This window comes from Kribbella sp. NPDC104218, from assembly GCF_055584105.1.
Genome location: NZ_JBVJMQ010000003.1, coordinates 365,460 through 423,130, shown reverse-complemented (window position 1 = coordinate 423,130; position 57,671 = coordinate 365,460). Strand labels below are relative to the sequence as shown.

The following is a 57,671-nucleotide window of genomic DNA, read 5'->3' as shown; positions in this document are numbered from 1 at the left end:
CGGATCTTCAGCAACGGTTCGAACCCGCCTCGCGTGACGAGCCGGTCCCACTCCGCGTCGACGTCATCCACCTCGAAGTTGAGCAGGAGACCCTGGACCGGCTTGCGGTAGCCCTCCGGCACGGTCGGATGGGTGTAGTCGAGCAGCGCGAGTTCGTAGGGACGCGGACCGGCCAGCCGCAGGCTGACGTACCAGTCGGCCTCGAAGGTGATCTCGAATCCGAACTGTCCCAGGTAGAAGTCGCGGGTCTCGGCGATCCGATCGGTGCCGATGACGGGGTAGAAGCTGCTGACGGACATGAAGAAATTCCTTTCGGTTGGTACTCGACAGCTTGCCGCGACCGCCGCCGCTGAACCAGCCACTGTCGGTGGTAGGCACCGGCCTGGCACCTCTGACCGGGGCTGGTTGCCGGCCGGGAGCCGCCGCATCCTTGGTGCAAAAGAACCATCAGCACAAGGAGAACACCGAATGAGTACTTCAGTTGCGGCACGCAACAATCAGGTCGACGGCCGGCTACCCGTCGTCGTACTGCGGCTGGACGCGATCGCCTCCGGCGCGCTCGGCGTCCTGCTGGCCGGCGCCGGGTCGGCCCTTGAGGAGCCGCTGGGTATCCCGCGGGCGCTGAGTCTGGGCGCGGGCGCGTTCCTCGTCCTCTGGGCGCTCGCTCTGTTCGCCCTGGCGCGCCGCCCCGCAGTCAACCGGTCGGCCCTGCTCGCCGTCGTCGCGGTCAACGCGGCTTGGGTGGTCGCCAGTCTGGCGACGCTGGCCGGAGCCGTCGAGTTCACGACACTGGGAACCGCCTTCGTCATCGTGCAAGCGGTCGCGGTCGCTGCCTTCGCCGGCCTGCAGGCGAAATCACTCACCAGCAGCTGACGGCTACCGGCAGTCGCGGATCGCGGACGACGTCCGATCCGCCCTGAAATCGCAGTCCGAATGCACTTGCCTCGATCCTTTCGGCTGGGATACTCCTGCCATGGGCGGGGATGAACTCGGCGAGTTTCTGCGCAGCCGCCGCGCGGCGCTCCTGCCCGCGGACGTCGGCCTTCCGGGCGCCGATCGGCGGCGGGTGCGTGGTCTGCGGCGTGAAGAGGTGGCCGCGCTGGCCGGCGTGAGTTCGTCCTACTACACCAGGATCGAGCAGGGTAACGCCGGCCAGGTCTCGCCGGCCGTCCTACGTTCTCTTGCGGCGGTACTGCGCCTGTCGGACGCCGACAGCGCGTACCTGTTCCGATTGGCGGACCCGATCCTGATCAGCGCCGGCCACGCGCCTTCCCTCCGACCGTCCGTACGCCACCTCGTGCACCGCCTCGACATCCCGGCCGCCATCCTCGGCCGGCACATCGACATCCTCGCCTGGAACCGCCTGGCGCACCTCATCTTCGCGCCCGAGCTGCCGTTCGACGCACCGGACGACGCCGCCAACCGCCCGAACTGGGCCCGGCTCCTCTTCCTCGAGCCCCGCTGCCAAACCCTGTTCGCCGATTGGCCCGGAACCGCGCGGGACATCGCCGGGCGGCTCCGCACTTCCGCCACCCAGCATCCGCGCGACCCCGAGCTCCAGGCCCTGATCGCGGAGCTACGCGCCGCCAGTGAGCCCTTCGACGAGCTGTGGTCCGCACACCCCGTCCAGATCGGCAACCGCGGCGTCGTACAGGTTCACCACCCGGTCGTCGGCGAGCTCACCTTTCACGACGAACTACTCCATCTCGCCGACGACCCCGACTGCCTCCTGGTCACCATGGGCGTCGAGCCGGGCTCCGCCACCGAGTCAGCCCTCCGCCGCCTCCTGACCACCGCGGACTGACGGTCAGGGTTGGTCCAGCAGGTAGCGCTGGCAGTGACCGTTCCAGTAGCGCCAGGTGACGAGTCTCGCCCCGACGTTCGGGCTGCAGCCTGCGACGTCCAGCGAGTAGCCGGTGAGTTCTTGGGTGATGCTTCGGCTGCCGCTGTAGGCCGGCTCGACTCGCCAGCGCTGGCAAGGGCTGTCTGACTGCGGCATGGTCACGACTCGCTGGTTGAGCGCGTCGCTGCAGCCGAGTACGTCGAGGGCCTGGCCTGTCTTGGGTTCGATGATCTTGTACACGTCGTCGCCGAGCGGGACGAACTGCCAGCGCTGACACGGGCTGCCTGCGTTCCAGTACCACATGCGGACGTCGCCGTCCGGCAGGCAATCCGTGACGTCGAGCGTCTGCTCGCCGTGTACCGCCCGGACGCGGTACTTGCCGTTGGGCTGCGCGGCGTTGAAACCGGCCCGCAGGATCCACTGCTGGCTGGCCTCCGCGGTACAGGTCCGCTGGACGATCATCGCGTCGGCGGCCGAACTTCCCTGGGTCGGCGTCGCGCACTTCCCGCTGTAGGCGAACCGCAGCCGGACGACGGTGTCGTAACTGCTGCCCTCGAGGTACTCGATCCGCACCTGCTGGTTCGACGCACCGGTACACGGCCGCTGCACGACCTTCACCTCGTCCGCGTGCACCAGACCATCGACACCGAGACAACGCGGCCGGCCGTCGGACGGATTCCCCCGGGAGTGCACAGTGTGGATCTCGAACTGGTCGGTGCCCGCGATCCGCGCGATCCGGACCCGCTGGTCGAGCCCGCTGTTACACGGGTTCTGGACGAACCGTTCGCCGTCGGTCTGACTGGCGCCCCAGACGTCCAGGCAGTGGCCGCTGTGCCGGGCGACGAGCTCGTAGGTCCGTTGCTCGATGTCGAAACTCGGGCCTGTGCTGGCGCCGACGAGCGGCTCCCGCCACGCACTGGTGGCAGGTCCGAACGCCGTACCGGACGACGTCAGGGTAAAGACCTGCCGACCACCTCCGTCCAGCGAGTACACCAGGCCCACGTCCTCCTGGCCGTCACCGGAGAAGTCGCCCACCGACAACGCCGTCCGCGCCGGGTCGAAGGTTGCGGTGTCGCGCCACCAGTCCGACAGGGTGTAGGCGTTGCCGGTCGAAAGGAACACCTTCAGCGCGGCGTCGGTGCTGCTGTTCTCGTAGAGCGCGACGACGTCGTCCTTGCCGTCGCCGTTCACATCCGCGACCTGCGGCTTGCTGCGCTCCCAGCAGTAGCTGCCAGCGCCGGAATCGTGCAGGACGACGGGGGTCGCGTCGAACGCCGTACCGGTGGATTTGAAGTACCGGGTGATCGTGCGGCAGCCGCCGGCGTTCTGCATGTCCACCAGGTCGGCCTTGCCGTCGCCGTCCACATCCGCCAGCAGTGGCGCACTGGCCGACCAGGCACCTGTTGTCCGCGACCACTCGACCGGGGTGTCCAGAGCCGGGCCGAGGAAGGCGAGCGTCCGCCAGCTCGAACCGGCAACATTCAGCTGGACGACGATGTCCGAGCGGCCGTCGGCGTTGATGTCGCCGGAGACGATCCGGGCCGAGCTGAGCGCCCAGCCGCTGGCGCCGCTGTGCCACACCGGCGCCGAGGCGAAGTCGTAGCGCTCGCCGTCCGAGGTGCCGCGGTACATGGCGACCCGGCGTCCCGCCTCTTCCCGGATCAGGACGGCGTCCGTCCGGCCGTCGCCGTCGAAGTCCCCGCGTACGGGCCGGGTCCGGTACATGGCGAAGCCGCCGCCGGCACCGCTGTCCCAGGCCAGCTGACCGGTGTGTAGACCGCCCGCAGCCTTCGACACAACGTTCCAGATCGCTGTTCGGCCGTCGCCCTGGTCCAGCACGACCGACACGTCAGCACGGCCGTCGCCGTTCACGTCACCGCGGCGAACCGGCGGCAACTGCCCGAGCCGGGACGCACCCAGCTGCCAGACCGACGGATCGTCGCTGATGTTGCCCGCGGCATCGACTGCCTTCACGTACAGCATCCGCGCCGGCACGCTGCCGCTCGCCGTCTGCCAGACAGTCAGTGGAAGCGCCGCAGTGCCATCCGGCCCGGCCTTGATCCGGCTCTGGATCCGCTCCGGCCGGAAACCGTAGAGGTACTCGGCGACGTCGGTATCACCCTCCGCCGGCCGCAGCGTCACGGTGCCGACCGTCCGGGCCGGGATCATCGTTTCGCCGTCGGGGTAGTCCACCGACTCCAGCACCGGCGACTGCGGTTTGGCGGCATCGATCGTGAAGTAGCACCGTGGAGAGGCCGGACCGAAGTCGACTCCGTCGTTGGCCACCTGGTCGTTGCTCCGGGCAAAGTAGTAGTAGGTCTGGCCCTCCGTGAGCCGGGTCCGATCGATCGACGGCCAGGCGAACGCCGACCCCGACGTCGTCGTAGCCGAGTCGATTTCGAGGGCAACCCCCTGGTCGGACGCCCGATGGATCGAGAGCCGCGTGACCAAGTTGTCGCCGTCCTTGTCCGTGGCAACCGCTGAGAACGCGAATCCCGACAGGGGCCGGCCGACCACGGTCGGCGCCGCAGCCGTGCCGCACGGCCTGGCTCGGCTGAATCCCACTCGCTGCGGGGCGTACGGCGCGTTGTTGTACGTCACGATGAGCTTCGCGCTGCCGCCGTGGAACTTCTTCCACTGCTTGGTGTCGGTCTCACTCGCCGCGCGCAGACCGAAGGTGATCGTCGCGCCGCGGGCGTCGGCAACCGACTGCAGCGCCGCGGTCAGGTTCGCACCGGACCAGCCCATCAGCATGTCCGGCTGACCGCCGCCGGGCCACGCGTTACCACTCGCCGTGGCGACGTGCTGCCGCCAGTGGCCGGCGGTGTTGTTCCAGGTCACCGCCTGGCTGCGGTTGACGGCGTTCGTCCACCACAGGTTGGTCGGTGTCGGCGAACCGGTCGGGCTGTAGTCGAGCAGCGCGTCGAACCGGCTGGCGATCACCCGCGCGCCGCCGAGCACCGAGGCGTCGAACTGGAAGAACGACCGGTAGGTGACGACGTTGTCGTACGAGCGGCCGACCTTCGCGCCCTCGCCGCGGTCGTAGTCCCAGTACGACTGGTCCGGATGCTCGCGGCTGACGTGCGTCCACAAGTAGTTGTTCACCGACCACGACGGATCGATGTAGACCGGATAACGCGTCTTCGCATCGGCGAGCAGTGTGAGGTCCGGCGCGATCACCAGCTCCCCACGGTCGCTCGTCGTCCGCATGGTGGCGTGGCTGCTTCGGCTGTCCCACATCACCGCCTTCCCCGCGGAGAACAGCGTCCGTCCGCTGGGGTCGGCGGCAATCGTCGTCCCGTCGGCCTGCGTGCTCAGCTTCAAACCCGCTCCACCGACCGGAAACCGCAGGCTCTTCAGCGCTGGGTTGGCCGCGGCCTTGCGGTCCTTCACCACCAGCACATGCTGGAACCCGGTCGCCTCCACCCGTACCCGCAGGTCGACCCCAGGCAGCACCTCCCGGTACGTCGCCGTGTCACCAGCCAGCACCGGCCTCGGCAACACGCCGCTCCACCCCATCGTGACCTGCTTCCCGGGCTTGCCCAGGGCAACAAGATCACCGCGACCACCCCCGGACAGCCGAAGGTCGGTAACAATCGCCCCAGGCCGCACCGACCCGTCCCGCTGCACCCGCAACGTGGTGTCGATCGGCACCCACCCGGCCCCCTTCCGGGCCCGCACCGGATACACACTCTGCTCCATCGTGTGCACCCCCGACGCCTCCCGAAACACCTGCCTGGTCTCCGACCGCAAATGCTCCAGCTCAACTCGCTGCTGCACCGCGGCCGGCGGCGCGCTCTGCTCGCCGGCGGCGACTGGTGTCGACACGACCAACAGGCCGGTCACCAGACCGCCGACTACGCCCGCCGCGATTGCCGCTCGCCAGGTTCGGGTCACGATCGTCTGCTTTCTCATCTCAGGGCCCGTCAGCCGGGCGAGCTGTAGCGGCACGCGTACGGATCCCGCTCGCAGAGCGTCCGGTGGTCCTCGTGCTTCATCGGAGGAGTGCCGGGCGGCCTGTTGACTTCGTCGTAGACCTCGCCGCCGACCCACTGGCCGACCTTCGTACCGATGAATCCGCCGACCAATCCGCCGACGAACCCGCAGGCCACCGCCGCGGGACCGCAGAGCCCCCCGACCAGGGTGCCGGCGAGCGCCCCGGCACTCCGTCCGGCCGTCTCGCCGACGTCCTCGTAGTCTCTGCGCTCCTCGGCCTTGGCCTGTTCCTTCGCCCGCTTGGCCGCCTCGTCGTTCTGCTGCCGGTTCCGCTCGGCGGCCAGCCGATCGGCCTTTGCCCGTTCGCCGATCTTCCGGGCGATGTCGGCCAGCCGGTCCGAGGACTTTTCCAGGGACTGGAGGGAGGTGTCGGCCTGTTTGGCGGTGGCCAGGTGTTGTCTCATCTCGGCGGCGTCGGGGCCGCTGACCTTGACGAAGCGTTTGGTGACGATGCGGACGACTTCTTTGGTGTGGTACCTGATGGTGCGGACGACTTCCTTGAAGATCGTCACCTGGCGAGCCACCTCGGCGGTGATGCGCTCGACCTGGAGGGTGAGGCCGAAGGAGGCGGCGAGTTTGGCGACGAAGGTGTAGAGGACGATCTTGACGTAGACGGTGATGACCTGTTTGTGCAGTTCCTTGATCCGTTTGACGTGGTAGCGCACGATCGTCTTCAGCTCGGTGACGGTCTCCATCCGGTAGCGCTTGCCGTCGGCGTCGACGAAGCTGACCGGGCTGTTGTTGGCGTACGCGTAGGCGTTCAGTTGCTGTGGATCGTTCGGATCCACCACCGGGTCGACCGAGATGAAGCGGCCGGTGCCCGGGTCGTACTCGCGGGCGCCGAGATGGATCAGCCCGGTAGAGGCGTCCTTGGTGCCGCCGACGAAGTCGCGCTGGCTCGGCCAGGCGGCCGGGACGGGTCCGCGCGCTTCGCCGTACGGCGTGATCCGGCGGCGTTCGAAGGCCTGCGTTCCGGCGTCGACCATCAGCGTCGCCGACCCGTGGTGGTCGGATCCGAGCCAGGTCAGCTTGTCGGCCGTCCGGACGCCGATCGTCTGCTTGCCGAACCGGTAGTGCCGGGTGCCGACCTGACTTCCGTCGGGTTTCAGCAGCACCTCCGTGCCACCGAGGTAGAGCGTCGTACCGCTGGCGTCCTTGCGCAGCAGCCGGTTGCCGTCGGCATCGTAGACGAACTCGGTACTCCGGCCGTCCTTCGTGACCTTGGCCAGCCGACCCTCGGCGTCCCAATCGAAGGTCTCACCGACAGCGGCACCGGCGACGGTACGGCTGATCTGGTTGCCACCGGCGTCGTAGCCGTAGGTGTCGACCTTCGTGCTTCCGCCCGGTGCGGTGGTGGTCACCTTCTGGACGGCGTGCGGCCGCGGCTGACCTGCCTTCGGGTAGTCATACGTGCTGGTCGTCGCACCCGCGCTCGTCGTCCGGGTCTCGCTCTTGCGGTTTCCGATCGCGTCGAAGGTCCACGAGTGCCAGTACGGCGCCGGACCGCCGAGCCGAGCGGCGCTGGTCGGCTGGACCGCGCAGTTGCCGTCGGCCGGGGTCCAGGCTTGGGTCAGCCGTCGCGCCTGGTCGTAGTCGAAGCACTGGGTGTCCTTGGGATCCGTGCTACCGGTAGCCGGCGCGTCGACGATCTTCGTGACGTTCCCGGCGTGGTCGTAGCTGTACGACTGGTCCAGAATGCGTTGCGGACCGGGGGTTTCCCGCTGACTGATGGCCCGCGTCATCCGACGGGTCGCCTCGTCGTAGATGTACGAGTGCCGCAACCATTTGCCGTCGGTCGGCTTCAGTTCGAGCATGGTCAGATCACCGAAGGAGCTGAACTCCGCGCCGGTCACGTAGCTGCCCAGCTCACTCGACAACCCGGTCGGCAGTTCGTTGGCGTCGTAGCTCGTGGTGAGCGTCTCAGCCGGTAGCCCTCCGACGGCCGGCACCGAGGTGGTCTTGGGCAGACCGGTCGCGGTGTAGGTGTTGGTGACCGAGTACGTCTTGGCCAACGAGCCCTCGGCCGACGGGATCGTCACCTCGGTCCCGGTCGGATGACCGCTCACGTCGTATCCGGTCACCCGGCTGGTGTACTCGGCGTCGTTGACGTAGCGGGTCGCTGTACTGGCCGAGCCGACCGCGATGGTGTCGTAGGTACGGCGCAGGCGCAGCGGTCCGTCGACCGTGTTCTCCCGGACCGTCGTCGGGCGGCCGATCTCGTCGTACTCGTACCAGAGCTTCTTGCCCTTGGCATCGGTGGACGACGTCAGCTGGTCGAGTTCGTCATAGGTGTAGGACGTCTTCCCGCGGTCCGGCTCGTCGACCTCGGTCCGGCGGCCCTGCACGTCGTAGGTGTACTGCCACTTGTTGCCGGCCGGGTCGGTCACCGTGCTCAGCTGCCCCGCCTTGGTGTAGCCGTAGGTGGTCGTGTCGAACTCGGCACTCGGTTGCGGCGTCCGGTAGGACCGCAGCTCGGTCTGACGGCCCTGCGCGTCGCTGATCTTGGTAGTTGCCTGCTCACCGGTCGGCGGGTCGACTGTCTGCCGATCCGGTTCGTGCGTGTGCGTGGTCGACCACTTCTCCTGGTCGTACGACCAGAACGACTCCTTGACCGGCCGCTCGAGGACGTCGTACGTGGTCGCCTTCCGCGCGGGCAGCTCAGACTCGACCGGTGCGAAGGCGACGTCGCCGGGCGGCGCGTCGTTGTAGTACGGGTTGTTCTCGGTCACCGCGAGGCCGCGGGAGTCGTACTTGACATCGGTGATCACCCGGCCGATGCCGTCCGCCGCGGGGCGCTGGGTCTGCCGCTTGCGCTGCAGGCCGTCCAGGATCTCGTAGCTGGTCTCGACCGTCCCGTCCGAGCGCAGTTGAGCGGTCCGGACGACGCCGGCCCGGTCGACGCCGCCGAAGTAGGAGTGTGCGACGTTCGGGGTCTGCGACCGCGTCCGGCCCGGCAGCCAGACCTTGACGATCCGTCCGAGGCCGTCGCGTTCGGACTCCGTCCGGCGTCCGGCCACGTCGACGACCGCGGTCGCCTGGCCCCAGGCCGGGTCGAGCTCCGTACTCGAGACGTGACCGTTCGCCAGCCGCACCGACGTCTTGGTCACCGGTCCGGAGGTCGGGGTGTAGCTGTACTTCGTGGCCCGGCCCTTGGCGTCGGTCTCGCTGCTCGTGCGGCCGTGCTCGTCGTACTCATAGGTCCGCGTGGTCTGGTACGTCGCCTCGCCGGCGCTGTTGAATCCGGAGAGTCGCGACGTCGACACCGGCTTCGCGTTCGCAGGCGCCGTACCGCCGGAGTACTGCGTCCGGACGTCGCTGAGCACGTCGCTCGGCGACCACGGCTGGTTGCAGGCCTTGGCGACCGTTTGGGTCCGGGTCGGCAGCTCGGCGAGACTCTTCTCCGGGTTGCTCACGTACTCGTAGCGGGTGCAGGTGTCATCGGCCGTGGTGGCCAGGTCGTTCGCGTTCGTTGCCCGCGTCAGCTGACCGGACGGCGTGTACTCGTTGTCGGCCGAGGTCTGGCGGAATCCCCCGCCCGTCTTGGCCTCCCACTGCCGCACGGCCAGCTGCTCGACCTTGAAGGCCTGGGTCGTGCCCCAGTCGCGGACCCGGGTCGAGGTCGCCGGGGAGACCCAGGGATCGGTGATCGTCCGTTCGGCGACCACGCCGTTGACCAGCTTGCTGCTCTCGCGTTCCCGGCCCGCGAGCGCGTTCAGGTCCTTGACCTTGGCTCCGGTCGAGTCCTCGATCAAGGCGCTCTTCACGCCGCCGCTCTTGACCTTGTCGCCGTCCATGCCCTGGAAGTAGCGGTGCTCGGTGACCGACCGCGTGCCGGCCGGGTGGCCCTTGGTGACGACCACGCGGTTGTAGCCGCGCCACTGCGACCAGGTCTTCCGGCCGATCTCCACCAGGCCGTCCTCGTCGTCGTGCCGCCACGACGGCCCGCTCGGGTAGCTGACGGTCGTCAGCACCGGTTCCATTCCGCTGACGCGGTCCGACTCGGTGACGGAGGTGACGACGTACTTGTGGAACCAGTCCTGGCGTTCGTCGACGGCGCCGGGCGGCGTCCATCGCATCGGATGACAGCGCCGATGGTTGTCGTCGACCGGCGGGACGTTGCCGGGCAGGCTGCAGTCCTTCGGGGAGTAGGTGATCGCGAGTTCCCCGCCGGTGCCGTAGTGGATCGCGCTGATCCGGAACCAGTCGAGGAGCGGCCGGGTGGTGCCGTCGGCGACGCGGTTGTTCAGCTGGACCTTGTCGAAGTTCACCTCCGGCGTCGAGGCCGCGGTACCGGCCTCACCGGTGTGGGTGACGGCCTCGAGCCACAACCGCGGTCCGGTGTTGTCACCGGGGTTCGGGAACGTGTGCCGCAAGGTCCACGTGTCGACCGCGCCGAACCCGCTGCCGCGCCAGACCTCGGTCCGGATCTTGGTCAGCTTCTTCTTGGTGAAGAAGCTCGGGCCGAACCGGGTACACCGCTCCGTACTGGTGCACTCCTGATCCAGCGGGGTGTCGAAGTAGTCGGCGCTCGCGCAGCCCGTTCCGGCCACGCACCGTTGCGTGGTGTCGAAGTGGACCCGGGCCACCGGCTTGGCGCTGAACACCGCACCGTCCTTCTGGCCGTACTCGATCCGCTTGATGTTGCCGGCCCGGACGTAACTGCTGACCGAGGTCTCGGAGCCGTTGCGGGCGTAGTTGTTCTGCTCGGTCTCGTAGAACAGCGACATGGTGTTGCCGTGCGGGTCGACGACGTAGTCGAGGTTCCAGCGGTACGCCTGCCGGCAGAACGAATCGGCGTACGCCGTCCGGTGGCACTGCTCACCGGCGTGGTTCCCCGCGACCGGGACGGTCCAGGTCGCGTTCGTGTCCTGGGCGTCCGGGCCGGGGATCCGGTTCAGGCCGAAGTAGAACTTGGTCCCGTCCTTGGCGGTGATCAGCCAGTACTCGCCGCGCTCGGCCGCGGCGCCGCCCTCGTCGCCGTTGACCGCGCCGAAGAGCCGCTCGACCTTGGTGCCGTCGTCCGCCTTCGGGCGCCACTGCTTGGTGCGATCGTCGCGGACGAGTTCGCCGCCGCTGCCGTTCAGCGTGAAGGTCGCGTTGTCGGTCGCGAAACACAGGTCGCCGACCGGCCGCGTGCCGTTGTTACCGGACTGCTCGGTCTTCGACGAACAGGATGCGTACCGGCGTTCGATCGCACCGCCCGGGGCCAGCTCGAATCCTTCGCCGACCCACGACGTCTGGTTGTTCGTTCCCGACGTCCGGCCGTCGACGCTGCCCGACGAGTAGCCGATCGCCAGCTGCGGGGTGGGGCCGCCGGTGCCGGGAGGTGTGCGCATCGGGTACTGCCAGTTGAAGTCGCCGGAGGAGCCGCCCACCGACCAGGCCGCGGTGGGTGACAGCTGCGTCGAGCCGAAGTCTCCGGCCGGTCCGGAGGCGGCTGCCTCGACCGAGTACAGCCCAGTGGCCGGGACGTCGGCGCTGAGCTTTCCGGAGCCGGTGTTGCGGGTCGCGACCGGTACTCGATCCGGGAGCCGTACCAGCTGCAGCCGAGTGGCCCAGTCGCCGCCGTACGCGTCTCGGAAGGCCCGGTAGTCGAGCTCCAGCGCGACCTTGCCGGCATGCCGTCCCGGATTGGACAGCCGCAACTGGAGGCCTGCGCCGCGGCGGCCGAGGAGTTCGACCTTGACCTGCGCCGGCGTCGCACCGTCGGCGATCGCGGGACCGACCGCCACCGGAAGCTCCCCGGCCGCCTGCTTCGGCAGGGCGCCGCCCAGCCGCGCCGCCCAGGTGACAGCGGGCAGTACGACGTCCGCCGTACCAGCCGTCGGCCAGGCGGTCGCCGTCGGCCGGACTGCGTCGACCTGGAGATCGGGCTTGCGCGGCCGGACCTTGTGATCCGTCCCGCCCACCGACTCGACGGCCGCCACCTTCACCAACGGCTCGGTGCCCGGCGATGCCTCGGCCGTTCGCGAGTTCACCCCGGTCACCAGCGCCAGCGTCACCACAACCGCGGAAACCTTCCGGCCAGCACGTTTCAGCATTGCGCACTCTCCAAGACAAATGAGCGGAAGGCCCGCGCCACCGGGCCACGGCAGAGCATCGCGCGGCCCTCTGCCCTGCGACTGCCGGGCCGCTGCCCCGGCGTCCGGGGCGCAAATGTACGGCGGCGTACAGATCGTGCTAACCTCACATTTATACGCTGCCGTATAGATTGGATTCTGATGTCGGTAACGAAGCGGGGCTCGCGCCTGACCGAGGCGGCCGGCTGGACGGCGCTGACCTTCGGCACGGCGCACATGCTCGTCACGCCCTGGGACACCCGGAAGACCTGGTCGGCCGTGCTGAGCGACGGCTGGTGGAACACCTTCACCCTGAACGCGTCCACGACCTTCGCCGAGGCCAAGCAGTCCGAAGCCTTCTGGCTGAGTATCGGCAGCTTCGGCGTCCCGATGATCCTGACCGGTGCGCTGATCGTCCGCGCCGCCCGGCGCGGCGAGCGGGTACCAGCCGCGATCGGCTGGGGAACCCTCGCCTGGGGCACCCTTCTGACGGCCGCCCTGCCCGCCTCGCCGGGCTGGGCGCTGCCCGTCATCGGCGCCCTGATCGTCGCCGGCGACCGGCGCCGCAGCCGGACCGAGGTCGTGGCATCACCAGCACACTCGTTCAGCGAGTAGCAGTGCCCAGAACGTCCCCATCGACCGGGCAGCCGGGCCCGCGGGCGCGCATTCGCCTGCTCGGCGGGTTCGAGCTCTCCTTGGACGGCCGGCAGGTCGACATCCCGGGCGTCCGGCTGCGCTCGGTGCTCGGCATCCTGGCGGTTGCCGGCGGCAACTTCGTACCGATGGCCGTCCTGGCAGCCCGGCTGTGGCCCGAGAGTCCTCCGGTCAACACGCGGGCCGCCATGCACAGCGCCGTGGCGAAAGCGCGCCGGCTGACCGCGCAGCTGATTCAGCGCCGGCAGGACAGCTACGCGCTGGCCATCGACCCTTGCTCGGTCGACATCCTCGAAATGGAACGGCTGCTCGACGCTGCGGCACACGCCGACGCGACCACGGAACGAGCGCTGCTCGGCACCGCGCTGTCACACTGGGGCGAGCCGTTCGCGAGCGAGCCCGGCGAGTGGCTGCACCGCTTCGAAGGCCCGCGCCTGGTCGAGCGCTACCTGCGCGGGCTCGAACGGCGGATCGACCTCGACCTCTCCGCCGGGCAGCACGACCAGCTCTGCAACGAGTTGCTCGCGCTGACCGCGACCTACCGGCTGCGCGAGCCGCTGTGGCAGCGGTTGCTCGTCGCGCTCGCAGGCGCCGGACGCCGGGCCGAAGCACTCTCGAAATACGAGCAACTGCGCAGAGAGTTGGCCGACGAGCTGGGTATCGCCCCTGGCAAGGAATTGCAGGCGCTCCATCTGCGGCTGCTCCGGGAGGACAGTCCGGCCGTCCGGATCAGACCGGCCGCGGTGATCGCCGTACCTCATCAGCTCCCGATGGAGACCGGCCGGTTCGTCGGCCGCGACGACGCGCTGAAGATGCTAGACGAGCTCACCGCAACCGGTCCGGCGATCGTCGCTGTCCACGGCGAGGCCGGGGTCGGGAAGAGCAGTCTGGTGGTGCGTTGGGCGTATCGCCAGCTCAAGCGCTTCCCGGACGGTCAGGTCTTCGTCAGCCTGCGCGGACATGCGCCCGAGCGGCCGTTGGACGTCGACGCGACCTCCCGAGTCGTCCTCCAGGGCCTCGGCATCCCGGACCAGCAGATCCCCACCTCGGCGGACGGCCGGATCGCCGTCCTGCGCACGCTGCTCTCGGGTAAGCGGATGCTGCTGATCCTGGACGACGCCGCCTCGGCCGCGCAGGTGCGCCGGCTGCTGCCCGGCCAGGGTCCGGTGGTTCTGGTGACAAGCCGGCACAGCCTGGCCGGACTCACCACGAGGGACGGCGTCAGCCGGCTCGAGCTGCGGCCGATGAACGAATCCGAAGCAGATTCGCTGCTGTCGACTCTGCTCGGCGTCCGCGATCCTGGGCCCCTGCGCGGCGTCACAGATCTGTGTGCGGGTCTGCCGCTCGCGATCGTCATCGCCGCCGCCCACCTCGAACACGCGAGCGACGCCGAGCGCGAGCGGTACCTCGCGGCACTGGCCCGGACGCCGGGCCGCCTCGACGCACTCGCCGTCCCGGGTGATCCGGACGCCGACCTGCGCGTCGCCCTCTCCTGGTCCTACAACACCCTCGCCCCAACAGACGCCCACCTCTTCCGCTCCCTGGGCCAGTGCACCGGCACCGAGATCACCCCCGACACAGCCGCGGCACTCGCCCGGGTGGACCTGCTCGAAGCAACCCGCTCCCTCGAGAACCTCGCCGACCTGCACCTCCTCGAACCAACCCGCCCCGGCGCCTACCGCATGCACGACCTCCTGCGCGCCTACGCCCTCGACCTGAGCGGCGGGACGAGGCGGAGTTCGGCGCTGACAGCGTCGGGCAAGGAGATCTGAATGATGTAGGGGCCGGGTTCGAGGCCTTCGGTGCTGAGGACGAGGCGGTCGCCGGCCGGCCGGGCCTTGCGGACGAAGTCGCCGTTGCGGTCGACGAGTTCGATGAGCAGCTCCACGCCGGGATCGGCGAAGGCCAGCGCGGGTCCTTCGCCGCGGTCCTCGCCGAGCTCGTGGAGGTAGTGCGTGATCTGGTCGACGAGCAGCAGCGGCGGCGGATCGCCCCACCACTTCGGGAACACCTGCACTTCCTCCCAGGGGCCGGGGATGATCCGGCGATCGGTCTCCATGCGGGTGCCGATCCGGTAGCGGGTGACCTGGGCGCCGGTGACCCGCAGATAGCACGTCGACTTCGGCGGTGGGTAGAGCGTGAGGCCGCGAACGTTCGTCCTGGCCTCGATGACCGTGCGCCGTTCGTCGTACAACGTCACGTCGATCAGCTGGTCGGAGTCGGACACCGTGACCGCGGGGCGACTGAAGAGCGTGCGATCCGGTACGTCCAGCCGGAAGTAGTCGACGTTGACCGAGCTCTTCACGCCGCCGCCGATGTACGGCGAGGCCAGCTGGTCGCGGTGCAAGGTGGCGTCGTACGTGCCAGGGCCCCAGCTGCGGGTGAGGAACGGGCTCCACAGGTTCGTCTCGAACACCATCGCCGCGGCCGATTCGAAGGAGTCGTTCACCTCGAACACGTCCCGCGGCAACGAGGCCGGACGTCGCACCACGCGCAGGCTGTACGCCGTCACACCGCCGCCGGTGATGCGGATCCGGTAACCGCCAGGTGGTAGCAACCCGGTCAGAGTGAGTCCACCGGCGCTGTTCGTCCTGGTCAGCTCATCCGGGCCGCGGACGTCGGCGTCCTCCGCTTCGACGTGGACGCCGAGCGTGCTGAGGCGCTCGTACCAGTCGACGGCCACGGTCACCGTCGAGAACCGCTCCACCCGGAACTTCCAGTAGTCGGTGTCCCCCGCTTTCGATCGCGCCGTGAAGGGCCCGAGCCCGGGCTGCAACGCACCGCCCGGACCGGTCGGGATGAGGAGGCCCGCGGTGGCCGGGGTGTTGTTCGGCTCGCCGTTGTCGGGGATCGCGGACCCGATGGCGGCGAACAGCGCGGCGAACGCGTCCAGCCCTTTGGACACCCGGCCGGTCCCTTGCCAGCCGGTCTCGACCAGGATGCGGCGGATGTCGTGCGCGCTCAGGCTCGGGTTCGCACTGCGCATCATCGCGGCGACTCCGGCGACGATCGGCGCCGCGAACGATGTGCCGTTCTTGGTCGATCCGAGCGGCGCGGCGCCGTCCGGCGCGACCGGGATCGCCGTACCGGGCGCCCAGAGGCCGACCGATGAGCCGTAGTTCGAGAAGGCGGCGGCGTTGTCGGCGGGATCGAGCGCGCCGACCGTGAGCACACCCGGCGTTCTGGTGGCGGGCCGGACGTGATCATCGGCGTGGGGCAGATCCAGGGTGCTGTTCCCGGCGGCGGCGATCATCACCACGCCGTTGTCCGCTGCGAACTGGAACGCCTTGTTCCACGCGGTGGTCGGGAACCAGATCTCGGCATCACCCCAGGTCCCGATCGACATGTTGAGGACGTCGAGCCCCCAGGCCGCGCAGATCCGGGCGCACCGCATCAGCTGGTCCAGGGAGATGTCGGTGCGGAACAGCATCGGCGTCGCGACCGTGCCGCCGGCACCGGCCGCCCCCGCTGCGTTGTTCAGGACGCCCGCGCCCGCGCTGGCCACTGAGTTGCCGTGCCAGCCGTTCGTCGCGGAGATACCGCCCGCGGGCGTGCCTTCGGCCATCAGGTTGAGCTGCATGACACCGACGCCGAGATCCGAACCGGGCTGGCCGGGCGCCACATTCGGTGCGCCGCCGGAGTCCAGCCAGAATCCGTTGTCCAGCACGGCGAGGACGACGAACGGGTTACTGCGCATCCGCTGGATCGAGTCCATCAACTGCCAGGCCTCGACCATTCGGGACCGGCCCGCGAACGCCGCGTAGCCGAACGGGTTCGCCCCGGCGCCCGGGATCGCACTTTCGGTTGCCGTGGACAACGGCATGGCCAGCGGCCGGCCGAACAGGTTGAGCCCGATCGGCCGGCCGTCGAACCCGAAGCGAGCCGTCATCGCCGCGACCGCCGCACCCAGCTCCGAGCTCACGAACAGCTCGCCGTCGGCGTCCCCCACCGCCCGCTGCAGCAGTTCGTCCCGGTCCTCGATCACCGGCACCTCGCGGAACCGCACCCGGACGGCGGCCGGGCCGTGCAGCCCCTCCTCGCGGATCCGGATGCCGTCCGGCGGTTCCGGCAAGGTTCGGTCGTCGACCGCCTCCCCGCCGTACCGGCCGATGAGCTCCTCGATCAGCTCCCGGTCCTCTTCGTCGACGATCACCTCGTCCGCGACGTACGTCGTCGCCGTCAGATCCGCCGGCCCGAGCGCCGCGACCGGCCGCCCCGCCGTCCGGCTGCGCCATTCGGCGTACCTGGCGAGGACGCCGTCCTCATCGACACGCACCTGTCCCGTCATGCCAGCCCCCAATGTCCCGGCCCCGGCCGTCGGACGGACCGGAGCACCCCCACATCGAGTCTGCGCTCACGACGGCCGACCGGCCAGACCTCGGCCCGATCCGGTGCCGCGGCTCAGAAGGCGGGTGGGGGTTCGGGGATCGATTGCCGGCCGCAGCTTCCCGCGAGGAGGGTGGTGAGGGCGGACTTCTCGGTGCTGTCGATGGCGAGCCGCCAGCGGTGCTTCACGGCGACCCAGTGGATGGCGTAGGAGCAGTGGGTGGCGGCCAGCGGCGGGAGCCATTGGGCCGGGTCCTTGTCGCTCTTGGAGGCGTTCACGTTGTCGGTGATCGCGTCCAGGGACCAGGCGTAGTCGAGGTCGTTGGCGAAGCGGGTGCGGGTGGCGGTGGTCCAGGCGTGGGCGCCGGAGTCCCAGGCCTCCTTGAGGGCGACGACGTGATCGATGTCGACGTCGGACGGCGCCGTCCAGGTAGCGCCGTCGTACCAGGAGGTCCAGCTGCCGGAGATGACCTTGCAGGACGAGCCCACGACGGCCGGCGTCGTCGACTCGGCGATCAGGATCTCTTCGCGGGTGTCGCAGGAGTCGCCGTCCGCGTCGACCCAGTGCGGGAACAGGTCCCGGTTGTAGCCGGTCGTGTGCTCGGCCTGGACGGTCAGCCCGGCCAGCAGGCTGTTCGCGGTGACGGACGCCGCTGCGGCCGGTGTGGCGTGCAGCTGGAAGCCTGCGACCAGGACGAGCAGCATGGTGGCGCCGGAACGCAAAGTGCGGGAAGTCATGAGTCCTCCGGATCATCGACTTCCCGCACCGTAACGGCGCTGCCCGGCGCCGCGGGCGAACTCCTTCCGAGATCTGTCAGCGGCTACGCCGCGACGGTCTCGCTCTCGGTCTCCTGCACCGCCGTGCCCGCGCCGCGGCGGGCCATCCGGCGCAGGACGACGGGCGCGTACGCGAACCCGATCACCGCCCACACGCCGAGGACGCCGATGGTCTGCAGGTGCCGCCAGGAGCCGCCGATCTCGGCGATCGCCATCGAGTCCGGGAGCAGCGCGGAGCGCATGCCGAGGCCGAGCCAGTACACCGGGAACACCTGGCCGATCCACTGCACCCACTCGGGGAACGCGGTGATCGGGTAGAAGATCCCGGAGACCGCGATCAGCCCCATCACCGGCAGCATCACCAGCCCGAGGCTCTGCACGCTGCCGAAGACCGCGCCGATCACGGCGCCGATCGGCAGCGTGGCGAGCAGCCCCAGGGCGATGATGCCGATCAGCGTCACCCAGGCCGTCACGCTGTCCACCCGCAGGTCGCCGAACAGCAGCGCCGAGGGGATCAGGATGATCAGCAGCGCGGCGGTGGTGATGCCGGCCCGGCTGACGACCTTGCTGATGAAGTAGCCGATCGTCCCGTTCGGGATCGCCTTCATCCGCAGCAGCGTGCCGTCGTCGCGATCGGTGGTCAGCACCAGGGCCAAGCCCATCAGGCCGGTGTAGATCAGGCTCATCCCGACGATCCCGGGCACGGCCTGCAGGCCGATCGAGAAGTCGGTGCCGGGGACCTTCTTGTCCCGCAGCGCGAACATCACGCCGACCGCGATGATCCACGGCCAGACCTCACCGGACAGCTCCCACGGGCTGGCGAGTTTGCTGCGCAGCTCGACCCAGCCGCGTTCGAGGCCGGCCTTCACGGCGACGGCGCGCGGCGTCATCGGGCCGCCCCCGGCAGCGTCGAGGCGTCGGTCCAGCGACCGGCCTCGAACTCACGCACGAGCGTCATGTAGATGTCCTCCAGAGTCGGCTTGTGCACCTCGAGATCGCCGAGGGCATCGCCGTGCCGGGCGAACAGCTCCCGGACGTGGGCGGTCGCGTCGTCGGCGTGATCCACCTGGGCCTCGCCCGCGACGGTGTACTTGATCTCGGCCTGGCCGGCCACCTGGCGGCCCAGCTCGGCCGCCGTGCCGTCGGCCATGATCCGGCCGCCGGCGAGGATGACGATCCGGTCGGAGAGCTTCTCGGCTTCCTCCAGGTCGTGGGTGGTCAGCAGGATCGTCGTCTCCTCGAGATTCGCCAGCCGGTGGACGAGCTCGTGGAACTCCTGGCGGGCCTGCGGATCGAAGCCGACGGTCGGCTCGTCCAGGAACAGCAGGTCGGGTTTCCCGACGATCCCGATCGCGACGTCGAGCCGCCGCCGCTGCCCGCCGGACAGGCTGGCCGCGCGGGCGTTCGCCTGGGACGTCAGACCGACCAGCTCCATCAGCTCGTCCGCGCCGTAGGGCTTGGTCCGCTCCGGCGTGGAGTACGGCGTGTAGTACCGGCCGAGCTGGTGCAGCAGGTCACGGACCCGCCAGGTCCCGTGGTCACGCCAGGACTGCAGCACGATCCCGACCCGGGCACGCCAGTACTCGTCACCGGTCGCCGGGTCGACACCCAGCACCTTGACCGCACCGGCCGAGCGCCCGCGGAATCCCTCCAGGATCTCGATCGTCGTCGTCTTCCCGGCGCCGTTCGGGCCGAGCAACGCGACGACCTGTCCGCGCGGGACCTGCAGGTCGACTCCGCGCAGGACGTCCTTCGTGCCGTACCGCATGCGCAGGCCCACGGTGTCGATGGCCAGGGCGGAATCCACCCGGCCCGCTTCCTCCGAAGCCTCTCGCGAGGCGGCGACTGCCATTGCATCTCCGTTCTCGTTCATCTCGTCGTCTGCCTGTTCACTACGGCATGCCGTGCGGCGGGAAGGCGACCGTCCGCAGGTGCTCGGGGGCCTGGCCGAGCTGCCACTCGCGCTCGCGCGCGATCGCCATCCGCGGGATCAGGTCGCGGGCCGGAGCCAGCTCGATCGCCTTCCCCGCCGAGGCCGCGGCGTACTTCGCGGCGTGCGGCGCGTGCGTGTAGACGTGCGCCGTCGCGGCCGCGTGGCCGGCCGCCCGGGCCGCCGCCGTGGCAGCGGCGTCCGGAGCGTCGCGGGCCGCGGCGTGCGAGGCGAAGGCGAACTTCCGCGCGTCGACCATCTTCAGCTCGCCGCGCACCCAGGCCCGGCCGGCCTCGATCGCCTCACGCGGCCGGCGATCGTCCGGCGCGACGCGCTCGAAGTTCTCCAGCACGTGCTCCGCGCAGATTGCGGCCCAGAGTGCGATCGCGTGATGATCCGCTTCGTCCAGCGCCATCCGGCGTCCCCCCTCGTCGTTGTCGTCCCGCTCCAGGACGAGCAGCAGCCCACGTTCTACCGGAACTGACCCTAAGTATCCAAGTTCTGACACGGTGTACGCCGATCGCGCGCGTCAGCTCCCGTCCGCGGCCATCGCCTCGCGCAGGCTGCGCGGGCGCAGATCGGTCCAGTTCGCCTCCACATAGGTCAGCGCGTCGGCCCTGCGGCCAGGGCCGAAAACCGTGCGCCAGCCGGCCGGGACCTGCGCGAACGCCGGCCACAGCGAGTGCTGCTCCTCGTCGTTCACGACCACCAGGAACTCGCCGTTCTCGTCGTCGAAAGGGTTCACGCTCATTGCTGCTCTCCGTTCAGGAAGGTGTTGACGGTGCGGCTGATCGCGGTCGCGTTGACCGGCCAGTACATCTCCTGGTGCGTGCAGTCCAGATCGATCCGGCGGACGGCGCCGTCCACGTGCGGCTGCCAGAGCACGTCGAACTCGGTCTCCAACCGGCGCGGCTCGTGGTTCTCCGGGTCGAGCATCGCGTTGAAGAACAACGCCTCGCCGCGGAACACCGGCGACGTGTAGTTCTGCATCAGCACGGTGTGCTCGACCAGGATCGAGGACGCGGTCTCGACCAGGAACGGATAGTCGTCCATCCCGGACAGATGACCCATGTAGTTCGCCAGGAATTCACGCACCATCGCCTCGTCCGGCGCGTCGAACTTCGCGAAGTGGCTGGCCGGTACGCAGTCGAGCATCGCCAGCATGCCGACCTCGTGGCCGCGCCGCTGCAGTTCGGCCGCCATCGCGTGGGCGACCGTGCCGCCGAACGACCAGCCGAACAGGTAGTACGGGCCGCTCGGCTGCACGGTGAACACCTGCGCCAGGTAGTCGTCGACCATCTCCTCGATCGACCCCGGTCGCGGCGTCTCGCGATCGAAGCCGCGCGCCTGGATGCCGTACATCGGATGCTGCTTGTCGAGGTGCGGCGCGAAACCCATGTAGGGCCAGCACAGCCCGCCGCCCGGGTGCAGCCACCACAGCGGCGGCTGCTCGCCCTCGGTCCGGATCGGCAGCACCACCGCGAACGGATCCTCGAACTCCGAGGACTCGACCAGCTGCGGCGCCAGCTCCGTCACCGTCGGGTACTGGAAGACGGTCCGGATCGGTACGTCGACGCCCAGCTCCTCGCGGATCCGCCAGATCAGCCGGATGACGCGCAGCGAATGACCGCCGCGGAGGAAGAAGTCGTCGTCGATCCCGACGCGGTCGACGCCGAGTACTTCCGCGAACAGGCTGGCGACCTTCTCCTCCAGCGGCGTGCTCGGCGCGCGGTACTCGCCCGCGACCAGATCGGGCTCGGGCAGCGCGGCCCGGTCGACCTTGCCGTTGACCGTGAGCGGCAGCCGGTCGAGCACGACGATCTTGGTCGGCACCATGTACTCCGGCAGCCGCGCCGACAGCTCCTGCCGCAACCGTGACGGCAGCTTCGAGGCGAGTCGCGAGACCGCGGGCGCGTTGGCCAGATCGGTCCGGCGGGTCAGTGGCCGGTAGACGCCGTCGTACGACGTCGCGCCGCGGTCCGCCAGCAGGATCACGTCGAAACACTCGGCTCGTTCCGGCGACCAGGTACAGAACACGCGCAGATCGCGAGCGGCGGCCCACGCTTCGACCTCGGCCGGATCCAGCGACGAACCCGTCTCAGCCAAACCGCCCTCGCTCACCAGGCGGGCATTGAGGATCCGCGTGACGCGCAGCCGACCGCCGGCCCGCGCCAGCGCCTGCTCGATATCCGGCAGGCTATGGACGTCGGCGCCGAAGACCCTGGTCTGCAGTTCATCGAGCCGCAGTGCCTGCACCGGCGGCTTGTGCATGACCACTTCGTACCGGTGCCGGGTCAGCTCGTTGTGGTAGGTGCCCTGCTTCAGCCGCAGGTCGACCGCGACGCTGTCGTGCCCGGCAGCCCATTCGGTGAAGAACTGCGGGTCGAGCGCCAGCTCCTTCTCGGCCAGCAGCGCCCGCTCGACAGCGGCCCGGACGACGGCATCGGCGTCCGCCGGGTGCTGCGCCCGGTGCACCGCCGTCCGGAAGATCCGCAGCGTCGCCAGGTTCCGGACGTCGCCGACCAGCACCCGTCCGCCGGGTGCGAGCAGTTCCAGCGCCAGATCGAGCACGCGGGCCAGGTAGGCGGCGTCCGGGAAGTACTGCACCACCGAGTTCAGCACGATGGTGTCGAAGTGCGCCTTCGGCAGCCCGCTGCCGTCGTCCGCGGGCTGGGCGCGCAGCGTCACCTTCGGATCGGCGCCGACCTGGCCGCGGAGTCGTTCGACGACCGCCGCCGAGAAGTCGGTCGCCCAGTACTCCTCGACCTGCGGCAGCAGCGGCCCCAGCAGCAGACCGGATCCGACGCCGATCTCGAGCAACCGCTTCGGAGCGTACGACGTGATCCGGCTGACCACCGCGTCCTGCCAGAGCCGCATCTCCGCGACCGGGATCGGCTCGTCGGCGTACGACGAGTTCCAGCCGGTGAAGTCCGCTCCGACGGCGTCGCCGGCGACCTCGGTCTCGCCGTACATGACGTCGTAGATCTCACGCCATTCGTCGACCTGTTGCCCGGCCTCGCCGTCCTCGGTCGACGTCCCGTCCGGTACGACGTACGCGATCAGGCTCCGCTCCCCCAGGCTGTCCGCCCGGGCGACCGTGACCGCCTGGGCGACTCCGGCCTGGGCGCGCAGGACCGCCTCGACCTCGCCCGGCTCGACGCGGAAGCCGCGCAGCTTCACCTGGTCGTCGACCCGCCCGGCGTACTCGACGTCACCGGCGGAGTTCCACCGGGCCAGGTCGCCGGTGCGGTACATCCGCGCCCCGGCCGGTCCGAACGGATCGGGAACGAACCGCTCACTGGTCAGGCCCGGTCGGCCCAGGTAGCCCTGCGCCACGCCGTCACCCGCGACGTACAGCTCACCCACGACACCCGTCGGCACCAGACCGAGTCGTTCGTCCAGGATGAACAGGCGGCTGCCCTGCATCGGTTTGCCGATCGGGAGCGGGTCGGTGCAGGCGTCCAGCTCGCCCACCCGGTGATGGGTGGCGAACGTCGTGATTTCCGTCGGGCCGTACCCGTTGACGACTGTGACGCCGGGGCAGCGCTGCAACACCCGCCGAACCGCGGTGGGCGACAGCACGTCACCCCCGGCCCACACCTCTGACACCCCGGCGAAGCACTCCGGCCGCTGGTCGGCCACCACCGCGAACAGCCCGGCCGTCAGCCACAGCCCGGTGATGCCTTGCTCGGTGATCAGGTCGGCCAGCTCCGCCGTCCCCAGTCGACCGGCAGGTGCGACGACCGCCGTACCGCCGGTCAGCAACGGCGCCCAGATCTCGTACGTCGACGCGTCGAACGTGTGCGGTGAGTGCACGAGCACGCGGCGGTGCGCGGGCCCGGCGAAGTTCGCGTCGAGTGCGAGGTCGAGCACGTTCCGGTGCGTCGTCTCGACGCCCTTGGGCAGCCCGGTCGAGCCGGAGGTGTACATCACGTACGCCGCACTCGCACCTACGCCGCGGACGTCGATCGGCGTGTCCGGCAGCTCGTCCCCGACGCTGAAGCCCTGCGTCAGCGTGACCACCGGATCGACGTCGGACAGCATGAACTCGACCCGCTCGGCCGGGTCGTCCGGATTCACCGGGACGAACGCCGCACCGGATTTCAGCACGCCCAGAATCGTTGCCACCAGCAATGGCGACCGTTCGAGGACCAGCGCGACCCGCTCCCCCGGCCCGGCGCCCCGCCCGGCAAGATGATGGGCGATCCGGTTCGACCAGCGGTCCAGCTCGGCGTACGACCAGGACGAGTCTCCGGCGACGAGCGCCGTCGCGTCGGGGTGCTGTCGTACTTGTTCGGCGAAGACGCCGTGGATCGTCCCGTCAACCGCGCGCTGTTGCTGCGACCACTCGGTCAGCAGGGCGCGCTCGTTCCGGCCGAGGACGTCGGCTGCCGCCAGCGGCTCGGTCGGTGCCGCGAGCAACTGTTCGAGCAGGTGCTGCCAGCGCTCCATCAGCAGCTGGATCGTCGCCGCGTCGAACAGATCGGTCGCGTACTCGGCGACGCCTGTCAGCCGGCCGGATCCGTCGTCCTCGGTCCGCTCGGTCAGGCTCAGGAACAGGTCGAACCGCGAGGTCCCCAGCAGCACCGGCTCATGCGACACGGACAGTCCGGGCAGCGCGAAGGCCGGCTGCTCGTTGTTCTGCAGCGCGAGCGATACCTGGAACAGCGGGTGGTGCGCGGTCGAGCGGACCGGGTTCAGCACCTCCACAAGATGCTCGAACGGCACGTCCTGCCGGTCGTACGCCGCCAGGCTCGCCTCGCGGACCCGGCCGACCAGGTCGGTGAAACTCGGGTCCCCGGACAGGTGGGTGCGCAGCACCCAGGTGTTCACGAAGAATCCGACGAGGTCGTCGAGCGCCTCGTCCGTGCGGCCCGCGATCGGCGAGCCGATCGGGACGTCGGTCCCCGCACCGAGCCGCGACAACAGCGCCGCGAGGCTGGCCTGCAGCACCATCGACACGGTCGCGCCGGCGTCCCGCGCCAGCTGCCGGATCCCAGCCGCCAGCTTCGGGTCGAAGCTGAACCAGTGCAGGTCACCGTGGTGCGAGGCGACCGCCGGGCGTGGCCGATCGGTCGGCAGCCCGACCGCAACCGGCAGCTCGGCGAGCTGATCGGTCCAGTAGTCGAGCTGTTTGCGGTACAGGCTCTCGGTGTCGTTGCGATCGCCGAGCAGGTCTCGCTGCCAGAGCGTGTAGTCGGCGTACTGCACCGGCAGCGGCGTCCACTCCGGCTCCTTCCCGGCGCTCCGCGCGGCGTACGCGGCCACCAGATCACGAGCAAGCGGCTGCAGCGACCAGCCGTCCGCCGCGATGTGATGCACCGCGATCATGAACACGGACTCCTCGGGATCGAGCCTGAGGAACCAGGCCCGCAACGGGATGTCGGTGGAAAGGTCCAGCGGAACCGACGCCGCAGCCCTGAGGGCGTCCGCGAGCTGGGCCTCGGCGACCTCGCGTTCTTCCCACGGGACGACGGCGTCCGCGGCGTCCCGGACCTCCTGGTACGGCTCGCCCTCAGCCTCACCGAAGACCGTCCGCAGCGATTCGTGCCGAGTCACGACGTCCTGCAGTGCGGCTCGCAGTGCGTTCGTGTCGACCGCACCGCGCATCCGCAGCGCCAGCGGCATGATGTACGTCGCCGACGGTCCCTCGAACCGGTGGATGAACCACAGTCGCTGCTGTGCGAACGACACCGGGACCCGCTCCGGCCGAGGCCGCCGGTCCAGCCGTGGGCGGCTCTCCGTCTCCGCCACCAGGTACGGCGCCAGCTGCGCGGCCGTCGGCGCCTGGAAGACGGCCCGGATCGGGATCTCCACCCCGTGCACCGACCGCACCCGGCTGACCAGCCGGGTCGCCAGCAGCGAGTGCCCGCCGATCGCGAAGAAGTCGTCGTCGGCGCCGACCCGGGCCAGCCCGAGCACCTCAGCGAACAAGGCGCACAACGCCGTCTCCTCCGGCGTCACCGGCGCGCGTCCACCGGCCGACGCGACGTAGTCCGGCGCCGGGAGGGCCTTTCGGTCGACCTTGCCGTTCGGCGTCAGCGGCACGGAACCGATCGCGACGATCGCCGAGGGGACGAGGTACTCCGGCAACCGGTCCTGCAACTCGCGGCGCAACGCAGTCAGCAGGGCGCCGATGCCCCGCGCGGCAGCCGGGTCGTTGATCACCCGGCGCTGCTGCCCGGCCGGACTGTAGGTACCGGTCAGTGCCGTACCCGCCAGCTGTCCAGCCGGCGCGAGGATGGCCTCCATGCGGTCGACGGCGTCCGGCGACCAGGTCAGGATGAGGTCCAGTCCCTGCTCGGCCGCCCAGAGCTTCAGCTCCTCCGGGTCCATCGCGCTCGCACCGGCGTCCGCGCTCTCGTCCAGGCCGAGCGCTCGGGCCGTCGCGGCCTCGTCGCTGAGCCGGGCATTCGGGATACCGGCGATCCGGATGATCTGGTCGCCGACCCGCTGGCCGAGACGCGTGAGCTCACCGGGCCACTGGACGACCGGCCACCCGGTGCCGTCGCGCAGTGCGTCGACGGGCAGCTTGTGCAGGACCACCTCGTACCGGTGCCGGGTCAGCTCGTTGTGTGCGACGCCGTCCTTCAAGCGGATGTCGACTCCGGCGCCCGTGGCCTCGGCCCAGCGGACGAACCACTCCGGGTCGATGACCAGTTCCTTCTCCAGCAGCACGGCCTGCTCGACGGCAGCGCGCGCCAGCCCGAGCGAAGCGCCCGGGTGCTGGATCTGATGGACGCCGGCCTGCAGCAACGGCAGTGAGGCCCGGCGCCGGATGTCACCGAGTACGACGTGGCCGCCGTCCGCAACCAGTGGCCAGGCAGCAGCCAGGGCCGACTCCAGGTAGCGCTCGTTCGGGAAGTATTGCGCGACCGAGTTCAGCACGACGACGTCGAACGCGTCCTCGGGCAGCCCCTCGGCGTCGTCCGCACCTTGTACTCGCAGCTCGACCCGGCCGGTCAGACCGGCCTCGGCCACCTGGTGACGGAGCCGCTCGATCACCGCCGGGGAGAAGTCTGTTCCCCAGTACTCGTCGACCTGGCCCGCGATCGGCGCCAGCAGCAGACCCGAACCGACGCCCAGCTCGAGCACGCGCCGCGGCCGCAGCGCCAGCACCTGCTCGACGGCGGCGTCCCGCCAGGCCCGCATCTGCTCGAGCGGGATCGCATCACCGGTGTACGCGGACTTCCAGAGGTCGAAGTCCTCACCCCACGCGGCATCCGCGGAGTCGACGTACGCCTGGTCGTACACGACCTGCCATTCCTCGACCTGCTCACCGGCCGCGCTCGCATCGCCGCTGGCCTGCTGCTCTGGCGTCACATACGCGACCAGCCGGACGTCGCCCGGCTGGTCCTCGCGGGCGACCACGATCGCCTGCCGGACGCCGGGGTTCGCGATCAGCGCGTGCTCGATCTCGGCCGGCTCGACCCGGAAGCCGCGGATCTTGATCTGATGGTCGGCCCGCCCGGCGAACTCGAGCTCGCCGCCGCTGTTCCAGCGGGCCTTGTCACCGGTGCGGTACATCCGGGCGCCCGGTGCGCCGAACGGGTTCGCGACGAACCGCTCCGCGGTCAGATCGGCCCGCCGGTGGTAGCCGCGGGCAACCCCGTCGCCTGCGATCCACAGATCACCGGGGACGCCGGCCGGCACCGGCTGCAGCGACTCGTCCAGCACGTACACCTGGGTGTTGCCGATCGGTCGGCCGATGGTCGGTGCGACCCCCGCGACGACGTCCGCGACCGTTGACCAGATGGTCGTCTCGGTCGGCCCGTACAGGTTGGTCACCTCGGCCGAGTGCCGAGCCAGCGTGTCAGCAAGCGCGGCGGGCAACGCCTCACCGCCGCTCAGCACCCGCAGGCCTGCCAGCCGGTCGGCGTCGTGGGAGATGAGCATCTGCCACAGCGCCGGGGTCGCCTGCATGATCGTCACGCCGCAGCGGTCGATCAGCTCGAACACGACCGCGGGCTCGGACACCTGCTCCTTCTCGGCGAGGACGACGCCCGCGCCGTTCAGCAACGGCAGGAACAGCTCCAGCCCCGCGATATCGAAGGCGACCGTCGTGACCGCGAGCAGCCGATCCGTCGGCGTCAGGGCGAACCGGTCCTGCATCGAGACCAGGAAGTTGACCAGTGCCGCGTGCTCGATCACGACGCCCTTCGGCGTCCCGGTCGAGCCGGAGGTGTAGATCGTGTACGCCGCGCTGTCCGGCCCGGCCGTCGCGGGGAGGTCGCTGTCGGGGTAGCCGGTCAGCTCAGGCAGCTGCCCGTCCAGGACGAGCACCGGCTCGGAGTCCGTCACCACGTGCTCGATCCGGGCGGCCGGATAGTCCGGGTCGACCGGCACGTAGGAGCCGCCTGATTTCAGGACGGCGAGCAGGGCCACGACCAGCTCGACCGAACGCGGCAGGACGACGGCCACACGCGACTCCGGCCGCACGCCCTGCTCGACGAGCCAGTGCGCCAACCGGTTAGCCCGCCGGTTCAGATCGGCGTACGTGAGGGACGCGTCGCCGCACACCAGCGCGACCGCGTCGGGTGTGGTCCGCACCTGATGTTCGAAGCGCTGCGGGACCTGCACCGGGTCGACCGACAGCTCGGTCGCGTTGTAGCCGCTGACCAGCTGGTCCCGTTCGCCCGGACTGAGGACCTCGACGGATCCGATCTTGCGACGGGGATCGGCCACGACCTGCTCGACGACGCGGACGAAGCGGGCCGCGATCTCCTCGACCGTCGACGCGTCGAACAGCTCGGTCGCGTACTCGATCGCGCCCGTGACGGCCTGACCGGTCTCGTCGGGAGACAGGTTGAAGAACAGGTCGAACTTGGCGGTGTTGGTCGACACCGGCTCGACGGTGACGTCGAGACCGGGCAGATCCAGCTCCGGCCGTACGTTGTTCTGCCAGGCGAACATCACCTGGAACAGCGGATGGTGTGCGGTCGAGCGTTCCGGCCGTAGCAGCTCGACCAGCCGCTCGAACGGCACGTCCTGGTTGTCGTACGCCGCCAGCGCCTTCTCCCGGACGTCGTCCAGCAGCTCGTCGAACGCGCGGTTCGGCGCCGGCTTCACCCGCAGCACCCAGGTGTTCACGAAGAAGCCGACCAGGTCGTTCAGACCCTCGTCCGTCCGCCCGGCGATCGGCGAGCCGATCGTGAGATCGTCGCCGCCGCCCAACCGGTGCAGAAGGACGGCGAGCGCGGCCTGGAACACCATCGACACCGTGACGCCGCGCGCCTTCGCCAGCGCTTCCAGGCCGCTCAGGACTTCGGCCGGCAACTCGAACCGCGTCGTCCCGCCCTGATAGCTCGCGACCTCGGGCCGCGTCCGGTCGGCCGGCAGCGTCAGCGGCTGCGGCACGCCGTCCAGCTCATCGCGCCAGTACGACGCCTGCACCGACTGCAGGCTCTCCGGATCGGTCTCCTCCCCCAGCAGCTCGCGCTGCCACAAGGCGTAGTCCGCGTACTGCACCGGCAGCTCCACCCACTCCGGAGCCGCGCCCTGGACGCGGGCCCGGTACGCCGCCGACAGGTCGCGCGCCAGCGGCGCCATCGATCCGCCGTCGCCGGCCACGTGGTGGATCACCAGCGCGAGGACGTAGTCGTCCACGCCGCAACGGAACACACAGGCATGAAGCGGCAGGTCGGCCGACAGGTCGAACCGGTAGCCCGCGACCGAAGCCAGCATCCCGGCCACACCGCCCGGCTCCACCTCGATCACCGGGACGTCGAGCCGGACGTCGTCCGCCGGCACGATGCGCTGCGCGGCGTTGCCCTCGGCATCTTCCACGATCAGCGTCCGCAGACTCTCGTGCCGGACGATCACGTCGTGGATCGCGGCCACCATCGCGCCGATGTCGAGCGGGCCCTTGATCCGCAGTGCGGCGGGCAGGTTGTAGGTCGCCGACGGGCCTTCCAGGCGGTCGATGAACCACAGCCGCTGCTGCGCGTAGGACAGAGGAATCATCAGGTCGTCACCTTTCGGTCATCCGGCGCAGTGGCTTCCGAACGGGGGCGGACAGTTCCTTGCACCGCAGCGCCAGACCGGCCACGGTCGGCGCGGCGAACACGGTCCGGATCGGGATCTCGATCCCGATCGCCGTGCGGGCGCGCGCCACGAGCCGCGTGGCCAGCAGCGAGTGGCCGCCCAGCGCGAAGAAGTCGTCGTCGATCCCGACCCGCTCGATCCCGAGCACGTCGGCGTACAGGGCGCACAGCTGTTCCTCGAGCCGGCTTCCCGGCGCCCGATAGGCCTCGCCGCCGAACTCGGGCCGCGGCAGTGCGGAGCGGTCCAGCTTGCCGTTCGGCGTCAGCGGCAGTTCGGCGAGGACGACGAGCGCCGCCGGGATCATGTACGCCGGGAGCCGCGTGCTCACGTAGGTGCGCAGCTCGTCGGCGGCTGGAGCGGCGCCGTCCGGCGTCACGTACGCGACCAGCCGGACGTCGCCGGGCTGGTCCTCCCGGGCGATGACCACCGCCTGCCGCACGCCAGGATGAGTGGTCAGCGTGTGCTCGATCTCCGCGGGCTCGATCCGGAAGCCGCGGACCTTGATCTGGTGGTCGGTGCGGCCGACGAACTCCAGCTCGCCCCGGCCGTTCCAGCGCGCGGTGTCGCCGGTGCGGTACATCCGCGCGCCAGGGACGCCGTACGGGCTGGCCACGAACCGCTCGGCGGTCAGCGCTGCCCGGCCGTGGTAGCCCCGGGAGAGACCGTCGCCCGCGATCCACAGATCGCCCGGAACCCCAGCAGGGACAGGTTGGAGCGACTCGTCCAGCACGTACACCTGGGTGTTGCCAATCGGCCGGCCGATCGTCGGCGCGGCCCCGGACACAACCTCTGCTGCACTCGACCAGATCGTCGTCTCGGTCGGTCCGTAGAGGTTCGTGACCGATGCCGCCTGCTTGGCCAGCGACTCGGCCAGCGCCGGCGGCAGTGCCTCGCCGCCGGTGAGAACCCGCAGCCCGGTCAGCCGCGTCGCGTCCGTCGTCACGAGCATCTGCCACAGGGACGGCGTCGCCTGCATCAGCGTCACCTGCTCGCGGTCGATCAGGTCGAGCAGGACGCCGGGCTGTGCGACCTCTTCGCGACCGGCCAGCACCACACCGGCTCCAGCCAGCAGCGGCAGGAACAGTTCGAGCCCGGCGATATCGAAGGCCACGGTTGTCACGGCCAGCAACCGATCCGCCGGTGTCAGGGCGAACCGGTCCTGCATCGAGGCCAGGAAGTTCAGGAGGGCACCGTGCCCGATCACGACGCCCTTCGGCGTCCCGGTCGAGCCTGACGTGTAGATCGTGTACGCCGCGTGCGCCGGGCCGACCGCGACCTGCGGGTCCGTATCGGTGTACGCCGACAGGTCGGCTGCCGCGAGTACGTCCTCGGTCAGCACCAGGACCGGCGCACAGTCGGATACGACGAACTCGACCCGAGCGGCCGGATACTCCGGATCCACCGGAACATATGAACCGCCGGCCTTCAGGATCGCGAGCAGCGCAACCACCAGCTCGGCCGACCGCGGCAGCAGCACCGCGACCCGAGACTCCGGCCCGACACCGGAGTCGATCAGCCAGTGCGCGAGGCGGTTTGCGCGCCGGTTCAACTCGTCGTACGACGTCGTCTGGCCGGCCCAGGTCAGTGCGGGCGCGGCCGGAGTCTCCTGGACGCGTTGCGCGAACAGGGCGGGCACGGTCGTGGGCTCGACCGGCAGGGCGGTGTCGTTCCAGCCGTCGACCAGCAGCTCCCGCTCCCCCGGGCTGAGCACGACGACCAGACCGACCTTGCGCGTCGGCTCGGTGACGACCTGCTCGACCACGCGGACGAAACGGGCCGCGATCTCCTTGACCGTCGACCGGTCGAACAGGTCGCTCGCGTACTCGACCCCGCCGATCACCGCGTCGCCCCTGCTGTTCGGCGACAGGTTGAAGAACAGATCGAACTTGGCGGTGTCGGTCGGCACCGGCTCGACGGCGACCTGCACGCCGGGCAGATCGAGGTCCGGACGCACGTTGTTCTGCCAGGCGAACATCACCTGGAACAGCGGGTGATGCGTCGTCGAGCGCTCCGGCCGCAACAACTCGACCAGCCGCTCGAACGGCACGTCCTGGTTGTCGTACGCCGCCAGCGCCTTGTCCCGGACCTCGTCCAGCACCTCGTCGAACCCGCGGCCGGGCGCCGGCTTGACCCGCAGCACCCAGGTGTTGACGAAGAAGCCGATCAGGTCCTGGACGGCGTCGTCGGTCCGGCCGGCGATCGGCGAGCCGATCGTCACGTCCTCGCCACCGCCCAACCGATGCAGCAGGACAGCGAGCGCCGCCTGGAACACCATCGACACCGTGACGCCGCGCGCCTGGGCCAGCTCCTCGACCTTGCTCAGCACAGCGCGCGACAGCGTGAAGTCGACGATCCCGCCGCGGAAGGTCGAGACATCCGGGCGTGGCCGATCCGTCGGCAGCACCAACGGCTGCGGCACGCCGTCCAGCTCGTCGCGCCAGTACGACGCCTGCACCGACTGCAGGCTCTCCGGATCGGACTCGGCCCCCAGCAGCTCGCGCTGCCACAGGGCATAGTCGGCGTACTGGACGGTCAGCCCCGGCCAGCCAGGCGCCTCACCGCCGAGCCGTGCGCGGTAGGCCGTCGAGAGGTCGCGCGCCAGCGGCGCCATCGATCCGCCGTCACCGGCCACGTGATGCAGCACGAGGACGAGGAGGAACTCACCCGGCCCGGTGTGCAGCAGCGAAGCGCGCACCGGCAGCTCGGCGGACAGGTCGAACTGGTGCGCGGCGATCGCCGACACCAACTCGGGCACTGCGCTCGGCTCGACGAAGCGGTGCTCCTTCCAGAAGACCTGCGCCTCCTCGGGCGCGAGGATCCGCTGGTAGGGCTGGCCGTCGAACTCGCTGAACACGGTCCGCAGCGCCTCGTGCCGCGCGACGACGTCCTGCAGCGCGGCGTGCAGTGCGGCCGCGTCCAGCTCACCGCGGAAGCGCAGCAGCTGCGGGATGTTGTACGTCGACGACGGCCCTTCGAACCGGTCGATGAACCAGAGCCGCTGCTGGGCGTACGACAGCGGCAGCGGATCGGGCCGGACCGCCGGCCGCAGCTCGGTCCGGACCGTGCCGGTCTTCGTCAGCTGAGCAACCAGAGTGGCCACGGTCGGTGCCGTGAACACCATGCGGATCGGGATCTCGACGCCAAGCACCGTCCGGGCCCGCGCGACCAGCCGGGTCGCTAGCAGCGAGTGGCCACCGAGTGCGAAGAAGTCGTCGTCGACACCGACCCGCTCGACGCCCAGCACGTCCGCGAACAGCTCACACAGCGCTTCCTCCTGCGGGCCCTTCGGCGCCCGGTAGACGCCGCCACTGAGCTCGGGCTCCGGCAACGCCGAGCGGTCCAGCTTCCCGTTAGGCGTCAACGGCAGGGCATCCAGGACGACGACCGCTGCCGGGACCATGTACGCCGGCAGCCGCTCGCCCACGAAGGCACGCAACTCGTCGACCGCCGGCTCGCCGGACTCCAGCGTCACGTACGCGACCAGGCGCAGGTCGCCCGGCAGGTCCTCCCGGGCGATCACGATCGCCTGCCGGACCGCGGGATGCGCGGCCAGCGCGTACTCGATCTCGGCCGGCTCGATCCGGAACCCGCGGACTTTCAGCTGGTGGTCGACCCGTCCGACGAACTCGAGTTCGCCGTCCGGGCTCCATCGGGCCTTGTCGCCCGTCCGGTACATCCGCTCGCCCGGCGCGCCGAACGGGTTCGGCACGAACCGCTCGGAGGTCAGACCGGGTCGGCCGTAGTACCCGCGGGCCACACCGGCGCCGGCGGCGTACAGCTCGCCGAGCGTGCCCGGCGGCACCGGCTTCAGGGTCGGACCGAGCAGGTACAGCCGCATGTTGCCGAGCGGCCCGCCGATCGGCAGACTCGCGCCCTGCGTCCAGTGCTGCCCCGGCTCCAGCGTGAACGCCGTGGTGTAGAAGGTCTCGCTCGGCCCGTAGGTGTTGATGATCCGGATGTCGGGCAGGACGGCGCGGGCGCGCTCGATCAGCGCGTTGGTCAGCGTCTCACCGCCCAGTACGACGGTTCCGACGTCCAGCCGCGCTCCGACCGTGTCGACCAGTTCGGCGAAGGCCGAGGGGACCGTGCTGATCACCCCGCCGCTCCACTGGTCGCGTTCGCCCACGACCAGGACGTCGCGGACCAGCTCGATACAGCCGCCCGAGCACAGGGTCGCGAACAGCTCCCAGACCGAGATGTCGAAGCCGACCGACGTACCCGACAGCAGCTTCGATCCGACCGGCTCGTCCAGGTACGCACGCATCCGCAGTACGGCGTTGGCAAGCACGCGTTGGGTAACCGCGACGCCCTTCGGGATGCCGGTCGTACCCGAAGTGGTCAGAACGTACGCGAGGTTGTCCTGGCGCGGCCGGACGCCGGTCGGCTCGTGGGTGCGCGGATCGTCCTGCAGTGACTCCAGGTGCAGCCGCGGAAGGTCGGCTACCGGCACCAGCTCATCGGTCGCCCCGTCCGTCACCATCAGCAGCGGCCGGACCGACTCGAGCGCTCTGACCACCCGCTCACTCGGATAGTTCGGGTCGACCGGCAGATAGGCCGCACCGGCCTTCACCACGCCGAGCAACCCGACCAGCAGGTCGACCGTCCGCGGCAGCGCGACGGCCACCACAACATCCGGACCGGCGCCGCGGCTGATCAGCTCGTGCGCCAGCGCGTTCGCCCGGCGATGCAGCTCCCGATAGGTGATCGTCCGGCCTTCGGCCTCGACGGCGATCGCGTCCGGCGTCTTCAACGCCTGCTCGACCAGCAGCTCCGGGACGGTGACGTCCGGCAGGTCCACCACGGTTTCGTTCAGCTCGCGGACCAGTCGTTGGCGTTCGTCGTCCGTCAGCACGTCGATCTCGTGGACCGAGGTTTCGAGACCGGCAGCCAGCTGGTGCAGGACGTCGGTCAGCCGGTCGGCGACTCGATGGGCAGCAGCGCCGTCCATCACCTCAGGCTGGTACTGCAGGCTCAGCCGCAGGTGCGGATCGGCCGCGGCCAGCACTGTCACGGCGTAGTGCGTTGCGGCGTGCGGCCGGATGCCGGTCACCGCGAGCCCTGATCCGGCGGTCGCCTCGGCCAGCCCGGCCCGGTCGACCGGGAACGACTCGAACACGACCAGCGTGTCGAACAGCGTGCTCAGACCCGTCGCGCGCTGAATCTCGGCGAGACCGACCTGGTTGTGGTCGAGCAGACCGGCCTGGGTGTCCTGGATGCGACCGAGCAGCTCGGCCAGCGAGTCCGTCGGAGCGCACCGGACGCGGACCGGGACGGTGTTGATGAACAGACCGATCACCGCGTCGATACCGTCCAGCTCGGCGGGCCGCCCGGACACCGTCGTCCCGAACAGCACTTCCTGGCGTCCTGTCAGCTCAGCCAGCACGAGCGCCCAGGCCGCCTGGACGACGGTGTTCAGCGTGACGCCTGCTTCGGCCGCGCGCTGCGAGAGCAGCTGGGCGTCGGAGCCGGACAGCGCCAGGTCGATCTGCGTCACCCCAGTGACCGGACTGCGGTCGGCCGGTGGCGGTACGACTGCGGCCAGCAGGGTCGGCTCGTCGACGGCGGCCAGCTCCGCGCTCCAGGCTCGGGCTCCGGCGTCCGCGTCGTACTGCGCGAGCCACTGCAGGAAGTCGCGATAGCTGCGCTCGTGCGGTAGCGGCTCGGCGCCGTACAGCCGGATGAGCTCCTGCATGATCAACGGGAGTGACCAGCCGTCGAACAGCACGTGATGCGCGGTCAGCACCAGCTCGACGCGGCCCTCGGCGAAGGTGACCAGGGTGAAGCGCAGCAGGGGTGGCGCGGCCGGATCGAAGTGGGCGGCTTGCTCTTCGGCGAGCAACGCGCTGAAGGCTTCGTCGTCGGACAGCTCGACGTGCCGCCACGGCACCGCGACACCCTCGACCGGGATCTGCACCTTGTCACCGGATGCCGAGGTGGCGAAGGCGACCCGGAGATTCGGATGCCGATCGAGTAGCGACTGCGCTGCCCGGTGCAGGACGTCCGGATCGACGCGGCCGGCGAGCCGGAAGACGAACTGGGTCTGGTAGGCGTCGAACTCCGGACCGGCCAGCATTGCGTGAAAGAGCAGCCCGGACTGCAGCGGTGTCAGCGGCCACACGTCGTCGAACCGGCCGTAGCGGTCCTGCCAGCCGCTCAGCTCCTGCTGAGTCACCGACACCAGCGGTACATCGGACGGCGTGAGACCGTGGCCGCCGCGTTCGACGTCCTCGGCCAGCTCCTGCAGTGCCGCGCACCATGCGGTCGCCAGCTCGTCCACCTCGTTCTCGTCGAGGAGCTCACCCGCGAAGGTGAACAGGCCGGTGAGCTGGTCACCGGTGACGACCGTGTTGAGTTCGAGCGCCGACAGCAGCGGCATGTCCGCGGCCGGAGCGGCAGTCAGCTCGGGCCGCTCGGGCGCTGGCGGCCACCCCTCCCAGCTGAAGCGACCGAGGTAGTTGAAGCCGATCTCGTCCACCGGCCAGCCAGCCAGCGTCGCGGCCGTCTCCGGGTTGGCGAACCGCAGGAGGCTGTAGCCGATGCCCTTGTCCGGCACCGCGCGCAGCTGTTCCTTCACCGCCATCAACGAGGCCGCCACCGAATCGGCAACTGTCAGCCGGACCGGGTACACCGTGGTGAACCAGCCGGCCGTCCGCGACAGGTCGGCGCCGGGGGCGAGCCACTCCTCACGGCCATGGGCTTCCAGCCGGACGACGGCGTCCGCGCCGGACCGCGCCCGCAACGCCAGGGCGAACGCACTGAGCAGCACCTCGTCCACACCGCAGCGGTACGCCGTAGTGATCTTCTCGACAACCGCCGAGGTCAGCTCGGCCGGAAGGTCGACGCGAACCGTGCGCGCCGTTCCGGCGACGTCGATCGCCGGATCGAGCGGCCGCCGTCCGATCGAAGCGGCCGGCCGGTCGAGCATGTCGACCCACAGATCCAGCTCGGCAACGCGCTGCGTGGCCGCATCCGTGAAGGCGTGCAGCCACCTGCGCAGCGAGGTCGCCACTGGCTGCAGGCTCCGGCTCTGCGTCGCCGCGACCAGGTCCGGGAGCAGTACGCGCCACGAGACGCCGTCGACGATCAAGTGATGTGCGGCCAGCAGCAGTCTGCCCGGCTGGCCGTCGGCCTCGAACAGCACGACCTGCAGGACGACGCCTGCGGTCGCATCGATCCGTCCGACAGCCTGGGCCGCTTCGGCGGTCAGCCGATCACTCCACTCGGGAGTGTCCCAGCCGCTGTCCCAGCTGTGTGTCGTCAGCACCTGCTCGGCGCGCACCGCCCCCACCGGCCGGACGACGAGGACATCCGAATCCAGCTGGGCCCGGAGCGCGTCGTGGTGATCGATCAGCTGCTCAAGAGCGGCGGTCAGCGTGGCGTGGTCGAGAGCAGGCGGAGTCTCGACCACGAGCCACTGCGCCAACCCGTCGAGCCCCGCACCGCGCTCTGCGATGAGCTGAGCCATCGGAGGCAACGGCATCGAGCCGACGCCACCGCCGTCCAGCTCCTCGAGCACCGGGAGCTCGGACTGGCGTCCAGCGACCTCGGCCAGGGCGGCTACGGTTCGGCGCTCGAAGACGTCCCGCGGGGTGATCGTCAACCCGCGATGCCGGGCTGCCGACGCCACCTGGATCGCCCGGATGCTGTCGCCGCCGATGGTGAAGAAGTCCCGGTCGATCCCGACGCGGTCCATCCCGAGCACCTCGGCGAACACCTCGGCGAGCGTGTGCTCGTCCGCCGTCCGGGCCGCCGCGAACGGGCCGTCCGAGAACTCCGGCGCGGGCAGCGCCGCGCGGTCCAGCTTCCCGCTGCCGGTCAGCGGCAGCCGGTCCAGGAAGACGAACGCGGCTGGGACGAGATGCGCCGGGACGCGGGCGGCCAGGAAGGTGCGCAGCTCACCAGATGTCAGCCCCGCTTGGAAGTCCAGCTCGCGGTCAGCGCTACCGATGCCGCCCGCGGCCGCCGGGACGACGTACGCGATCAGCTGCGTGATGCCGTCCGCCTCACGCGCCAGCACGGCCACCTGCGCGACACCCGCGTGCTGCTCGATCGTCGCCTCGATCTCGGCCGGCTCGACCCGGAAGCCCCGGACCTTCACCTGCTGATCGGCCCGGCCGGCGAACTCCAGCTCGCCGTCCGCGTTCCACCTGGCGAGGTCGCCGGTCCGGTACATCCGCGCGCCCGGAGCACCGAACGGGCACGGGACGAAGCGCTCGGCCGTCAGCCCCCAGCGACCGTGGTACCCGCGGGCGAGCCCCGCACCGGCGATGTAAAGGTCACCGGTCATTCCCGGGACGACGGGCCGCAGCCCGCTGTCCAGGACGTACAGCTGGGTGTTCCAGATCGGCCGGCCGATCGGGACGACGGCCGCGCCGGGCTCGCACTCCCACGACGTCACGTCAACCGCGGCCTCGGTCGGGCCGTAGAGATTGTGCAGGCCGACCCCGTCGAAGACCTGGTGGAATTGCTCGGTCAGCGCGGGCGGCAGCGCCTCACCGCTGCAGATCACCCGGCGCAGTCCGCGTCCTGATTGCGGTACGCGAAGGAACTCGGCCAGCATCGTCGGCACGAAGTGGAGCGTCGTGATCTGCTCCCGCTCGATCACCTCGGCCAGGTACTCCGGATCGCGGTGCCCGTCCGGCCGTGCGACGACCAGGGTCGCGCCGGTGATCAGCGGCCAGAAGAACTCCCAGACCGACACGTCGAACGAGGACGACGTCTTCTGCAGGACGCGATCCGATCCGTCCAGTCCGTAGGTGTCCTGCATCCACAGCAGCCGGTTCACGATCGCAGCGTGCGAGACCAGGACACCCTTGGGCCGCCCGGTCGAGCCCGAGGTGTAGATCAGATACGCCGGCTGCGCGGGATCGACCTCCCTGCTCAGCTCTCCCCCCTCGCCGCCGGTGAACTCCGCCACCAGCGCGGAGGTGAGCACCAGGACCGGATCAGCGTCGTCCAGCATCAGCTGAATGCGCGCTTCGGGGTAGTCCGGGTCGATCGGCAGGTAGGCCGCACCGGCTTTCAGAATGCCGACCAGCGCGACAACCAGCTCCAGCGACCGCGGAATGGCGACCGCGACCAGCTGCTCCGGCCCGGCCCCCTCCTCGGCGAGGCGCCGCGCCAGCCGGCCGGACCGCTCAGCCAGCTCCCGGTACGTCAGCGACGCATCTTCGAACCGGACGGCGATCGCGTCCGGGGTTGCAACGGCCTGCTGCTCGAGCAGAGCGGTCAGGCTGCTCTCCGGCGTCAGCACCTCCGGACCGCGCGACGCGGCCAGCTCAGCCGCCCGCTCGGACTCCGACAACAGCTGCGGCGCGGCCGAGCGATCAGCCATCACCGCGATCAGGAACGAGCGGAACCGATCGGCAAGCGCCTGGACGTCGGACTCGGCGTAGAACTCGGCCGGTGCGTCGAAGCGGATGAACTGGTCGCTGTCCGGCGAACCGTCGCCGTAGACCGAGATCATCACCTCGTCCAGCGAGCCGAAGACGCCACCGGCGAAACGGGCTCGGGCCGCACCCAGCTGCAGCTCCTCGACCTGCGGGATCACGTTGACGATCGGACCGAACGGACTCCGCGTCGCGCCGCGCTGCCCGGTCGCCCGCTGGATCAGGGACAGCTGGTGACCGGCATGCCGCAACAGCGACCGCCGCTCGTCGACGACGGACGACGCCAGCTCGGCCAGGCCCGCGCCAGGCGGCAACTCCGGCCGCAGCGGCACGATGTTGGACAGCAGCCCCGGCGCGCGGCGCGTGTTACCCGTCCGGTTGTTGACCGTGAACGAGACCAAGGGCCGCGAGCGGCCGGTTGTCTGGCCGATGAACGCGACGACCGCGCCGACCAGCAGCTCGGAGACCGACTCGCCCCACTCCTTGACCACGTCGGCTGGGACCGATCTGGTCGCGGTGACCATGCCGAGCGGTTTCGACAGGTCGTCCCAGCGCGTCACCGCACCCGGCGCTTCGGTGTCGCCGCGCAGCAACCCGGTCGGCAACTGGGCCGGCTCCGGGCCGTCGGCGAGGTACTCGATCCAGAACTCCTCGGCCTGGCCGAACCGCGCCGACGAGCGATAGGACTGATCCTTGCTGAGGGCAAGCATCAGGTCGGCGGGCGGCTGCGCGGGCACCGGCGTACCGGCGCTCAGCGCGCTGTAGACCTCGGCGATCCGCTGGGACAGCAGGTTGATCAGACCGAACGCATCGGTGACGACGTGGTGGAACACCAGCACCAGGAGCGTCCGCTCGGCCCCCAGCCGCACGGAGCCCATCCGCAGCAGCGGGTCGGTGGCCAGCTCGAACGGCCGACCGACGAGGTCGGCGATCAGGTCCTGAGCCGCGGCCAACGGGTCGGCCGCCGCGCCGGTGTCGGCGAAGAACGGCTGCCACTCCCCCGCGTCCCAGCTCACCTGGCGGACGACGGCGTCCGCGCGGACGAAGTTCACCGTCAGCGGCGCCGACTCCGCGACCACGCGCCGCAGGGCCTCGTCGAGGTGCTCGCGGTCCAGCCGGCCGGCGACGTCCCAGAGAACGGCGACGTTGTTCGGCTCGTCCGGCGCCACCTCCTGCGCCAGGTACATGGCCTCCTGCGCCGGCGTGACATCCGAAGAACCCATCGACGTGTCTCCTCCTCAGCTTGCCGGCCTGCTGACGTCGTCCCCGAGTCTCGTAAGGCCCGCAAGCGGGGTCAACCGGGCTGAAAGACCTGCGCCAGAATCACTCCGGCGGCCGCCCGGCGCGGATTCCGCGACATTTGATCACACGAGATTTCACAATCCTTGACAATTGCGCACATTCGCCGACGCGCGCGACCCCCGGCCCGGGCTTGAACGATAAGGCATGATCGTTTCCGGACCGCGGTTCGCGGTTACTGAAGGGACCGCGGGCGCCGAACCAGGCGCTTTTCGGCATATTCACGGGGAAAGGGGACCAGTCACGCACCTATCGTTCCGGCAGGCGGATCGCCTGCACGGACAGGGCAGCTCGCCGCCGGCGCCGGTCTGGGGGACCTCGCCGCGGGCCCACAAATATTCATTCAAGCATTTGAACACTCGGAGTCAATCATTTGATCTGGACATTCTCGCCCGGGTCGAGTACGGACCGCCTGAAATACATCCGTATCATTGAACTTTGGGGGATGCTTTGCCCAACCATTGGAAAAGCGCGGTGAAACTTGTCCGCTGGCCGATCGAGGAGGAGGTCCGGTCGCGGTGCCGCGACGAAGGGATTCCGCGCCTGCTGGTCGTGGAGGCCGGGGTCGAACCGCCGGTCTGCAGCGACCCGCGGGAGGACTGGGTCCGCCCGCCGGTGTCGCGGCCCGACTTCGACGCTCGGGTCGAGGCGCTGCTCACCAGGGTGTACGGCGCTCGCGTACCCCGGCTGGATTCGGTGGGCACGCTGTACTTCGACGATCAGCTGGTCACCGTCTCCACGGCGCAGATCAAGCTGATGGAACTGTTCGTCGAACGGTTCGGCGAGGTGGTCTCACGCGATGAGCTGACCGAGCGGCTGCACGAGTCGGCGGCGCCGACCCGCAACTCGCTCGATCTGCACATCATGAGACTGCGGCGCCGGCTGGAGAACGTGAACCTCGGAATCCGGACGGCCTGGGGTCAGGGCTACGTCCTGGAAGCGACCGACGGATAGGAAGCTCGACGGCGGGGACCATGGAGTAATTCGCGGACCATGGTCCCCCGCACTTTTCGTCCGGCCCCCTGGATCGCCGGGGGCCGATCGCTCAGTGCGCCGGAGTCGGCACCAGCGCTTCGTGCACCTCGCCGCGCAGCAGCCGCAGCCGCGGGAACGGCAGCCGGATCCGGCTGGCGATGTACCCGGCACCGGACGAACCGGCCGTTCCCGGCTGGTCCCCGAGCAACGCCGAGATCATCGTCAGATGCGCGATCTTCCAGCGCCAGAACCCGTTCCCGATCTCGATCAGCGACTCGGCGACCCGGTGCAGGACGCCGGTGCTGGCGCCCAGCCGGCAGACCGTGCTCACCGACATCCCCTGCGCGACGGCGTATGCCTCGAACGCCGCGTACAGGCCGTCGACTCGCTCGTCGTTGCCGAGCAGGTCGTCGAGCTGATGGAACTGCTGCGACTGCGCGCCGCTCGCCGTCCCCAGATGCGGCCGGAAATCCGCGAAATGCCGCAGCGGCATCTTCTCCAGCGCGACCAGCTGGTCGTGTAACAGACCGATCAGCCGGCCCGCCCGGTCCAGGTACTCGACGCTCAGGTTCGGGTCGGGGTTGCCGTAGTCCGGACGCAGCGCGTCGGTCGCCGCCAGCAGATCGGCGATGATCTGCTTCAGCCAGATCTCCGAGGCCTGGTGCGCGACGATGAAGAAGTGCTCCGCCAGCACGACCTCCCGGGGCGCGGTGTTCGACGTCCGCGGCTCCTGCATCGACAGCAGCTGATCGAGTTGCAGGTAACTCGCGTAGGTGAGGTTGTTCACGCGGGTCACCAGACGTTCCGGTCGCGGCCGAAGTCCAGCAAGGCCTCAACCCCCGATTTCAGGACGTCCGGATCGACGCAGAACGCGATCCGCACCAGCTTGCCCGCCTTCGGATCGGTGTCCATGGCGATCAGCGCGCTGTGCTCGTCGAGCCGCGGCCGGAGCCCGAAGCCGGAGCCCGCGACCACGGCGACCCCACGCTCTTCGAGCAGCTGGGTCGCGAACTCCTCGGCGCTCAGACCGGCCCGGCTGATATCGAGCATCGCGTACCAGCCGCCGGCGGGCAGCTCACGCAGCAGCCCGGCTGCGCGGAGCGCCGGGAGGACGGCGTCCCGGTTCTGCTGCACCAGTTTGCGATTGACCTCGGCGGTCCCGGCCAGCTTCAAGGCCGCGATACCGCCGTACTGGACGGGCGTGGGCGGCGCGATGATGCCGGCTTCCTGGACGACGCGGATGCCGGCGGCCGCGGCGTCGGTCGCCGTCACGACGTAGCCGAGCCGGTATCCGGTCATGGCCAGACTCTTGGAGAAGGTGAAGACGCTGTGCACGATCCGCTGCTCGGCCGGCAGCTCACGCTCGCCCGCGGCCAGCGAGAGGTGCTTGCCTTCGTAGACGAAGTGCTCGTACGCCTCGTCGCTGATGACCTGCCAGCCGCTGGCGCGGGCCAGGTCGAGCAGCGCGGCCGACCGCTCGGCGTCCAGCACCGCACCGGTCGGGTTCGCGGGTGAGTTGACGAGCAGGATGCGCGTCGCCGGACCGGAGACCTCGGCGATCGAGTCGAGGTCCGGGAAGTAGTTCTCGTCGAGCGCGTAGAACACCGGACGCAGGCCGGCCAGCAACGCCTGCTGGACGTGGATCGGCCAGTGCAGCTCGGGCAGCAGGATCTCGGTGCCAGGCTCGGCCATCGAGAGCAGCAACGCCTGCAACCCCTGGCAGGAGCCCGGGGTGACGAAGATCCGCGAGATCGGCGTCTCGATCCCGTTCTCGACCTCCAGCTTGGCGGCCAGCGCACGCCGCAGCTCCGGCAGCCCCTCGACATCGGTGTACGACGTCCGGCCCGCGCGCTGCGCGTCCGCGATCGCGTCGGCGACCTCGGGCGGCGGCGTGAAATAGGGCTCGCCGACATGCAGCCGGGTGACCGGCGACCCGGTCAGCTGCTCCCGCGCGTCGGCGGCACGGAAGATCTCGTGCAACGACGACGACGGAATGGCTCTGGCAACAGGTGAATGACTCATCGCTTCTGGTCCCCAAATCGTGGTCGGCGGCACGGTCAAGTCAGTGGGTGGTCGGTGGCCGGTCACGTGGTGCGGCCCCCGTCCACCGGCAGGAGCACCCCGGTCATCCAGCCCGCGAGGTCCGGGTCCAGGAGGCAGGCCACCCAGCGCGCGACCTCGGCCTCCTCGCCGAACCGGCCCATCGGCGTCCCGGCCACCATGTCGCGCCGCAGTCCGTCGGTCTGCGTCTCCGACAGGCCCAGGTCCTGCCACATGGGCGTGTCGACCGGGCCGGGCAGGACGGCGTTCACGCGGACGTCGGGCGCCAGCTCACGAGCCAGCGAGCGGGTCAGGCTATTGATCGCGGCCTTGCTCGCGCCGTAGAACGAGCGGCCGGGCATCGACAGCACTCCGGCCACCGACGTCACGTTCACGATCGATCCCCGGACGGGCCGCAGCTGCGGCAGCGCGGCCTGGATCAGCTGGGCCGGAGCGCGGACGTTGACCGCCCACGAGGCGTCGAGATCCGCGATGTCCACGTCGTCGATCCGGCCGAACCGGGCCAGGCCGGCGTTGTTCACCAACCCGTCCAGCCGGCCGAACCGGGCCAGGGCCGCGGCGACGACCCGGTCGGGGCCGTCCGGCGTACAGATGTCGGCGGCAACGATCTCGACGTCGCCGTCGACCTCCGCCGCCGTTTCCTTCAGCGCGGCTTCGCGCCGGCCGACCACGGTGACCAGCGCGCCCTGCGCGCCGAGCGCGACCGCGATCGCCCGCCCGATGCCGGACCCGGCGCCGGTGACCACGACCGATCGGCCCGCGAGGCTCACGACACCGCCCGGTGCGGCGCGTCGCCGGCCAGGACATCGTTGATCAGGGCAACGGTCTCCTCATGGATGTGGAAATGGCCGCCCATCCGTCGGCGGACGGTGAACGGCCCGGTGCTGACCTCGGCCCACTCCGGGAGCTGGCTCTCGTCGATCAGCGGGTCGCCAATGCCGTGGTAGCAACGCACCGGACAGTCCAGCAGGGCCGCGCCGGGCAGCGGTTCGTACAGCTCGTTCGCCCGGACATCCGAGCGCAGGATCGGCAGCAGGATGCCGCGCAGATCCTCGTTCGCCGCAATCTCCGGCTCGACGCCGCCGAATCCGCAGACGATCTTCCACAGCTCCTCGTCGTCGCGCAGGTGGGTGTCGCCGCCACCGGCCAGACGAGGTGGCGGCGAGGCCGAAACAGCCAGCCGCTCGAGGCGTACGCCGTTGCCCTGCAGCAGGAGCGCGGTCTCGTAGGCGACCAGAGCGCCGAGGCTGTGGCCGAAGAAGGTCAGCGGTGCCGGTTCGAGTGTCAGCAGCTCGGCGCTGACCGCGGCGGCCATCCGGCGGACGTCGTCCTCGAACGGGTCGGCGAACCGGTCCCCGCGCCCTGGGTACTGGACGACGGCCAGCTCGGTCCGCGCAGGCAGTAGCGGAGCGAAGGCGGCGTAGCCGGGCGCCGATCCGCCGGCTGCGGGAAACACACGAGTCGCCCGGCCGGTCTGGGGACCGTGGCCGACCGCCGCAACCAGCCTCGACCTGCGGTACGAATCATGACCTCCACCTCGCGCTCGAGCAGGACATCGGACTCCGAGCGTCGCACCCGGGCGGCGGGCCGCGACAGGAATCTTTCGGCTCTCAGTCAGGCGGTGAAAGAAGTACGCAAGACACCCCCTCCCGGCCGCATCGCCTTGTCACGCTGTCGGTTGCCCGCGTCCCCTGCCGGCCGAAGGAGCCGCTTGATGAGTTCCGCCGAGTTCCTCGAGCTCACCGATCCCGCGACGTTCGTCCGGCACGATCCCAGGGACTACTGGGACCGGATCCGGCCCGAGCACCCGATCTACTGGCACGACTCCCCCGGCGGCCTGCCGGGTTTCTGGGTGGTGACCAGGTTCGCCGACGTCCAGGCGGCGTACGGGAACGCGAAACAGCTCAGCTCCGCGCGCGGGACGGTCCTCGACGTGCTGCTGCACGGCAACGACTCGGCCAGCGGCAAGATGCTGGCGGTCACCGATCGGCCGCGGCACCAGAAGCTGCGGACGCTGATGCTGCGGGCGTTCTCGCCGCGCGTCCTCGGGCCGGTCGTCGAACGCGTCCAGGAACGGGCGGCCGCGCTGGTCGCCGGCGTGGTCGAACTCGGCTCGTTCGACTTCGCGACCGAGGTCGCCGAGCACATCCCGATGACGACGATCTGCGACCTGCTCTCGATCCCGGACGGCGATCGCGCCGATCTGCTGGCCTGGAACAAACTCGCGCTGTCCGCGGACAGCGCGGAGGCCGACGAGCTGGACTCGCTGATCGCCCGCAACGACATCGTCGCCTACTTCATGGAGCTGGCGAAGTACCGCCGCGACAACCCCGGCGACGACGTGGTCACGATGATCGCCACCGCACAGATCGACGGCGAGCCGCTCACCGACGAGGAGGTCGCGCTGAACTGCTACAGCCTGATCCTCGGCGGCGACGAGTCGTCGCGGATGTCCGCGATCGGCGCGGTCAAGGCGCTCGCCGAGAACCCCGGCCAGTGGGCCGCGCTGCTCGACGGCCGGGTGTCGCTGGACAACGCGGTCGAGGAGGTCCTCCGGTGGGTCACCCCGGCGATGCACTTCGCGCGCACCGCGCTGGTCGACCTGCAGATCGCCGGGCAGCCGGTGCGGGCCGGCGACATCGTCACGTTGTGGAACACCTCGGCGAACGACGACGCGGCCGTCTTCGCCGACCCGCGCCGGTTCGACCTGAGCCGGGACCACAACAAGCACCTGACCTTCGGGCACGGCCCGCACTTCTGCGTCGGCGCCTTCCTCGGCCGGGCCGAGCTGCGCGCACTGCTGTCCGCACTCGTGACGTCCGTCCGCGAGATCGAGCTGGACGGCGTCCCGCCGCGGATCTACTCGAACTTCCTGTTCGGCTACAGCAGTCTGCCCACCGTCTTCCGGTGAGCAGACCGCCGCGCGGCTCAGGCGGCCTTCTCGACCGCCCGGGCCAGCTCGGACAAGCTGGTCGACTCGAACAGCGAACGGATCGGGACCTTGATCCCGAGGTCCTGCCGGATGCGGCTCGCCAGCTTCGTCGCGAGCACCGAGTGCCCGCCGATCTCGAAGAAGTTCTGCTCCGGCGTGACGACCGGGACGTCGAGGAGCTCGGCCACCATCGCGCACAGCGCCTCGTCGTACGACATCCCCTGGTGCCAGCCGGTCCCGGCCGGCGCGGACGACGCGGCCGTCGTCCGGAGCGCCGCGCGGTCGATCTTGCCGTTGGATGTCGTCGGGAAGCGGTCCAGAACCGTGACCGTGGACGGCACCATGTGATCGGGTAGCGAGCGGCCGACGTACTGGCGCAGCTCCTGCGGCGTGATCTCCTGACCGGCCGCCGCGGTGACGAACGCGACGACGCGCGCGTCGGCCAGGTCGCCCTCGACGGCGGCGACCGCGAGGCCGACGCCGGGGTGACCGGTCAGTGCGGCCTCGACCTCGCCGAGTTCGACCCGGAAGCCGCGCACCTTGACCTGAGCGTCGGCGCGACCCGCGAACAGCAGTTCCCCATCACTGCGTCGCGAGCCGCGGTCGCCCGAGCGGTACATGCGGCTGCCGGGTTCGCCCTGCGGGTCGGGGACGAAGCGCACGGCGGTCAGACCGGGACGGTTCAGGTAGCCCCGGGCGACACCCGGGCCGGACAGGTACAACTCGCCTTCGCCGTCGGCTGCTCCGAGCCGGTCGTCCAGCACCTGCACCCGTTCGCCGGTCCACTCGATCCCGATCGTGATCTCGTCGTCCTCGGGCGAGACGGGGCCGCTGAACGTAGAACCGACGGTGACCTCGGTCGGGCCGTAGCCGTTGAACAGGCGGCGTCCCGGCGCCCACTTGCGGACCAGCGTCGGCGTACACGCGTCGCCGGTGGACATCACCGTGCCGTTGACCAGGACGCCTTCGGCGTCGGTGACGCTGAGCGCGACCGGCGGCAGGGTGGCGTGGGTGATCTCGTGCCGCCGCAGCGTTTCGTGCAACGGATCTCCGGGCAGGACGTCGTCCGCCGAGGCCATCACGAGCGTCGCGCCGGACAGCAGGGCCAGCGTGATGTCCCAGAAGGCGGCGTCGAAGCTGATCGAGGCCCACTGCAGTACGCGGTCGCCGGGGCCGGCGCCCACCCGATCGGCATGCGTGGCAGCCATGTCGGCCACCCCGGCATGTGGGACGGCGACGCCCTTCGGCGTACCGGTCGAACCGGACGTGTAGATCACGTACATCAGGTTCGCCTCGTCGAGCGGCGCGCACCGGTCGGCATCGGTCAGGTTGCCGGTGTCTTCCTGCGCTCGCTGTTCCTGCAGCTCGGGCAGGTCGACGACGTACTCGGGCGTGGTTTCGGACCGCAGGCCGACCTCGCTCGACCGGACGAGCAGAGCCGGGCCGGCGTCGGCGATCATCTGCGCCAGCCGGTCGGCGGGGTAGGTCGGGTCCAGCGGCAGGTAGGCGCCACCGGCCTTCAGGACCGCGAGCAGGACCGTGATCAACTCGTCCGACCGCGGTACCGCGACCGCCACCAGCCGGTCCGGTCCGATGCCCAAGGCAACGAAGCGGCGGGCCAGCTGGTTGGCCCGGGCGTTCAGCTCGGCGTAACTGGCCGCGCGATCGCCGAACACCAGGGCGGTCGCGTCGGGGAACCGGGTAACTGTCGACTCGAACAACTGCGGGACCGTGGACAAGGCTCAACTCCTGGGGCAGCGCGGATCGGGCACCTCACCTGCACGGATCGTAGGAACCGCGACCGGCCGCCGACCACCGCGCTGAAAGAAACCGGACAGGGCCGGAAGGCGGCGCGCCGAGTCCTGTCGCGTCTCTGTCAGCACGGTTGGCGGACCCGTGGCCGATGCCCGACCGTGAAGGCCGAGACAGTTGTCCTCTTCCGACCGGGAGCCCAGATGCTCGAAGGCTGCGTACCCTGGCCCGACGACCTCGCCGAGCAGTACCGCCGCCAGGGCTACTGGCAGGGCCGGTCGCTCGGCGACCTGCTGGTGGACGCCTGCGCGACGTTCGCCGATCGGACCGCCGTCGTCTGCGGCGACGAGCGGGTGACGTACGCCGAGCTGGCGACGCGCGCGGACGACGCCGCCCGGCACTTCGCCGGCCTCGGAATCCGGCCGCTGGACCGCGTCGTCGTCCAGCTGCCGAACGTCGTCGAGTTCGCCGCCGTCGTGTTCGGTCTCTTCCGGCTCGGCGCGATCCCGGTGATGGCGTTGCCGGGACACCGCAAGCACGAGCTGGTCCATCTGTGTGCGCACTCCGGCGCGCGGGCGCTCGTCGTCCTCAGTGAGTTCCGCGGCTTCGACTATCGCGAGCTCGGTACTGAGGTTCAGCAGCACGTTCCCGGCCTCGAGCAGCTGGTGATCGCCGACGAGCTTTCCACCGCGCCTGCGGTCGAGTACCCGGTGGTCGATCCGTCCGAGCCGGCGCTGTTCCTGCTGTCCGGCGGTACGACGGGGCTGCCGAAGCTGATCCCCCGGACGCACGACGACTACGCGTACAACCTGCGCGCCAGCGCCGAGGCGCTGCGGGTCGACGGCGATTCGACGTACCTGGCGGTCAATCCGGTCGCGCACAACTCGGCGCTCGGCTGTCCTGGTCTGTTCGGGACGCTGCTCGTCGGCGGCAAGGTCGTGCTCGCCTCGACGCCCAGGCCTGCTGAGCAGCTTGCGCTGATCGCGGCCGAAGGGGTCACGTTCACGACGCTCGTACCGGCGACCGTGCGGCTCTGGATCGACCACGCGCAACGGAGTCCGGTGGATCTGTCCGGCGTCCACCTGCAGATCGGCAGCTCGAAGCTGACGCCGGGGCAGGCCGAGGAGGCGCGCAAGTACCTCAACTGCGAGCTGAGCCAGTGGTTCGGGATCGGCGAGGGGCTCCTCACCTACACCCGCCTGGACGACCCGGACGAGGTCATCCTGAACACCGAGGGCCGCCCGATGGCGCCGGACGACGAGATCCGCGTCGTCGACGAGAATCTCCGCGACGTCGCCGACGGTACCGACGGCGAGCTGCTGACCCGCGGGCCGTACACGATCCGGGGCTACTACCGGGCCGGGCCGCAGAACGCCGCGGCGTTCACCCCGGACGGCTTCTTCCGCACCGGCGATCTGGTCCGGCGCGGGCCGGACGGCAACATCGTGGTCGTCGGCCGGCTCAAGGACGTCATCAACCGGGCCGGCGACAAGGTCCCGGCCGAGGACGTCGAGGAACAGCTGGTCGCGCACCCGAACGTCCGCGACGCCGCCGTCATCGGGGTCGAGGACGCCGTCCTCGGCGAGCGCACGTACGCGTTCGTCGTCCTGCGCGAGGAGCCGGCGAACCTGCCCGCACTGAAGGCGTTCCTGCGCGAGCGCGGGCTGGCCACCTACAAGATCCCGGACAAACTCGTGCCGGTCGCCGAGCTGCCCCGGACTCCCGTGGGCAAAGCGGACAAGGTCGCGTTACGCGCCCTCGCCGCCGACCGCGCCTCCTGACCTTCGACACCAACCAGAGGAGTGATCTTGATGGACACCTGGCTGCTCTGCCAGGACGACATGGTGCGGCTGCTCAACGTCGTCGGCCGGGACGCGCTGCTGCGGCGTCTGATCGAGACGCTCGAGGAAGGTTTCACCGACCTCGGCCACGGCCGGCTCACCGAGTCCCCGATGCGCACCGGCTTCACCCGGACCGGCGCCGTCCCCGGCGTCATCGAGACCATGCCGCACCGCGAGGCCGGGCTCGGCGTCACGGTCAAGACCGTGTCCTACAGCCCGCACAACCTCGACGACCACCGGCTGCCGACGATCCTCGGCACAGTCGCCCGGATCGACGACAACACGGGCCGGCTGCTCGCACTCGCCGACGGCGTCCTGCTCACCGCGCTGCGGACCGGCGCCGCGAGCGCCGTCGCCACGCGCCGGCTCGCGCACCCGGACTCGCGGGTGGTCGGCCTGATCGGGACCGGCGCCCAGGCGGTCACCCAGCTGCACGGCCTCAGCCAGGTGCTGGACATCGAGCAGGTGCTCGTCTTCGACGTCGAACCCCTGCACGCCAAGAGCTTCCTGGCCCGGGCCGCGTTCCTCGGCCTGGACATCGAGCAGGCTTCGCCCGAGCGGATCCTGGCCGAGTCCGACGTGATCTGTACGGCGACGTCCGTCCCGGTCGGCGCGGGCCCGGTCTTCCCCGACGGCGCGCACAAACCGCACCTGCACATCAACTCGATCGGCGCCGACGAGATTGGCAAGACCGAGCTGCCGGCGTCCCTGCTGCGCCGCGCCCTGGTCTGCGTCGACCACCGCGAGCAGGCCCGCAACGAAGGCGAGTGCCAGCAGCTCGCCGAGGACGAGATCGGCCCGTCGCTGGCTTACCTGTGCGCCCACCCCGACGAGTGGGCCCACCACCGCGAGAGCCTGACCGTCTTCGACTCCACCGGCGTCGCGTTCGAGGACCACCTCGCGCTCGACGTCCTGATGGCGGCGGCCCAGGAACACGGCCTCGGCACCAACATCTCGCTCGAGTGCCACCCGGACGACGTCCTCGACCCGTACTCGCTGCCCGGCCACGTCCCCGCCCCCACGGCGCAGCTCAGCTTCTGACCGCGGCGGCCGGCCCGGCTCCTCTCCGGGCCGGCCCCCTTCTGTGGAGGCCCCGATGTACAACCCAGCAGCCGGCTTCCCCGGCGTCGTCGTCGAACTCGGCTACACCGACGTCGCCGCCGCCATCGCCTGGCTCACCCGCGTCTTCGGCTTCCGCGAGCTGCTCCGCCAGACCTCCGGCGGCGTCATCCAGCACGCCGACCTCGACACCGGCGCCGGCGTCGTCATGCTCGCCCCCGCCGGCGACCGCCTCGCCGTCCCCCGCCCCCAGACCCCGGCCGCCGCCCAGCTCATCGTCTGGGTCGACGACGTCGACGCCCACTACACCCACGCCCTCACCCAAGGCGCCCACCCCCGCCACGCCCCCACCGACAAACCCTGGGGCCTGCGCCAATACCTCGTCCAGGACCACGAACACCACCTCTGGGAATTCACCCAGCACATCCGCGACGTCCCCCCACAATCCTGGGGCGCCACCACAACCTGAGCGCGGTTGGTGGTCCCGGCGTTATCGCAGTTGGGCGGCGGTGAACGTCAAGAGGTCGTCCCGGGCGCCGAGCAGGATGCCGGCGATGTGATCGGCTCCGGGGTAGCTCTGGTACGTGGTCGGCGTCCCCGCCTCAGCCAGTTTGCCGGCGGTGGTCCGGGTTGCCTGCTGGTCGACGATCGCGTCGGCCTCGCCCTGGACGAACAGCACCGGACGGCGGTGCGCGACGATCGGGATCTCCGCGATGGCCTCGACCCGGCTGGTCAGCCGTTCCGCGGTCGGCGCGTCGACGGTGTACACCTGAGCGCTCGTCAACGGCGCGAACTTACGGAACAGGTCACCGATACAGTCACGCGTGCCGGCCGCTGTCGAGAGCTCACGGCCCAATGGTGTGAGGGTGCTGTTCCGATCGAACTCCCCAGGCGCCATCCGCTCCAGCGCGCGGAACGAGAGCAGGACGAACAGGTTCGCCGGCGCCTGCGGCACGAACGGCTTCCAGTAGGCCATGAGGGATCGAATCTGCGTCGGCGGCGCGATGGCGGCGGCACCGCGGTAGTCGAGCTCAGGAGCGTAGCCGCGCTCCAGGGCTCCGGCGAACAACACCGTCTGCCCACCTTGGGAATGGCCGAGTGCCAGCCACTTCGCGCCGAGCGACGGCTCGACCTTGCGCGCGGCCCGAACCATGTCGATCGTGGCGTAGGCCTGTGAGCGTCCGTGCAGGAACGTGTGCAGACCCGGCGTACCCGATCCTTCGTAGTCCGTGGCGACAATCGCGTAGCCCTTGGCCAGCCAGGCGGAGAGAAACCCGGTCTCGAGCTCCGAGCGGCCCCGGACGGACTCGGCGCAGACATCGGCGACGCCGGTCGTGCCATGGGCCCAGCTCACGACCGGCCAGCCGCCGCGCGGCGCCGGACCGGCCGGCACGAACACTGCACCGGACACAGTGGTCGGCCGGCCATCCCAGCCTGTCGACGAGTACAGCACTTGGTACGCCTTCGCGGATCCAGGCAGCCAGAACTCCCGAGTCAGCGGCGCGGACGTGACGACTGCCCCCGGGGTGTGGTGACGGACAACCGCGGCCGCCGGAGCTGTTTCGGCGGCGACCGTCCTCGACATCGTTCCCACCACCAGACCGGCGGTGAGGACGGCGACCAGAGCGACGGTCGCCCTGCGTCCCCGAAAGGCGGGCGGCAGCGGGCGACGGAAGGACCTTCGATTCATCAACTTCTCCCAGCGACGTCTCGGACGAGAGACCGGCGGACCGATCAGAGTCCAGGATCGGCGCGAAGGGCCCGTCGCGAATCAGTCATCTGTCTGTCGCTGCCTGGGGGTTACCGGAAGAAGGTCGTGAGTTGCCGCACGAGGTCTTCGGGGCGCTCCTCGGCGAGGTAGTGCCCCGCTCCCTTGAACTCGACGAACCGCACGTCCGTCGCCAGCCCCGCCATCTGCGCGACCAGGAAGTCGTAGTACTTACCGCCGAGCACGAGCACCGGCAACTTCAGCACCGGATAGTCCTTCAGGTCGGCGATGTCCTGCTGGAACGTCTTGTACCAGTCGTTGCCGGCCCGGATCGCATCCGGTGCGTCGTACGCGGCGGCGTAGATGGCTCGAGCCTGCTCACTGAAGGCGTTGGGGTCGCCACCCTGGAAATCGATGAGCCAGTCGACGATCAGCCGGAACCGGCCCGCAAGGAGTTGTTCGGGCAGGTTGTCGACCACGTTGAACGCGAACCACCACGGCGCCGGCTGACCCGCCTGCGGCAGCATCCGGATCTCGTTGAAGATCTCGGTGGGGTGCGCCGCCTCCCAGAGGGCGACCTTCCGGGTCGCCTCCGGATGGTTCGCGGCGAAGCTCTGCGCCACCATCGCGCCGATGTCCTCACCGGCGACATAGGCCCGCTGGTGCCCGAGGTGGCGAAGTAGCTCGTAGATGTCCCGGGCCATCGTCTTCTTGTCGTACCCGGACGCCGGCTTCCCGGAGCCGCCCATACCGCGCAGGTCCGGGGCAATCACCCGGTAGCGCCGGGCCAGCGACGGCATGATCTTGTGGAACTGGTACCACGTCCGCGGCCACCCTGGCAGCAGGACCAGCGGGGCGCCCCGGCCGCCGATCACATAGTGCAGCCGGGTGCCGTTGACCTCGGCGAACCGGCTGACGAACCCTTTGGGGATCGGCGTTCTCGGCACAACTGCCCGGGACGCCGCCGCCGCACCGGACGGCAGGCCGAGCGCGACGGCAGCACCGGCGCCCGCGGTGAGGCCGAACAGGTTGCGACGGCTGAGCGGATGGACAGGCTCGGGACGGCCGGACTTCTGGGGACTCATGGACAGGACTCCTTCGAGCTCAGGAAGCAGACTTCCATACCGATCGATCTGAAATTCACCCTAGCACTTACGTACCGATCGATACGGAAGTGCTAAGGTCGGCCCATGGAGACTCAGCCGAAGGCGGCGATCGGCCGGCCGCGAGGTTTCGATGCCGACGAGGCGCTCGAACAAGCCCTGCGGGTGTTCTGGGAGCACGGCTACGAGGGCGCCAGCCTCACCGCTCTGACCAGCGCTATGGGCATCACCCGGCCGAGCATGTACGCCGCGTTCGGGAACAAGGAGGAGCTCTTCCACAAGGTGCTGGAGCGGTACTCCGAAGGGCCCGCCTCGTACGCCGTCCGCGCGCTGCAGGAGCCGACCGCCCGTCAGGTCGCGGCCGCCATCCTGACCGGCGCCGTCCGGGCCACCACCTCCCCCGGCGATCCGGCTGGATGCCTGACCGTTCAAGGTGCGCTCGCGGCCGGCGAGTCGTCCCACGCGGCCCGCGACTGCCTCGTTGCCTGGCGCAATGAAGCTCTCAACCTCCTCTCCGGCCGGCTGCAGCAAGCAGTGGACGACGGCGACCTGCCCGCGGACGCCGATCCGCGCCGACTCGCCCGCTATCTGATGACTGTTGCCAACGGCATCGCCGTCCAGGCCGCCGGCGGCGTCGCTCGCGAGGAACTCCAGCAGGTTGCCGATCTGGCCCTGCAGGCCTGGCCAACCTAGGCGCGCGACTCGTCGTACTCATTCGTCCTACTTCGATGGCATGCAGGAGGAGCGATTCCGATGCACTATGACGATCTGCAGACGCCGGGCACTCGCAGGACGCCGGGCTTGAGCCGGCGTGGCCTGCTCCGCTCTGCCGTAGCGGCAGGGGTTGTGGCCACACCGGCCGTGGCGAGCGCAGCAACGGCCGACGCTGCCGGGAGCGGCCCGTTGACGCTGCCTCCGGCGACCGACAAGATCACGCGGTTCACGGTGCAGGTACCGGAGTCCTCGCTGGCCGATCTACGATCCCGGCTGGCGCGGACCCGGCTGCCTGAGCGGGAGCTCGTACCGGACTGGTCTCAGGGCGCGCCGCTGGATCGGGTCAGCAGGCTCGTCGATCACTGGCATCGCCGCTACGACTGGCGCCGCGTGGAACGCGAGCTCAACAGGCTGGGACAGTTCCGGACCCGCATCGACGGCCTGGGCATCCACTTCCTGCACATCCGCTCCCGCCACGCCGATGCGACGCCGCTACTGCTGACCCACGGCTGGCCCGGCTCAGTCATCGAGTTCCTCGGAGTGGTCGGCCCCCTCACCGACCCCACCGCGCACGGCGGCACTGCCGCGGACGCCTTCCACCTGGTCATCCCCTCGATCCCCGGTTTCGGCTTCTCCGACAAGCCGAGCGAGACCGGCTGGAACTCGGCGCGGATCGCGAAGGCCTGGGCCGTGCTGATGGACCGGCTGGGCTACCGGCGCTACCTCGCCCAAGGCGGTGACTGGGGCGGCGGCATCACCACCCAGCTGGGCAAGCTGAAACCAGCAGGCCTGGCCGCCGTCCATCTCAATTTTCCGGAGTACCTGTTCGCTCCACCCCTGGACGGCGACCCGACGCCCGCCGAGACCGCGGCACTCGCCCAGATCGACGAGTTCTTCGCCAACGGCGCCGGCTACCACCGCCAGCAGTCAACCCGCCCACAGACCCTCGGCTATGCCCTCAGCGACTCGCCGTCAGGCCAGGCCGCCTGGATCTACGAGAAGTTCGGCGAATGGACCGACAGCTCGCACAATCCCGAAGCAGTACTGGGAATCGACCGGATCCTCGACACCATCACCCTCTACTGGCTCACCAACACCGCAGCCTCATCCGCGCGGCTGTACTGGGAAGGATTCTTCGGCCAGCCGGCTCCGGCGCCGGTGACCGTCCTGGATCTCCCGGTCGGCATCAGCGTCTTCCCGCAAGAGATCGTCCGCACACCGCGCATCTGGGCCGAACGCGCCTACCGCGACCTCGTCTACTTCAACGACCAGATTCCGGTCGGCGGCCACTTCGCCGCCCTCGAACAACCGCAACTGTTCACCGAAGAGCTACGAGCCTTCGCCCGGCAGGTCAACTGACCTGGAGCGCGGTTGGTAGTGGCGTGGGTACCGGGTCGGTATGACGACGAACGGCGAAGAGCCCGCGACCGCGATCCGTGCGTATCCCGACGGCCCGATTCTGGTGCGGGGCGACTTCGAGCTTCTGGATGAGGACGGCGTGCCGGTCGCGGCCGAGCGTCGTACGGTGGCGTTGTGCCGCTGCGGGCGGTCCGCGATCGCGCCGCTGTGTGATGGGACGCACAGTTTGCTCCCAAGGAGCACGGCGCGACGGTCGGGGGGCGAGTGATGCGGCTTCCACCGGCGCGAGGCCCGTTGAGTGCGTGGCTGATCGGGCGGCTGCGTGAACCAGAGCGGGCCGGCGGGATGCCGTCGTACCGGTCGGAGGTGCCGTGGGCGGACGACGATCTGCAGTTGTCGTTGTGGATCGCGTATGAGTTGCACTACCGCGGGTTCGAGGGCACCTCGATCGATGGGCAGTGGGATCCGCAGGTGCTGGCGTTCCGCGGGATGCTCGAGCGGGCCTGGGTTGCGTGGCTGGAGAGCGAGTGCCGGACGATGCCGTCCGGTGCGCCAGTGGCCGAGCAGCTGCGGGGGCTGATCGACGCCGATGACGGGCCGCGGCTGGCGGCGTACGTACGGCGGCATGCCACGCTCGACCAGTTCCGGGAGTTCGTGGCGAACAAGTCCGTCTACCAGCTGAAGGAGGCCGACCCGCACAGCTTCGGCATCCCCCGCGTCGACGGCGCGACGAAGGCCGCGCTGGTCGAGATCCAGTCCGACGAGTACGGCGGCGGCCGCCCCGAGCGGATGCACGCCGAGCTGTTCCGGACGACGATGCGGTGGCTCGGCCTGAACGATGCCTATGGCAACTATGTGGCCGAGGCGCCGGCGGTCACGCTCGCCATCTCCAACGTCATGTCGCTGTTCGCCATGCATCGGCGCTGGACGCCCGCGCTCCTCGGCCACCTGGCCGCGCTCGAGATGACCTCAACGCTCCCGAACCGCCAGTACGCCGCCGGCGCGTTCCGGCTCGGCGCCACCGAACGAGACGCCCGCTACTTCACTGAGCACGTCGAGGCGGACGCCGTCCACGAACAGATCGCTGCCCACGACCTCTGCGGCAGCTACGTCGCCGATCACCCAACGGCCCTCAGCGACGTACTCTTCGGGGCCTCCTGCTCGCTGGCGTTGGACAACCTGTTCGCCCATCATCTGCTGGGCCAATGGAAGCCTGCAGCCGCTGCATCGATGTAAACGTGACAATGAGCACCCCCGGTCAGCGCCCGGTCACCTATTGCACCCGAATCCCTGCCGTGGCACATTGTGCGACGCCTCTCCGGAGTGGAGAGGTTACGCAAATCATGGGGAGGAAACAGTGAAGTCGCTTCACATCAGCCGGGCGTTCGCCGTCGGGTCGGCCATGGTCGTCATGGCCGCGGGAATGACCGCGATCGCCGCCGGGACGGCCACTGCGGGGACCACCGCGTGTAACAACACCGTGGTCGGTGGGCCGAACAACTCCAACGGTTTCCTCCAGGCCAAGGCCGGCTCGCCGTACCGCAAGGGTCCGGGTGCGAGCTACTGCGCCTACAGCAACCGCGAGGGCACCGGCGCGATCTGGTGCACGAAGCGCAGCGCTGACGGCAACCCGTGGTACCTGGCCCGCGACACGTCGTCCGGCGTCGTCGGCTGGATCTGGGCCGGCAACGTCACCAGCACCACCGGCACGATCAAGAACTGCTGACCAGACACACCACGTACGGCGTCGGGGGGGGGGGGGGGGGGGGGGGGGGGGGAGAGAGGGGGGGGGGGGGGGGGGGGTGTGGGTGGGGGGGGTGGCGGCGGGCTTGGGGGGGGTGGTGGGGTGT

32 protein-coding genes (1 of these 32 only partly in view) are annotated in these 57,671 nt (G+C 70.0%); 14 read left to right on the top strand and 18 right to left on the bottom strand.

Features of this window, described 5'->3' with window-relative positions:
* Window positions 1–299, bottom strand: the 5' portion of a protein-coding gene (locus ACZ6ZD_RS26835) for a VOC family protein (RefSeq protein WP_465676673.1). The gene continues 160 nt to the left of window position 1, outside the view; 299 of the gene's 459 nt are visible here — the first part of the coding sequence; it begins with the start codon at window positions 297–299; its stop codon lies off the left edge, out of view.
* Window positions 300–468: 169 nt separating this feature from the next.
* Between ACZ6ZD_RS26835 and ACZ6ZD_RS26830 the strand changes: the two genes are divergently transcribed.
* Both ACZ6ZD_RS26830 and ACZ6ZD_RS26825 read left to right on the top strand, forming a co-directional pair.
* Complete coding sequence (locus ACZ6ZD_RS26830; protein ID WP_465676672.1) at window positions 469–873, top strand: hypothetical protein; 405 nt, start codon at window positions 469–471, stop codon at window positions 871–873.
* Window positions 874–973: 100 nt separating this feature from the next.
* Window positions 974–1,804 (top strand): helix-turn-helix transcriptional regulator, encoded by an 831-nt coding sequence (locus tag ACZ6ZD_RS26825; protein ID WP_465676671.1) that lies wholly within the window; start codon window positions 974–976, stop codon window positions 1,802–1,804.
* Window positions 1,805–1,807: 3 nt separating this feature from the next.
* Here ACZ6ZD_RS26825 and ACZ6ZD_RS26820 read toward each other — a convergent pair whose 3' ends face one another.
* Both ACZ6ZD_RS26820 and ACZ6ZD_RS26815 read right to left on the bottom strand, forming a co-directional pair.
* Window positions 1,808–5,740, bottom strand: a complete 3,933-nt coding sequence (locus ACZ6ZD_RS26820) for an RICIN domain-containing protein (protein WP_465676670.1) — start codon at window positions 5,738–5,740, stop codon at window positions 1,808–1,810.
* Between the two features lie 29 nt (window positions 5,741–5,769).
* Window positions 5,770–11,880, bottom strand: coding sequence for an RHS repeat domain-containing protein (locus tag ACZ6ZD_RS26815; protein WP_465676669.1), 6,111 nt, complete (start codon window positions 11,878–11,880; stop codon window positions 5,770–5,772).
* 180 nt (window positions 11,881–12,060) lie between these two features.
* Between ACZ6ZD_RS26815 and ACZ6ZD_RS26810 the strand changes: the two genes are divergently transcribed.
* Both ACZ6ZD_RS26810 and ACZ6ZD_RS26805 read left to right on the top strand, forming a co-directional pair.
* Complete coding sequence (locus tag ACZ6ZD_RS26810) at window positions 12,061–12,513, top strand: DUF6463 family protein (protein ID WP_465676668.1); 453 nt, start codon at window positions 12,061–12,063, stop codon at window positions 12,511–12,513.
* Window positions 12,514–12,515: 2 nt separating this feature from the next.
* Window positions 12,516–14,324, top strand: coding sequence for an AfsR/SARP family transcriptional regulator (locus ACZ6ZD_RS26805; RefSeq protein ID WP_465676667.1), 1,809 nt, complete (start codon window positions 12,516–12,518; stop codon window positions 14,322–14,324).
* Here ACZ6ZD_RS26805 and ACZ6ZD_RS26800 read toward each other — a convergent pair.
* The 8 genes from ACZ6ZD_RS26800 to ACZ6ZD_RS26765 all read right to left on the bottom strand — a co-directional run bounded on the left by ACZ6ZD_RS26800 (window position 14,255) and on the right by ACZ6ZD_RS26765 (window position 40,241).
* Complete coding sequence (locus ACZ6ZD_RS26800; RefSeq protein ID WP_465676666.1) at window positions 14,255–16,840, bottom strand: S8 family peptidase; 2,586 nt, start codon at window positions 16,838–16,840, stop codon at window positions 14,255–14,257. The two genes, ACZ6ZD_RS26805 and ACZ6ZD_RS26800, sit on opposite strands and share 70 nt — an antisense overlap.
* Window positions 16,841–16,953: 113 nt before the next feature.
* Window positions 16,954–17,616, bottom strand: coding sequence for an HNH endonuclease family protein (locus tag ACZ6ZD_RS26795; RefSeq protein ID WP_465676665.1), 663 nt, complete (start codon window positions 17,614–17,616; stop codon window positions 16,954–16,956).
* Window positions 17,617–17,699: 83 nt separating this feature from the next.
* Window positions 17,700–18,545: an ABC transporter permease gene (locus ACZ6ZD_RS26790; RefSeq protein WP_465676664.1), complete on the bottom strand. Its 846-nt coding sequence runs from the start codon at window positions 18,543–18,545 to the stop codon at window positions 17,700–17,702.
* Window positions 18,542–19,507, bottom strand: a complete 966-nt coding sequence (locus tag ACZ6ZD_RS26785; RefSeq protein ID WP_465676663.1) for an ABC transporter ATP-binding protein — start codon at window positions 19,505–19,507, stop codon at window positions 18,542–18,544. The genes ACZ6ZD_RS26790 and ACZ6ZD_RS26785 overlap by 4 nt, the downstream gene beginning before the upstream one ends.
* 40 nt (window positions 19,508–19,547) lie before the next feature.
* On the bottom strand, window positions 19,548–20,000 hold the full coding sequence (locus tag ACZ6ZD_RS26780; RefSeq protein ID WP_465676662.1) for a putative immunity protein: 453 nt from the start codon (window positions 19,998–20,000) through the stop codon (window positions 19,548–19,550).
* 114 nt (window positions 20,001–20,114) lie between these two features.
* Entirely contained in the window at window positions 20,115–20,336 is a 222-nt protein-coding gene (locus tag ACZ6ZD_RS26775) for an MbtH family protein (protein WP_465676661.1), read from the bottom strand.
* The gene (locus ACZ6ZD_RS26770) at window positions 20,333–29,548 is read right to left on the bottom strand and encodes an amino acid adenylation domain-containing protein (RefSeq protein WP_465676660.1); all 9,216 of its coding nucleotides are present in this window, start codon (window positions 29,546–29,548) and stop codon (window positions 20,333–20,335) included. The genes ACZ6ZD_RS26775 and ACZ6ZD_RS26770 overlap by 4 nt, the downstream gene beginning before the upstream one ends.
* A gap of 7 nt (window positions 29,549–29,555) precedes the next feature.
* Window positions 29,556–40,241 carry an amino acid adenylation domain-containing protein gene (locus ACZ6ZD_RS26765; RefSeq protein WP_465676659.1) on the bottom strand — a complete coding sequence of 3,562 codons (10,686 nt, stop codon included), beginning with the start codon at window positions 40,239–40,241 and terminating at the stop codon, window positions 29,556–29,558.
* 550 nt (window positions 40,242–40,791) lie between these two features.
* Between ACZ6ZD_RS26765 and ACZ6ZD_RS26760 the strand changes: the two genes are divergently transcribed.
* Window positions 40,792–41,271 carry a winged helix-turn-helix domain-containing protein gene (locus ACZ6ZD_RS26760; protein ID WP_465676658.1) on the top strand — a complete coding sequence of 160 codons (480 nt, stop codon included), beginning with the start codon at window positions 40,792–40,794 and terminating at the stop codon, window positions 41,269–41,271.
* A gap of 91 nt (window positions 41,272–41,362) precedes the next feature.
* On the opposite strand, the gene ACZ6ZD_RS26755 is transcribed toward ACZ6ZD_RS26760, so the two are convergent.
* The 4 genes from ACZ6ZD_RS26755 to ACZ6ZD_RS26740 all read right to left on the bottom strand — a co-directional run bounded on the left by ACZ6ZD_RS26755 (window position 41,363) and on the right by ACZ6ZD_RS26740 (window position 44,809).
* Window positions 41,363–42,079, bottom strand: coding sequence for a tryptophan 2,3-dioxygenase family protein (locus ACZ6ZD_RS26755; RefSeq protein ID WP_465676657.1), 717 nt, complete (start codon window positions 42,077–42,079; stop codon window positions 41,363–41,365).
* Between the two features lie 5 nt (window positions 42,080–42,084).
* Complete coding sequence (locus tag ACZ6ZD_RS26750) at window positions 42,085–43,314, bottom strand: pyridoxal phosphate-dependent aminotransferase (protein ID WP_465676656.1); 1,230 nt, start codon at window positions 43,312–43,314, stop codon at window positions 42,085–42,087.
* Between the two features lie 62 nt (window positions 43,315–43,376).
* The gene (locus ACZ6ZD_RS26745) at window positions 43,377–44,123 is read right to left on the bottom strand and encodes an SDR family NAD(P)-dependent oxidoreductase (protein ID WP_465676655.1); all 747 of its coding nucleotides are present in this window, start codon (window positions 44,121–44,123) and stop codon (window positions 43,377–43,379) included.
* Window positions 44,120–44,809, bottom strand: a complete 690-nt coding sequence (locus tag ACZ6ZD_RS26740; RefSeq protein WP_465676654.1) for a thioesterase II family protein — start codon at window positions 44,807–44,809, stop codon at window positions 44,120–44,122. Before ACZ6ZD_RS26740 ends, ACZ6ZD_RS26745 begins: the two co-directional genes overlap by 4 nt.
* Window positions 44,810–45,067: 258 nt before the next feature.
* On the opposite strand from ACZ6ZD_RS26740, the gene ACZ6ZD_RS26735 reads away from it, so the two are divergent.
* Window positions 45,068–46,264, top strand: coding sequence for a cytochrome P450 (locus ACZ6ZD_RS26735; protein WP_465676653.1), 1,197 nt, complete (start codon window positions 45,068–45,070; stop codon window positions 46,262–46,264).
* A gap of 17 nt (window positions 46,265–46,281) precedes the next feature.
* On the opposite strand, the gene ACZ6ZD_RS26730 is transcribed toward ACZ6ZD_RS26735, so the two are convergent.
* Entirely contained in the window at window positions 46,282–48,024 is a 1,743-nt protein-coding gene (locus ACZ6ZD_RS26730) for a non-ribosomal peptide synthetase (protein ID WP_465676652.1), read from the bottom strand.
* Window positions 48,025–48,240: 216 nt separating this feature from the next.
* On the opposite strand from ACZ6ZD_RS26730, the gene ACZ6ZD_RS26725 reads away from it, so the two are divergent.
* From ACZ6ZD_RS26725 to ACZ6ZD_RS26715, 3 genes are read left to right on the top strand one after another with little or no spacing between them, the layout of a single operon-like run.
* Window positions 48,241–49,818 carry a (2,3-dihydroxybenzoyl)adenylate synthase gene (locus ACZ6ZD_RS26725; protein ID WP_465676651.1) on the top strand — a complete coding sequence of 526 codons (1,578 nt, stop codon included), beginning with the start codon at window positions 48,241–48,243 and terminating at the stop codon, window positions 49,816–49,818.
* Between the two features lie 30 nt (window positions 49,819–49,848).
* A complete protein-coding gene (locus ACZ6ZD_RS26720) occupies window positions 49,849–50,919 on the top strand; it encodes an ornithine cyclodeaminase family protein (protein ID WP_465676650.1) in 1,071 nt (356 codons plus the stop codon).
* A gap of 55 nt (window positions 50,920–50,974) precedes the next feature.
* A complete protein-coding gene (locus ACZ6ZD_RS26715; protein ID WP_465676649.1) occupies window positions 50,975–51,406 on the top strand; it encodes a VOC family protein in 432 nt (143 codons plus the stop codon).
* Window positions 51,407–51,427: 21 nt separating this feature from the next.
* On the opposite strand, the gene ACZ6ZD_RS26710 is transcribed toward ACZ6ZD_RS26715, so the two are convergent.
* Together ACZ6ZD_RS26710 and ACZ6ZD_RS26705 are read right to left on the bottom strand one after the other, a co-directional pair.
* On the bottom strand, window positions 51,428–52,627 hold the full coding sequence (locus ACZ6ZD_RS26710; protein WP_465676648.1) for an alpha/beta hydrolase family protein: 1,200 nt from the start codon (window positions 52,625–52,627) through the stop codon (window positions 51,428–51,430).
* A 110-nt stretch (window positions 52,628–52,737) separates the two neighbouring features.
* Entirely contained in the window at window positions 52,738–53,730 is a 993-nt protein-coding gene (locus tag ACZ6ZD_RS26705) for an alpha/beta fold hydrolase (protein ID WP_465676647.1), read from the bottom strand.
* 105 nt (window positions 53,731–53,835) lie between these two features.
* Between ACZ6ZD_RS26705 and ACZ6ZD_RS26700 the strand changes: the two genes are divergently transcribed.
* From ACZ6ZD_RS26700 to ACZ6ZD_RS26680, 5 genes are all read left to right on the top strand, one after another.
* Window positions 53,836–54,441 carry a TetR/AcrR family transcriptional regulator gene (locus ACZ6ZD_RS26700; RefSeq protein WP_465676646.1) on the top strand — a complete coding sequence of 202 codons (606 nt, stop codon included), beginning with the start codon at window positions 53,836–53,838 and terminating at the stop codon, window positions 54,439–54,441.
* Between the two features lie 60 nt (window positions 54,442–54,501).
* Window positions 54,502–55,821, top strand: coding sequence for an epoxide hydrolase family protein (locus ACZ6ZD_RS26695; protein WP_465676645.1), 1,320 nt, complete (start codon window positions 54,502–54,504; stop codon window positions 55,819–55,821).
* Between the two features lie 40 nt (window positions 55,822–55,861).
* A complete protein-coding gene (locus ACZ6ZD_RS26690) occupies window positions 55,862–56,089 on the top strand; it encodes a CDGSH iron-sulfur domain-containing protein (RefSeq protein ID WP_465676644.1) in 228 nt (75 codons plus the stop codon).
* On the top strand, window positions 56,089–57,057 hold the full coding sequence (locus ACZ6ZD_RS26685) for an iron-containing redox enzyme family protein (protein ID WP_465676643.1): 969 nt from the start codon (window positions 56,089–56,091) through the stop codon (window positions 57,055–57,057). The genes ACZ6ZD_RS26690 and ACZ6ZD_RS26685 overlap by 1 nt, the downstream gene beginning before the upstream one ends.
* Before the next feature lie 121 nt (window positions 57,058–57,178).
* Window positions 57,179–57,547: a hypothetical protein gene (locus tag ACZ6ZD_RS26680; protein WP_465676642.1), complete on the top strand. Its 369-nt coding sequence runs from the start codon at window positions 57,179–57,181 to the stop codon at window positions 57,545–57,547.
* Window positions 57,548–57,671 lie beyond the last annotated feature (124 nt).

Coding starts and splice junctions, on each gene's coding strand:
- ACZ6ZD_RS26830 (WP_465676672.1), top strand. CDS start 469: ATGAGTACTTCAGTTGCGGCACGCAACAATCAGGTCGACGGCCGGCTA.
- ACZ6ZD_RS26825 (WP_465676671.1), top strand. CDS start 974: ATGGGCGGGGATGAACTCGGCGAGTTTCTGCGCAGCCGCCGCGCGGCG.
- ACZ6ZD_RS26815 (WP_465676669.1), bottom strand. CDS start 11,880: ATGCTGAAACGTGCTGGCCGGAAGGTTTCCGCGGTTGTGGTGACGCTG.
- ACZ6ZD_RS26810 (WP_465676668.1), top strand. CDS start 12,061: ATGTCGGTAACGAAGCGGGGCTCGCGCCTGACCGAGGCGGCCGGCTGG.
- ACZ6ZD_RS26800 (WP_465676666.1), bottom strand. CDS start 16,840: ATGACGGGACAGGTGCGTGTCGATGAGGACGGCGTCCTCGCCAGGTAC.
- ACZ6ZD_RS26795 (WP_465676665.1), bottom strand. CDS start 17,616: ATGACTTCCCGCACTTTGCGTTCCGGCGCCACCATGCTGCTCGTCCTG.
- ACZ6ZD_RS26790 (WP_465676664.1), bottom strand. CDS start 18,545: ATGACGCCGCGCGCCGTCGCCGTGAAGGCCGGCCTCGAACGCGGCTGG.
- ACZ6ZD_RS26785 (WP_465676663.1), bottom strand. CDS start 19,507: ATGGCAGTCGCCGCCTCGCGAGAGGCTTCGGAGGAAGCGGGCCGGGTG.
- ACZ6ZD_RS26780 (WP_465676662.1), bottom strand. CDS start 20,000: ATGGCGCTGGACGAAGCGGATCATCACGCGATCGCACTCTGGGCCGCA.
- ACZ6ZD_RS26775 (WP_465676661.1), bottom strand. CDS start 20,336: ATGAGCGTGAACCCTTTCGACGACGAGAACGGCGAGTTCCTGGTGGTC.
- ACZ6ZD_RS26770 (WP_465676660.1), bottom strand. CDS start 29,548: ATGATTCCTCTGTCCTACGCGCAGCAGCGGCTGTGGTTCATCGACCGC.
- ACZ6ZD_RS26765 (WP_465676659.1), bottom strand. CDS start 40,241: ATGGGTTCTTCGGATGTCACGCCGGCGCAGGAGGCCATGTACCTGGCG.
- ACZ6ZD_RS26750 (WP_465676656.1), bottom strand. CDS start 43,314: ATGAGTCATTCACCTGTTGCCAGAGCCATTCCGTCGTCGTCGTTGCAC.
- ACZ6ZD_RS26735 (WP_465676653.1), top strand. CDS start 45,068: ATGAGTTCCGCCGAGTTCCTCGAGCTCACCGATCCCGCGACGTTCGTC.
- ACZ6ZD_RS26725 (WP_465676651.1), top strand. CDS start 48,241: ATGCTCGAAGGCTGCGTACCCTGGCCCGACGACCTCGCCGAGCAGTAC.
- ACZ6ZD_RS26720 (WP_465676650.1), top strand. CDS start 49,849: ATGGACACCTGGCTGCTCTGCCAGGACGACATGGTGCGGCTGCTCAAC.
- ACZ6ZD_RS26715 (WP_465676649.1), top strand. CDS start 50,975: ATGTACAACCCAGCAGCCGGCTTCCCCGGCGTCGTCGTCGAACTCGGC.
- ACZ6ZD_RS26710 (WP_465676648.1), bottom strand. CDS start 52,627: ATGAATCGAAGGTCCTTCCGTCGCCCGCTGCCGCCCGCCTTTCGGGGA.
- ACZ6ZD_RS26705 (WP_465676647.1), bottom strand. CDS start 53,730: ATGAGTCCCCAGAAGTCCGGCCGTCCCGAGCCTGTCCATCCGCTCAGC.
- ACZ6ZD_RS26700 (WP_465676646.1), top strand. CDS start 53,836: ATGGAGACTCAGCCGAAGGCGGCGATCGGCCGGCCGCGAGGTTTCGAT.
- ACZ6ZD_RS26695 (WP_465676645.1), top strand. CDS start 54,502: ATGCACTATGACGATCTGCAGACGCCGGGCACTCGCAGGACGCCGGGC.
- ACZ6ZD_RS26690 (WP_465676644.1), top strand. CDS start 55,862: ATGACGACGAACGGCGAAGAGCCCGCGACCGCGATCCGTGCGTATCCC.
- ACZ6ZD_RS26685 (WP_465676643.1), top strand. CDS start 56,089: ATGCGGCTTCCACCGGCGCGAGGCCCGTTGAGTGCGTGGCTGATCGGG.